At 40.2% G+C, this 45,300-nt stretch carries 49 protein-coding genes and 1 pseudogene; 41 read left to right on the top strand and 9 right to left on the bottom strand.

Features of this window, described 5'->3' with window-relative positions; genetic code table 11:
• The first annotated feature begins 210 nt into the window (after nucleotides 1–210).
• The 4 genes from ABE613_RS13495 to ABE613_RS13480 all read left to right on the top strand — a co-directional run bounded on the left by ABE613_RS13495 (nucleotide 211) and on the right by ABE613_RS13480 (nucleotide 4,050).
• Nucleotides 211–1,479, top strand: a complete 1,269-nt coding sequence (locus tag ABE613_RS13495) for a Y-family DNA polymerase (protein ID WP_347376657.1) — start codon at nucleotides 211–213, stop codon at nucleotides 1,477–1,479.
• Entirely contained in the window at nucleotides 1,469–1,705 is a 237-nt protein-coding gene (locus tag ABE613_RS13490; protein WP_347376658.1) for a hypothetical protein, read from the top strand. Before ABE613_RS13495 ends, ABE613_RS13490 begins: the two co-directional genes overlap by 11 nt.
• Nucleotides 1,599–2,591, top strand: coding sequence for a LacI family DNA-binding transcriptional regulator (locus ABE613_RS13485; RefSeq protein ID WP_347376656.1), 993 nt, complete (start codon nucleotides 1,599–1,601; stop codon nucleotides 2,589–2,591). Before ABE613_RS13490 ends, ABE613_RS13485 begins: the two co-directional genes overlap by 107 nt.
• 115 nt (nucleotides 2,592–2,706) lie before the next feature.
• On the top strand, nucleotides 2,707–4,050 hold the full coding sequence (locus ABE613_RS13480) for an MATE family efflux transporter (RefSeq protein ID WP_347376651.1): 1,344 nt from the start codon (nucleotides 2,707–2,709) through the stop codon (nucleotides 4,048–4,050).
• Here the strand turns inward: ABE613_RS13480 and folK are convergent.
• From folK to ABE613_RS13455, 5 genes are all read right to left on the bottom strand, one after another.
• Complete coding sequence (gene folK / locus ABE613_RS13475) at nucleotides 4,045–4,860, bottom strand: 2-amino-4-hydroxy-6-hydroxymethyldihydropteridine diphosphokinase (protein WP_347376650.1); 816 nt, start codon at nucleotides 4,858–4,860, stop codon at nucleotides 4,045–4,047. The two genes, ABE613_RS13480 and folK, sit on opposite strands and share 6 nt — an antisense overlap.
• The gene (gene folP / locus ABE613_RS13470; protein ID WP_347376649.1) at nucleotides 4,853–5,674 is read right to left on the bottom strand and encodes a dihydropteroate synthase; all 822 of its coding nucleotides are present in this window, start codon (nucleotides 5,672–5,674) and stop codon (nucleotides 4,853–4,855) included. Before folP ends, folK begins: the two co-directional genes overlap by 8 nt.
• Nucleotides 5,671–6,162 (bottom strand): HD domain-containing protein, encoded by a 492-nt coding sequence (locus ABE613_RS13465; RefSeq protein ID WP_347376655.1) that lies wholly within the window; start codon nucleotides 6,160–6,162, stop codon nucleotides 5,671–5,673. The genes folP and ABE613_RS13465 overlap by 4 nt, the downstream gene beginning before the upstream one ends.
• A gap of 65 nt (nucleotides 6,163–6,227) precedes the next feature.
• Entirely contained in the window at nucleotides 6,228–6,785 is a 558-nt protein-coding gene (gene folE, locus ABE613_RS13460) for a GTP cyclohydrolase I FolE (RefSeq protein ID WP_235232872.1), read from the bottom strand.
• Entirely contained in the window at nucleotides 6,782–8,137 is a 1,356-nt protein-coding gene (locus ABE613_RS13455) for a bifunctional folylpolyglutamate synthase/dihydrofolate synthase (RefSeq protein WP_235232873.1), read from the bottom strand. The genes folE and ABE613_RS13455 overlap by 4 nt, the downstream gene beginning before the upstream one ends.
• Before the next feature lie 206 nt (nucleotides 8,138–8,343).
• On the opposite strand from ABE613_RS13455, the gene ABE613_RS13450 reads away from it, so the two are divergent.
• From ABE613_RS13450 to ABE613_RS13415, 8 genes are all read left to right on the top strand, one after another.
• A complete protein-coding gene (locus ABE613_RS13450; protein WP_347376648.1) occupies nucleotides 8,344–8,823 on the top strand; it encodes an RNA polymerase sigma factor in 480 nt (159 codons plus the stop codon).
• Nucleotides 8,823–9,602, top strand: a complete 780-nt coding sequence (locus ABE613_RS13445) for a zf-HC2 domain-containing protein (protein WP_235232874.1) — start codon at nucleotides 8,823–8,825, stop codon at nucleotides 9,600–9,602. The genes ABE613_RS13450 and ABE613_RS13445 overlap by 1 nt, the downstream gene beginning before the upstream one ends.
• Nucleotides 9,603–9,646: 44 nt before the next feature.
• Nucleotides 9,647–11,146, top strand: coding sequence for an ABC transporter permease (locus ABE613_RS13440; protein WP_347376647.1), 1,500 nt, complete (start codon nucleotides 9,647–9,649; stop codon nucleotides 11,144–11,146).
• 13 nt (nucleotides 11,147–11,159) lie between these two features.
• Complete coding sequence (locus tag ABE613_RS13435; protein ID WP_347376646.1) at nucleotides 11,160–11,819, top strand: ABC transporter ATP-binding protein; 660 nt, start codon at nucleotides 11,160–11,162, stop codon at nucleotides 11,817–11,819.
• Nucleotides 11,816–13,048 (top strand): [Fe-Fe] hydrogenase large subunit C-terminal domain-containing protein, encoded by a 1,233-nt coding sequence (locus ABE613_RS13430; RefSeq protein ID WP_235232882.1) that lies wholly within the window; start codon nucleotides 11,816–11,818, stop codon nucleotides 13,046–13,048. Before ABE613_RS13435 ends, ABE613_RS13430 begins: the two co-directional genes overlap by 4 nt.
• Nucleotides 13,049–13,119: 71 nt before the next feature.
• Complete coding sequence (locus ABE613_RS13425; RefSeq protein WP_347376654.1) at nucleotides 13,120–14,037, top strand: tRNA dihydrouridine synthase; 918 nt, start codon at nucleotides 13,120–13,122, stop codon at nucleotides 14,035–14,037.
• Nucleotides 14,038–14,115: 78 nt separating this feature from the next.
• Entirely contained in the window at nucleotides 14,116–14,670 is a 555-nt protein-coding gene (locus ABE613_RS13420) for a helix-turn-helix domain-containing protein (RefSeq protein ID WP_235232884.1), read from the top strand.
• Between the two features lie 16 nt (nucleotides 14,671–14,686).
• Nucleotides 14,687–15,178 carry a prolyl-tRNA synthetase associated domain-containing protein gene (locus ABE613_RS13415; RefSeq protein ID WP_235232890.1) on the top strand — a complete coding sequence of 164 codons (492 nt, stop codon included), beginning with the start codon at nucleotides 14,687–14,689 and terminating at the stop codon, nucleotides 15,176–15,178.
• Here the strand turns inward: ABE613_RS13415 and ABE613_RS15220 are convergent.
• A pseudogene (locus tag ABE613_RS15220) lies at nucleotides 15,076–15,300 on the bottom strand (hypothetical protein); the annotation flags it as partial. The gene ABE613_RS13415 and the pseudogene ABE613_RS15220 sit on opposite strands and share 103 nt — an antisense overlap.
• Before the next feature lie 47 nt (nucleotides 15,301–15,347).
• On the opposite strand from ABE613_RS15220, the gene ABE613_RS13410 reads away from it, so the two are divergent.
• The 24 genes from ABE613_RS13410 to ABE613_RS13295 all read left to right on the top strand — a co-directional run bounded on the left by ABE613_RS13410 (nucleotide 15,348) and on the right by ABE613_RS13295 (nucleotide 40,150).
• The gene (locus ABE613_RS13410) at nucleotides 15,348–16,289 is read left to right on the top strand and encodes a CPBP family intramembrane glutamic endopeptidase (protein WP_347376645.1); all 942 of its coding nucleotides are present in this window, start codon (nucleotides 15,348–15,350) and stop codon (nucleotides 16,287–16,289) included.
• Between the two features lie 128 nt (nucleotides 16,290–16,417).
• On the top strand, nucleotides 16,418–20,953 hold the full coding sequence (gene gltB, locus ABE613_RS13405; protein ID WP_347376644.1) for a glutamate synthase large subunit: 4,536 nt from the start codon (nucleotides 16,418–16,420) through the stop codon (nucleotides 20,951–20,953).
• A 12-nt stretch (nucleotides 20,954–20,965) separates the two neighbouring features.
• Nucleotides 20,966–22,465 carry a glutamate synthase subunit beta gene (locus ABE613_RS13400; RefSeq protein ID WP_347376643.1) on the top strand — a complete coding sequence of 500 codons (1,500 nt, stop codon included), beginning with the start codon at nucleotides 20,966–20,968 and terminating at the stop codon, nucleotides 22,463–22,465.
• Between the two features lie 161 nt (nucleotides 22,466–22,626).
• Nucleotides 22,627–23,700 carry a coiled-coil domain-containing protein gene (locus ABE613_RS13395; RefSeq protein ID WP_235232897.1) on the top strand — a complete coding sequence of 358 codons (1,074 nt, stop codon included), beginning with the start codon at nucleotides 22,627–22,629 and terminating at the stop codon, nucleotides 23,698–23,700.
• Nucleotides 23,701–23,896: 196 nt separating this feature from the next.
• On the top strand, nucleotides 23,897–25,114 hold the full coding sequence (locus ABE613_RS13390) for a C40 family peptidase (protein WP_235232898.1): 1,218 nt from the start codon (nucleotides 23,897–23,899) through the stop codon (nucleotides 25,112–25,114).
• Between the two features lie 200 nt (nucleotides 25,115–25,314).
• On the top strand, nucleotides 25,315–26,061 hold the full coding sequence (rpsB, locus tag ABE613_RS13385; protein ID WP_347376642.1) for a 30S ribosomal protein S2: 747 nt from the start codon (nucleotides 25,315–25,317) through the stop codon (nucleotides 26,059–26,061).
• Between the two features lie 58 nt (nucleotides 26,062–26,119).
• Nucleotides 26,120–27,052, top strand: coding sequence for a translation elongation factor Ts (gene tsf / locus ABE613_RS13380; protein ID WP_347376641.1), 933 nt, complete (start codon nucleotides 26,120–26,122; stop codon nucleotides 27,050–27,052).
• 481 nt (nucleotides 27,053–27,533) lie between these two features.
• Entirely contained in the window at nucleotides 27,534–27,869 is a 336-nt protein-coding gene (locus ABE613_RS13375; protein ID WP_235233053.1) for a hypothetical protein, read from the top strand.
• 85 nt (nucleotides 27,870–27,954) lie between these two features.
• Complete coding sequence (locus ABE613_RS13370; RefSeq protein WP_347376640.1) at nucleotides 27,955–28,587, top strand: TetR/AcrR family transcriptional regulator; 633 nt, start codon at nucleotides 27,955–27,957, stop codon at nucleotides 28,585–28,587.
• Between the two features lies 1 nt (nucleotide 28,588).
• Entirely contained in the window at nucleotides 28,589–29,437 is an 849-nt protein-coding gene (rsgA, locus tag ABE613_RS13365; RefSeq protein ID WP_347376639.1) for a GTPase RsgA, read from the top strand.
• A gap of 7 nt (nucleotides 29,438–29,444) precedes the next feature.
• Nucleotides 29,445–30,077, top strand: coding sequence for a GNAT family N-acetyltransferase (locus tag ABE613_RS13360; RefSeq protein WP_347376638.1), 633 nt, complete (start codon nucleotides 29,445–29,447; stop codon nucleotides 30,075–30,077).
• 117 nt (nucleotides 30,078–30,194) lie between these two features.
• Complete coding sequence (locus ABE613_RS13355) at nucleotides 30,195–31,115, top strand: helix-turn-helix transcriptional regulator (protein ID WP_347376637.1); 921 nt, start codon at nucleotides 30,195–30,197, stop codon at nucleotides 31,113–31,115.
• The gene (locus tag ABE613_RS13350) at nucleotides 31,112–31,738 is read left to right on the top strand and encodes a type 1 glutamine amidotransferase family protein (RefSeq protein WP_347376636.1); all 627 of its coding nucleotides are present in this window, start codon (nucleotides 31,112–31,114) and stop codon (nucleotides 31,736–31,738) included. The genes ABE613_RS13355 and ABE613_RS13350 overlap by 4 nt, the downstream gene beginning before the upstream one ends.
• Nucleotides 31,739–31,752: 14 nt before the next feature.
• On the top strand, nucleotides 31,753–32,103 hold the full coding sequence (locus tag ABE613_RS13345; RefSeq protein WP_235233058.1) for a TIGR04076 family protein: 351 nt from the start codon (nucleotides 31,753–31,755) through the stop codon (nucleotides 32,101–32,103).
• A 7-nt stretch (nucleotides 32,104–32,110) separates the two neighbouring features.
• Nucleotides 32,111–32,758: a GyrI-like domain-containing protein gene (locus ABE613_RS13340; protein ID WP_347376635.1), complete on the top strand. Its 648-nt coding sequence runs from the start codon at nucleotides 32,111–32,113 to the stop codon at nucleotides 32,756–32,758.
• Between the two features lie 38 nt (nucleotides 32,759–32,796).
• Nucleotides 32,797–33,543 (top strand): N-acetyltransferase, encoded by a 747-nt coding sequence (locus ABE613_RS13335; RefSeq protein WP_347376634.1) that lies wholly within the window; start codon nucleotides 32,797–32,799, stop codon nucleotides 33,541–33,543.
• A gap of 103 nt (nucleotides 33,544–33,646) precedes the next feature.
• On the top strand, nucleotides 33,647–34,360 hold the full coding sequence (locus tag ABE613_RS13330) for a lantibiotic protection ABC transporter ATP-binding protein (RefSeq protein ID WP_235233061.1): 714 nt from the start codon (nucleotides 33,647–33,649) through the stop codon (nucleotides 34,358–34,360).
• Entirely contained in the window at nucleotides 34,353–35,084 is a 732-nt protein-coding gene (locus ABE613_RS13325) for a lantibiotic immunity ABC transporter MutE/EpiE family permease subunit (protein WP_347376633.1), read from the top strand. Before ABE613_RS13330 ends, ABE613_RS13325 begins: the two co-directional genes overlap by 8 nt.
• 2 nt (nucleotides 35,085–35,086) lie before the next feature.
• Nucleotides 35,087–35,830 (top strand): lantibiotic immunity ABC transporter MutG family permease subunit, encoded by a 744-nt coding sequence (locus tag ABE613_RS13320; protein ID WP_347376632.1) that lies wholly within the window; start codon nucleotides 35,087–35,089, stop codon nucleotides 35,828–35,830.
• 9 nt (nucleotides 35,831–35,839) lie between these two features.
• Nucleotides 35,840–36,502, top strand: a complete 663-nt coding sequence (locus ABE613_RS13315; RefSeq protein WP_347376631.1) for a response regulator transcription factor — start codon at nucleotides 35,840–35,842, stop codon at nucleotides 36,500–36,502.
• Nucleotides 36,490–37,869, top strand: coding sequence for a sensor histidine kinase (locus ABE613_RS13310; RefSeq protein ID WP_235233065.1), 1,380 nt, complete (start codon nucleotides 36,490–36,492; stop codon nucleotides 37,867–37,869). The genes ABE613_RS13315 and ABE613_RS13310 overlap by 13 nt, the downstream gene beginning before the upstream one ends.
• 10 nt (nucleotides 37,870–37,879) lie before the next feature.
• Nucleotides 37,880–38,404, top strand: a complete 525-nt coding sequence (locus tag ABE613_RS13305; protein ID WP_235233066.1) for an aspartate/glutamate racemase family protein — start codon at nucleotides 37,880–37,882, stop codon at nucleotides 38,402–38,404.
• Entirely contained in the window at nucleotides 38,295–39,404 is a 1,110-nt protein-coding gene (locus ABE613_RS13300) for an ABC transporter permease family protein (RefSeq protein ID WP_347376653.1), read from the top strand. The genes ABE613_RS13305 and ABE613_RS13300 overlap by 110 nt, the downstream gene beginning before the upstream one ends.
• A gap of 221 nt (nucleotides 39,405–39,625) precedes the next feature.
• The gene (locus ABE613_RS13295) at nucleotides 39,626–40,150 is read left to right on the top strand and encodes a YgjV family protein (RefSeq protein ID WP_347376630.1); all 525 of its coding nucleotides are present in this window, start codon (nucleotides 39,626–39,628) and stop codon (nucleotides 40,148–40,150) included.
• Nucleotides 40,151–40,237: 87 nt separating this feature from the next.
• Here the strand turns inward: ABE613_RS13295 and ABE613_RS15215 are convergent, their stop codons facing one another.
• From ABE613_RS15215 to ABE613_RS13285, 3 genes are all read right to left on the bottom strand, one after another.
• Nucleotides 40,238–40,540, bottom strand: coding sequence for a hypothetical protein (locus ABE613_RS15215; RefSeq protein WP_510182363.1), 303 nt, complete (start codon nucleotides 40,538–40,540; stop codon nucleotides 40,238–40,240).
• Nucleotides 40,541–40,606: 66 nt separating this feature from the next.
• Complete coding sequence (gene arsB, locus ABE613_RS13290) at nucleotides 40,607–41,659, bottom strand: ACR3 family arsenite efflux transporter (protein WP_510182362.1); 1,053 nt, start codon at nucleotides 41,657–41,659, stop codon at nucleotides 40,607–40,609.
• Between the two features lie 94 nt (nucleotides 41,660–41,753).
• Entirely contained in the window at nucleotides 41,754–42,077 is a 324-nt protein-coding gene (locus ABE613_RS13285) for an ArsR/SmtB family transcription factor (protein WP_235233069.1), read from the bottom strand.
• A 176-nt stretch (nucleotides 42,078–42,253) separates the two neighbouring features.
• Here ABE613_RS13285 and ABE613_RS13280 point away from each other — a divergent pair, with 176 nt between their 5' ends.
• From ABE613_RS13280 to ABE613_RS13260, 5 genes are all read left to right on the top strand, one after another.
• Nucleotides 42,254–42,571, top strand: coding sequence for an ArsR/SmtB family transcription factor (locus tag ABE613_RS13280; RefSeq protein ID WP_235233070.1), 318 nt, complete (start codon nucleotides 42,254–42,256; stop codon nucleotides 42,569–42,571).
• A gap of 80 nt (nucleotides 42,572–42,651) precedes the next feature.
• The gene (locus tag ABE613_RS13275; protein ID WP_235233071.1) at nucleotides 42,652–43,590 is read left to right on the top strand and encodes a CobW family GTP-binding protein; all 939 of its coding nucleotides are present in this window, start codon (nucleotides 42,652–42,654) and stop codon (nucleotides 43,588–43,590) included.
• Between the two features lie 9 nt (nucleotides 43,591–43,599).
• Nucleotides 43,600–43,830: a thioredoxin family protein gene (locus ABE613_RS13270; RefSeq protein ID WP_235233072.1), complete on the top strand. Its 231-nt coding sequence runs from the start codon at nucleotides 43,600–43,602 to the stop codon at nucleotides 43,828–43,830.
• A 74-nt stretch (nucleotides 43,831–43,904) separates the two neighbouring features.
• Nucleotides 43,905–44,117: a (2Fe-2S)-binding protein gene (locus ABE613_RS13265; RefSeq protein WP_235233073.1), complete on the top strand. Its 213-nt coding sequence runs from the start codon at nucleotides 43,905–43,907 to the stop codon at nucleotides 44,115–44,117.
• A 51-nt stretch (nucleotides 44,118–44,168) separates the two neighbouring features.
• Nucleotides 44,169–45,182: a permease gene (locus ABE613_RS13260; RefSeq protein ID WP_235233120.1), complete on the top strand. Its 1,014-nt coding sequence runs from the start codon at nucleotides 44,169–44,171 to the stop codon at nucleotides 45,180–45,182.
• The last annotated feature ends 118 nt before the right edge of the window (nucleotides 45,183–45,300 follow it).

Genomic DNA, 45,300 nt, shown 5'->3' with positions numbered 1-45,300 from the left:
CTGCAAGTACATTATACAGAGAAATAACAGTAGCAATCAATATGGCAAATATGTGTGCAGGAGTAACTTCGACCTATATGGAATTTACTCTTACATTCTGGAATTTAAAAATGCATTTTAGTTCTTTATTTTATGTTTGTCTTGAAAAAGAACATATGTTCTGATAAAATGGTCGTAGAAAGATCAATGAAAAGAAGTGAAGTGTTAGTTATGAGTCAGGAACGAGTTTATATCTGCATTGATTTAAAATCATTCTATGCATCTGTGGAATGCGTAGAACGTAAGTTAGATCCTATGACTGCGAACCTTGTAGTTGCAGATCCTGAGCGTACAGAAAAGACAATCTGCCTTGCTGTTTCACCTTCAATGAAAGCAAAAGGAATTCCCGGCAGATGCAGAGTATTCGAGATTCCAAAAGGGATAAAATATATCATGGCTCCTCCGCGTATGCAGCTTTATATTGATTATTCTGCAAAGATATATTCGATTTATCTTAAATACATTGCGAAAGAAGATATCCATGTTTATTCTATAGATGAAGCGTTTATGGATATTACGGATTACCTTTCTCTTTATAAGATGACAGCAAAAGAGCTTAGCATGAAGATGATGGAGGATGTGTTAAAGACAACGGGTATAACAGCAACGTGCGGGATTGGGACGAATCTTTATCTTGCGAAGATTGCACTGGATATTACTGCAAAGCATGTAGAAGATCATATCGGAATGTTGAATGAAGAGACATATCGGAAGACATTGTGGAATCATAAGCCCCTTACTGATTTTTGGAGAATTGGTTCGGGAATTGCAAGAAGCTTAAGTCGTGTGGGTATCTATACGATGGAAGAGATCGCAAAGGCAGATGAAGAGATGCTGTATCGTATGTTTGGTGTTGATGCGGAACTTCTGATCGACCATGCATGGGGAAGAGAGACGACAACTATGGCGGATATCAAAGCATACAGACCAAGATCAAATTCGATATCCAGTGGTCAGGTACTGCCAAGAGATTATAGCTTTGAGGAAGGAAAATTAATCGCACAGGAGATGGCAGATCTGTTATGTCTGGAACTGGTGGAAAAGGAATTGGTGACGGATTCTATCACATTGCATGTTGGGTATAGTAACCGGTTAGAGTCAAAGCCGGCGCATGGAACGATTCATATGACAATTACCACAAGTTCGGCACGGCAGATTATCGCTTATACAATACGGCTCTATGAGCAGATTGTAGATAAGTATAAGCAGATTCGGAGAATGACACTGACTTATAACCATGTGGTGGATGAATGTTATCAGCAGTATGATCTGTTTACAGATGTTACAGGAATGGAACAAGAACATCGTCTGCAAAAAGCAGTCCTTGAGATTAAGAAGCGGTATGGGAAGAATGCTATTCTGAGAGGAATGAATCTTCAGGCAGGGGCTACGACAATAGAACGGAACCAGCAGATAGGAGGGCATAAAAGTGGCGTTTAGAACAAAAATGAGCCGTGAAGACCGGGCAAAACAGTTTATGCCATTTGCTGCACTGAAAGGGTATCCAGAAGCTTTACGGAAAAAGGAAGAGACAGATTGGAGTGACGAAAAAGAAAATCATGGAGAACGGAAGAGTGAGAATTGTGGATATAGCGGAAGAACTGGGTGTCAGTACGGCGACAGTTTCGAATGTGATCCATGGCAAGACAAAGAAGATATCAGATGAGACAGTGAAAAGAGTGCAGCAATTATTAGAAGAGAAACAATACATTCCGAGTATGGCCGGAATTTTACTGGCGCAGAATAATTCGAGAATTATTGGGGTGGTGATAAATGATCATGAAAAATATGAAGGTCATGTATTGGAAGATGCGTTTATTAGCACTTCTTTGAATCACCTGTCGAGAGAGATAGAAGATTCAGGCTTGTTTATGATGATAAAAGTAACCCAAGATTGGAATGAGATCATCAGATTTGCCTCGATGTGGAATATGGAAGGAATGATAATCATCGGATTTTGTGAGCAGGATTATCAGAAATTACGAGAAAAGATGCGAATTCCATTTGTTGTATATGATGGCTTTTTTGAGAAAGCGAAGCGAATTTGTAATCTGGCAATAGATGATTATAATGGCGGGAAACAGATGGGGATATATTTTCGGCAGCAGGGTTATGAAAAGGCATTATGTATATCTGATAATGATATTTGTATGGATCACGAACGTCTGGAAGGTTTTCGGGAAGGTATGAAAAGAGAGATAGAATTGATGATTGTACCTATGGTGAAGCGGGAAAGACAGCAGTTTTATCAAGAACATTTGCAGCAGATCAAGAGTTATCCGGCAATTTTTGCAGTGTCAGACTACTATGCAGTTGAGCTGATGCAGTTTTTGCAGAGCCAGGGAGTAAGAATCCCGGAAGAAATCAGTATCGCAGGATTTGATGATAATCCAATCTGTGAGAATGTCTGCCCGTCACTGACGACTATAAAACAGGATGGAAAGACACGGGCAAAAATGGCAATCTCTATGCTTCAAAAACTAAAGAATGGAGAAGAAGCGGCAACAATCAGATTATCGACAACTTTGGTGGTGCGTGATAGTACACGATAATCAGAGAAATAAGACAATTTGCACAAAAGATGCGCGCTGTTTTTGGAACTGATTATGCGTTTAACCTATTGTGGTTATAAGGTGTTCACTTTACAATTACGGTGAGGTGAATATTATGTTTACAGAAAATCGATTCTATAAAACAGTGATAAAGATAGCAATTCCGGTGACACTTCAGTCTTTGCTTCAATCTTCCTTTGGGGTAGCAGATCAGATGATGACAGGGCAGCTCGGAAGTGTCAGTATCGCAGGAATTGGATTGAGTTCTAAGTTCACATCTGTTTTCTCAGTATTGGTATCAGCGATTGCAGCAGTGGCAGGAATCATGATTGCACAATATGTGGGTCAGAAGGACGATGAAGAAGTAAGTCGTTGTTTTTGCGTCAACTTGTTCCTGGCAGTCATTCTGGCGGTGTTTTTTACGATGCTGAGTGCGATGTGTCCGCAGATAATCATGAGGATATATACGAGAGATCAGACTGTGAGAAAGGTGGCGGCAGGTTATCTTCGGATTGTGTCTGTGACTTATCTCCCAATAGCCATATCTTCTCTGACATCAGTACTTCTTCGCTGTATGGAAAAGGCGGAACTTCCGATGTATGCGAGTATCTGTTCGGCAGTTATGAACACAGGATTGAATTACGTGTTGATATTTGGAAAGTGTGGTATTCCTAAAATGGGAGTACAGGGTGCGGCAATAGCGACTGTAATCTCCCAATCGGTGAATTGTGTATTATTGCTTGTTTTGTTCTTGGGATATTATGGAAATAAAGGACAGAAATTAGTATTAAAATTTACTCTAAAAATGACTTCTGAAAAGTATAAACAATATTTGGGAATCTTGCTCCCAATCTTGATCTGCGAGTTTTTGTGGACACTTGGTGAAAACATATATGCGGTTATCTATGGGCATATAGGGACAGAAGCTTGTGCAGCCATGACATTAACGACACCAATTCAAGTACTGATGATTGGAGCATTGAGCGGGGTCTCACAGGCAGCGGGAGTGATAATCGGTAAGACTTTGGGAAGTGGAGATAATGAACGGGCGTATGAGGAGTCGAAAAAGTTGATGAAATATGGACTTATCGGTTCTATATTGCTGTCGGTTCTTTTGATCTTTCTAAGTAATTGGTATATTTCCATTTATCAGGTGGAAAGTCATGTGAGGATGCTGGCGTGTCAGATTTTGTTCGCATTTGCGTTGATAGCACCAGTCAAAGTACAGAATATGATTCTTGGCGGTGGAATTATCCGAAGTGGCGGTAAGACAAAATATATTATGTGGATTGATTTTGTCGGAACATGGTTATTCGGTGTGCCGCTGGGATTTCTCACTGCTTTTGTGCTAAAGCTGGAAATCCCATACGTATACTTTATCCTTTCGCTGGAGGAATGTGTCAGATTAGGAATCTCATTTGTGGTGTTTCGGAAAAGAAACTGGATGATGCAATTATAATGTTAGAGATTCCAGCATCTCATGAACAGTCTTGCCGGTACAAGGATGATGTTTGTAAGGAGCAATCTCATAAAGCGGCTTTAGAACAAAGTCTCGTTTGTGCATTTCGACATGAGGGATGCATAAGTCCATAGTCTCATAGATGAGATCATCATAGAAAATAATATCCAGATCCAGTGTACGAGGACCCCAGTGAATGATGCGTTCTCGCCCGGCAGCCTGCTCAATACGGTGAAGCTCGCTTAACAGTTCCGCTGGAGGCAGAAGTGTACGAAGTTCAAGACAGGCATTCAGAAAGTCGTCTTGTTCGGTCATTCCGTAAGGTTCTGTTACCAGAAAAGAAGAGACTTTAGTTACTTCACAGCAAGGAGCCGTGTTTAAGGCAGTAATTGCATCGTTTAGATATTGCTCTTTATTCCCAAGATTAGAGCCGAGTGCAATATAGGCAGTATGCCATTGGCGTTCGATTTCAACAGATACGGTTTCCAGTGGAAGACCGATTGGAGCCCAGGGCTTTTTGATCTCTAGTTGAATCTTTTCAAGACCGGCAGTGTGGAGTAATAATTCTTCTGCCAGGGCTTCGGCTGCACACTCGAGTAGTTTATACGTATGTGTTTTTAGAAAATGATCGATGAAATGGCTTACTTCGCCATAATGGATAGAGTAGGTTAATTCGTCGGTTTTCCCGGCCTTTCGAGTGCTGGTGTACAGAATGGCTGAGACGATAAACTTCTGACCCAGTACATTTTCTTCTGGGAATACCCCGTGATTGGCGAAGATTTCCAGGTTTGATATCTTGATTTTATCCATGGTTCTTACTCCTTTGCAAGATGGCTTCTATCATGGTAATTGCCCTGTGATTCGCCTTGACATCGTGAACTCTTACGAAAGAACAGCCGTGCAACATTCCATATACTGTAGTAGCAAGGGTTCCTTCTTCGCGTTCATCAGAAGGAAGATCCAGGGTAAGTCCAATGACTGATTTGCGGGAAGTTCCAAGAAGAATCGGATATCCGAGTTCCTGCATGCAGTCAATTTCCCGGATAATATCCAGGTTCAATTCATAAGTTTTGCCAAATCCTACTCCGGGATCAAGGATGATCTTATCGTCTTCGATTCCTGCTTTTTTTGCAAGAGAGATGCATTCTTTCATATCCTCCAAAAACTCAGAAATAAAGTTCTGATATAAGGCTTCTTTTCGATTGTGCATCAGGCAGCAGGGCACCTGATAACGGGCAATTAGTTCGGCCATATGTTCGTCGTATTTTAATCCCCAGATATCATTGACCAGATCAGCTCCGGCATCAAGAGCTGCCTTTGCAACCGTACTTTTATAAGTGTCAATAGAGACTGGAATATCGAAATGGTGTTTTAGCTGTTCAATGACGGGAGCAACACGTTCGATTTCTTCGGCATCCGTAATCTGTGTATGTCCGGGACGTGTGGACTCTCCGCCAACATCCAGAATATCAGCCCCATCATGGATCATTTCTTCCGCATGTCTGAGTGCGGCATCCAGATGCTGATATTTTCCTCCATCGGAAAAAGAATCAGGGGTTACATTTAGAATTCCCATAATATAGGTATGGTTTGTAGCATCAAAGTTTTTCTCTCCAATAATCATAATAGAATCTCCATATTTTTCTTATTATTACTCCAATTACAATCTGCTTCTGCCTGACATGCGTAGCAGGCCCGGGATGCCTTATCACTCTCATATAGAAGCGCTTCCAGCGGTTCGGCATCTTGTCGAAGCCTTCGGTGGCCGCGGATTGCAGTCAGGATCTGTTGCTTTTCCTCTGGTGTAAAGCAGATCGGTTCAGGCATGTCGGATAATATTGTAGCTGCAATCGCTTCACTTGCGAGTTCGTGTGGAGTACCGTCTTCATATTGACGGTATTTTCCGATATCATGCAGAAGGGCTGCAGCATAGATGAGTTCCTTTCGGATGCCAAGCCCTCGTTCAAGATTATGAATGTATGCAATTCTTGCCACATCCAGAAGATGCGTCATCTGATGGCGGCAGAAGATACGGTCATATTCTAATTCTTCAAGCCGCTGGTAAGAGGAACGGTATAAAGGATGTTTTCGCAGAAATGCGACCTGCTGCATGGAATCATAACAGTCAGATGGTATTACTTGTGTCTCAGACATAGTTTCCTCCAATAGAAATAACTTTAGCGGTTCAGTATATGGAAAAATCGTTCTTCCAACACAGGATTGTTCTCAAATTCCCCTCGTTTTGCAATCGTCACAGTCTGGCTTCCGGGTTTTTTGATGCCGCGCATAGTCATACACATATGCTCCGCCTCAATCATAACCATCACACCTTTCGGCTGCATGTGCTCCATCAGAGCGTCTGCAATCTGGCCGGTTAATTGCTCCTGAAGCTGCAGTCGTCTTGCAAATACCTCTACCGTGCGGGCTAGCTTGCTTAGTCCGACTACTTTCCCGTCCGGGATATAGGCAATATGCACTTTCCCGTAAAATGGCAGCATGTGATGTTCGCAGGTGGAATAGAAAGTAATGTCTTTTTCTAACACCATCTCACTGTTCTCCACGTGAAATACCTTGCAAAGGTGTGTGCCGGCATCCTCGTTCATCCCACCATAGAGCTCTTCACACATACGCGCAATGCGGTCTGGTGTCTCACGCAGACCCTCGCGGTGGATATCTTCTCCGATGCCTTCCAGCATGAGTTGAACGGCTTGTTTGATTTTTTCTTGATCTATCATAGTTTCTTTCCTTCTATCATTTTTTTTTCTATTATTTGTTGCGTGAGTTGGTGGTATTCTTCGCGTACCTGTCCCAGATAGGAAAGGGAGCCAAAAGCAAGGATGATATTATCTCCATCGGATGGATCCATAGCTTTGGCATCTGCCAGAGCATTTTTCACAGCATCTTTGATGCTTCGCTCACAGGATACGGGAATGTCAGGTGAACAGTATGTCCTCATCACTTCTGCAAGATCACCAGCAGAAAGTGTACGTTCTGCATTGGGCAGATCAACCGTGTGCACAGACTTTGCCGATGGAGCCATGATTGCAGCAAGCTTTTGATATTCTTTATCATGGAATACTCCCATAATATAGATAAGACGCTTTCCTGGGAAATAAGTATCAATGGATTCTTTTAATCGCTTTGCAGCATCTTCGTTGTGTGCCCCGTCGATGAAGAACAGAGGGTGTTCTCCAAGACAGGTAAAGCGGCCCGGCCAGGAAGTCTGGGAAAATCCTGTATCAATGTCATTTTCTGTGATATTATATCCCAGTTCTATAAGTGCATCTATAACTTCCAGTGCAGTGATGGCATTATCGGCCTGGTATTTTCCAGCGAGAGGGCAGAAGATGTGTTCTCGCTTTTTATAGGAAAAAGTCTGACCGGAATAGCTTTCATTCAGAATCGTTCTTTTATTGCGTTCTGCAGTGTGAAATGGACAGTGTAAAGAGTTGGCTCGTTGTTCTAATATCTGCAATACTTCTGGTTTCTGAGGAGCAGAAACAACTCTGCATCCAGATTTTATGATACCGGATTTTGTCTGTGCAATCTCTTCTATAGTATTGCCGAGAATTCCAAGATGATCAAGACTGATAGAAGTAAATACAGCGCACAGCGTATTTTCAATAATGTTCGTTGCGTCTTGATCACCGCCAAGTCCACATTCCAGAACAACCAGGTCACAGTGCTCTTCTTTGAAATATAAAAAAGCTATTGCTGTCTCAGCTTCGAACACAGTCGGGCTTCTCTTGCCGGCTGTCTCCATGCGCGCAATAGCTTCCTGGATCTTATGTGTACATCTGGCGAATGCTTCTTCAGATATCCATGTTCCATCAATCTGAATCCGCTCCAAATAGGAAACCACTGTTGGCGATACATATCGTCCGGTCTTGTATCCTGCCTGACTTAAAATTGAAGAAGTGTATGCAAGCACAGATCCTTTTCCATTAGTCCCTGCGATATGTATAAACTTTAGATCTTTCTGAGGATCACCCAGTTCATGCAACAGTTCACGAATCGTATCCAAACCAAGTACACTTCCGTATTTTGACATATTGTCTAAATATACCCTTGCTTCTTTATAGGTCACGTTCTTCGTTTCCTTTCATATTACTGTTATCCATCATAGCACTAAAGGACATTTTCGACAAGCCAGTTTCTGGAATCTTTTTACGTTGTTATGTATCTGAAGAAAGATGCGGATATCAGGTTTTTCAGTTCATAATGATAAAATACATTCATACGTGTAACGAATCTCATTTTTTGGTAGTCTAATAATCAAAGGAGGTGGAAATCGTGAGTTTTGAAGAAATATATCGTTTGTATTTCAGAGATGTATATTTTTTTTTGCTTGCAATGAGTGAAAACCCTGATATTGCAGAAGAGATTACACAGGAAACATTCTATAAAGCGTTAAAGAATATCCATAAATTTAAAGGAGAATGTTCGCTAAAAACCTGGCTTTGTCAGATCGCAAAGAATACATATCTGACACATTGTAAAAAACAAAAACGATTGACTCACGAAGATATCTCCGAAGTGTATGCGGATGCAACGATGGAAGATCTGGTGCTCCAGAAAGAAGAGGAGTTGTCTGTTTACAGGATAATGAATTGTCTGAACGAGCCGTTTAAAGAAGTGTTTATGTTAAGAACGTTTGGTGATTTGTCATATAAGGAAATCGGGGAGATATTTGGGAGAAAAGAAGGATGGGCACGCGTGACATATCATCGGGCTAAATTAAAGATCCAGGAACATATCAAGGAGGAATCGTAATGAGTGATAAGATAAGCTGTAATGTGATTCAAGATCTGCTGGTTCTGTATGAAGATGAGGCATGCAGTGAGGAAAGCTGTAAACTGATTGAAGATCATCTCTCGAAGTGTGAGGTGTGCAGAGATATCTATGAGAAAGCAATGAAAACAGTTCCAGTCACAATGGAAGATCGTCAGGAGGAAGAGCGTTTTGTAAGATTTGCCAAAAAGATGAAGCGAAAATTAAATTCATTCTATATTATCCCGATTGCACTTTTTCTGCTGCTCGTATTGATGATTGATTATGCGTGGTCAGAATATTTTTCGGTCTGGATTAATTCTGTTGCAGCAAAAGATGTCAAAATTACAGAATTATATCAGCTTGATACGGGTGATATCTATTGTACGATTCAGACAGACAGACCATTTGCACATATTACAGATTATGGGATACAGATAGATGGTAATCCAGATGGTGATAATGATGAGGCATGGTATGAGCTTCACTTTCAATATCTGATGCCATGGCAAGATGAAGAAGACAGCTTTTATTCAGACTGTAATGGAAAGATCAGTTTTATATTTCCAATGACACAGACGGTGCATTATGATTACCTCTATACCTGTTCATCTATTTTTTACACAGGAAAAAATAAAAGTGATAAAGCAATCATCTGGAAAGAAGGGCAGTCAGTAGAGAAAGCCCCGCCAGAGATTCAAAAGAAAGCAGATCAATATTATTTGTTGGAAGAGGAACATTATGGATACCCGATTTATATACGAAGTGGAGAACGAAAATGAAAAATTCGTCTGTAAAGATAATATGGATTTTGGCATGGAAATATATGAAAAGAAATAAGCACCGAACAATTTTGACAATTCTTGGGATTGCATTGTCTGTTGCAGCGTTAACCTTTGTTGTCCTTTTCTCTTCAGCATTTCGCAATGCTGAAGAAGGTAAGATTATAGAAAAAGAAGGAGGATGGCATGCCAGATTTCATCAGGTGACGGAAAAACAGATTCAGGAAATTGCAACGTGGAATAAAACAAAGCAGATAGCGGTGACGTCCAATTGTGAAGAGCATGCCGGCAATTGTGTGGATGTGGAATTAAAGCATCCAGGAGTATCTGCAATCGGCAGGACACAACGTTTTGCAGAAAAGATTAATATGAGCATACTTCCCGAAGAAGAGCAGTATGAAGATATCGGGCATGAAAAAATAAAATACAATATTACTTATCATTATAGTCTGTTAGAACTATACGGTATATTTTACGAAGGAGCGCAAGGATCAGGGGCATTGACACTTACAATGATTGTAATTATCATCATTTTTTCCAGTGTGTTTATCTATAATGTGTTTGCAATCTCTGTCAGTGAAAAAATCAGATACTTAGGTATGCTTGGAAGTGTGGGTGCTACCAGATGGCAGAAAGCAAATTGTATATTTTTTGAAGGAATAATAGAAGGAATGTCAGGAATCTTTCTTGGACTTATTCAGGGAATCTTCATAGAAAAGCAAGTGCTCTCAAGGAAAAGTGATATGGAATTTATAATAAACAGAATCGATATAGGAATGATTCTTTTATGTGGATTGCTGATAGTATCTCTGGCAAGTATGATACCAGCATCAAGAGCCGGAAATGCATCCATTATGGATATGGTAATTCGCAGATATCCTTCAAAACTGGAAGGGCAAAAGCTTACAACATTAAAAAAACAACATCGTATATTGGGAACGGAAGGTGCGATTGCTTTGAAAAATGTATTCTTTCATGAAAAACAGTATACTATCTGCATTGCTATGTTAAGTCTTATCTGCTGTATTATGGTATGGGCATGTTTTGGCATGCAATGGAGAAGGGAATATACAAAGATAACAGGAGTTCAGCTAGATGGGGAACCTCTTCGGCTTGTTTTCCAATGTGGTATGCTGATTGCTCTGACAGCGTTTTGTATGACCAGTATGATTCAAAAGATTGCAGCTGATATCCGTATGAGACGAAGAGAATTTGCGGTCTATCAGTCGTTAGGCATGGAAAAAAGGCAATTGGCTAAGATGATGGTCATTGAAAATTCTATTTATGGGATCGCAACAGGAGTCATTGGGATTCCGTTCAGTATTTTTCTGCTGCATGAGCAGTATAAAGAGATTGCAATTGGAGGTGTGTATGTAAAAACGGCACAGGATGCTTGGGTTGTAAAGTTCCAATTGAGTATGCCGTATCAAATTGTTGTCGCGGAAATATTGCTGGTATTGGTGGTGGTTTTGCTGCCTACGCTGTATGGTCTGACAAAAATGAAGAGATTGGATATGCAATATATCTGTAATGAAAATGATTGATTAAGGGGGTATTATGACAATATTACGGGTAGAAAACTTAACAAAGATTTATGGTACAGGAGAAACGAAGGTGAAGGCTCTGGACCATGTCTCTTTTAACGTAGAAAAAGGAGAATTTATTGCAATTACTGGGGCGTCTGGTTCGGGAAAATCTACGCTGTTACATTTAATGGGAGGCGTGGAAAAAGCAACAGAAGGAAGGGTGTTGATAGGAAATACAGATATTTCAGCATTGAATGAAAATGAACAGGCTGTTTTCAGGAGAAGACATATTGGGCTTATCTATCAGTTTTATAATTTGATTCCGATACTGACTGTAGAAGAAAATATTCTACTTCCTTTACTGCTGGATGGGAAAAAAATAAATACAAAACGACTTTCTGGAATTGTGAAAATGTTAGGGCTCGAGGCGCGCAGAGAGCATTTGCCAAGTCAATTGTCTGGAGGTCAGCAACAGAGAGTCGCAATTGGAAGAGCTCTGATTACGCGCCCTGCGATTATCCTTGCAGATGAACCTACTGGTAATCTCGATCAGAAAAATACATTAGAGATCATGCATTTATTCCGAATACTTAACCAACGATTGGAGCAGACTATTCTTATGATTACACATGATCTGGATCTTGCAAAGCAATGTGACAGAATCATAAGAATTGAGGATGGAAGAGTATGAAGACATTTGAAGAACTTTATCGTGATCTCTTGGAAAGGAAGGTATCGTTAGAGGAACCGTTGCCGGACGGATATGATCCATATCATCTGGATTGTCTGTTGCATCCAGAAAAGTATGCACCCGTCCTTCCGGTCAGTACATGTGAGCAGTGTGCCTATGACAGAGCGTGTCAGAACAGTTGTATCTTTGATGCGATTGAGAGGGATGCATCCGGGAAATTATGGATCAATCCCTCTCTTTGTGTTGGCTGTGAGGCATGTATCGAAGCCTGTAAGGATCATCACATTGTTGCTGGGAAGGATGTGCTGCCGGCTATGAAAGCAGTAAGAGAGGCAAAAGGACCAGTATATATGATGATTGCACCGGCTTTTCTCGGACAGTTTGGAGAAGATGTGACACCGGGAAAGCTTCGGACTGCGTTTAAGGCTCTGGGATTTACCGGAATGGTGGAGGTCGCGTTATTCGCAGACATTCTAACACTGAAAGAAGCACTGGAATTTGATAGTCATGTGAAGCAAAAAGGAGATTATCAGTTGACCAGCTGCTGCTGCCCAGTGTGGATTGCCATGATACGTAAGAGTTATCATGAGTTGATGCCTCATGTACCGGGCGCTGTATCACCGATGATTGCGTGTGGACGTATGATTAAAAGGATTCATCCAGATGCTCTGACGGTATTTGCCGGTCCATGCCTTGCAAAAAAGAAAGAAGCAAAGGAGCCGGATATTGACGATGCTGTCGATTATGTACTGACATTTCAGGAAGTCCGTGATATCTTTGAGGTGGCAGACATCCATCCGGCAGAACTGACAGACGAGTGGAAGGAACATGCATCAAAGGCGGGAAGGCTCTATGCAAGAACTGGAGGGGTAAGTCAGGCTGTCTCAGAGATGGCAGAACAACTGCAGCCTGACCGTAAGATTCAAGTCTGTTCAGAGCAGGCAAATGGAACCAGAGAATGTATGGAAATGATCCAACGGATCAAAGAAAATCAGACAGAAGCAAACTTTTTTGAGGGAATGGGATGTATCGGCGGGTGTGTAGGTGGACCGAAAGCAATTGTTGAGAAAGAAGAAAGCCGAAAACGGGTAGATATATACAGTGATGAAGCGTCATTTCAGACGCCCTTGGAGAATCCCTATGTATTGAAGATTCTGGAAGAACTGGGATTTGAGACAGTGGAAGAACTTTTGGAGGAAGATTCTCTGCTGACCAGAGATTTTCATTAAGAGTTGGTTGTAATTGGGGTGAAAGATAGGGTACAATAGAGCTCGACAGTATTTTGCCAGGAGGACAAATGATGAAGTATTATCTGGCCCCTTTGGAGGGGATTACGACTTATATCTACCGCAGAGCATACCATACTTATTTTCATCCGATGGATAAGTATTTTATCCCTTTTCTATCTCCACATATGAAGAAGGGATTTACAACGAAAGAATTGAGAGAAATTGCACCTGAGAATCATATGGGAATGAGGACGATTCCCCAGATCTTAACGAATCATGCGCAGGATTTTATCCGAACAGTGCAGAAACTGGAAGAACTTGGATATGATGAGGTCAACCTGAATCTGGGTTGCCCATCGAAGACGGTAGTTTCAAAAGGCCGGGGCTCGGGATTCCTTGCTAAGCCAGAAGAGTTGGACCGATTCCTGGATGAGATCTATGCGAATGTGAAGGTTAAGATCTCAATTAAGACCAGACTTGGCAAGTATCAGCCTGATGAATTTGAATGGCTGTTGTCAATATATAATCAGTATCCTGTAGAAGAGTTGATTATCCATCCCAGAGTACAGCAGGATTATTACAAAAATACACCGAATTATGAGGTGTTTGGTGAGGCACTTAAGAACAGCCGGAATCCAGTTTGTTATAATGGGGATCTGTTCAGGACCGAAGATGTCAGACGGCTTGAACAGAGATTCCCGGAAGTATCAACGATTATGCTGGGAAGAGGAATTATATACAATCCGGGGCTTGTCAGTGAGATGGAGGATGGAGACAAATTGGACAAGAATCGTCTTCGCCAGTTCCATGATCAGATATATGATGAATATCAGAGCCTCAATATGGGAGAGAGGAATGTACTTTTCAAGATGAAGGAAATATGGTGTTATATGGGACATCTCTTTCCAGATTGTGAAAAGCCTCTAAAGAAGATAAAAAAGGCAGAACGTATGAGTAAATATGAAGAGGCCGTGCGTGAGATTCTATAGTTTTTCTTTACTTTTGCATAAATTTGCAATATAATAGAAAAAAATTCCATATACAGGAATTTTTGAGGAGGCGTTTGTTTGGAACATTTGAATCAGTTAATTGCAGAGAATTTGAAAGAGATCCGCAAGAAAAAGGGATTAAGTTTAGAACAGGTATCCTCACTTACCACAATCAGTAAGAGTATGCTGAGTCAGATTGAACGTGGAGAAGTGAATCCGACGATTTCAACAGTATACAAGCTTTCTCTTGGCTTAAAAGTTCCGGTTACTGCATTTACAGCAGATAAGCCGATGCCATTTTCAAAAACAGGGAAAGCAGAAGTGATTCCTCTGGTTGGAAACGAGGGAAAATATCGCCTGTATCCAATCTTTAGTTTTCGGGACGGGCAGGATTTTGAAATATTTGACCTGGAATTTGACGAAGGTGGTATGATGGCTGGAAATCAGCAGATGAATGGAACCAGAGAGTTCATCACAGTGTATGCCGGACAGTTGACGATGATCTTTAAAGACAGGGAATATGTATTGGAAGCAGGAGACTCTGCGTCTTATAATGCTTTTGATGAATACATATACAAAAACACAGGAAAGGGTATGGTGACTGCCTGTATTGTAGTCCATTATCCGAATTAGAAAGGAGTTTTGCAGCATGGAAGACCAGAAGAAACGTGTATATGACGCATTGGACAAGTTGAAGATCAAGTATGAGGTCGTGGAACATGAACCCGTACATACGATGGAAGATATGGATAGATTAGGATTACCGGAGAAAGGAACTCTGTGTAAGAATCTATTTTTAAGAGACTCAAAAGGAAAGAGACATTTTCTTGTGACCTGTGATGAAAAAAAGAAGGTTGACCTGAAAGCATTAGGCAGACAGCTGGGAGCTGGAAATATCAGCTTTGCTTCCGAAGATCGTCTGGAAAAATATCTGGGACTGAAGCAAGGAAGTGTATCTCCATTTGGACTTATGAATGATACAGATCATGCGGTAGAATTCTTTATAGACAAAGACCTGAGCAGATGCAAGAGCCTGGGAATACATCCACTGGAAAATACCGCGACCGTATTCTTGTCATTCAAAGATCTGGATAAATTCCTTTGGGATCTCGATGTAGATGTTGTGAAGATTAAGTTATAGATTCTATCTTTTGTTCGACAGCTCTCGAACATCCTGCCATTCCTAAGTTCCACCCATCGCCTACCCAGGGGTCTCGACCAATGAACAAATTTAATACTTTTTTTATTGCATGTTCTGGTCATGAGAAGTAGAATAGGTAACGTAGTGATAGATGAAAGAGAGGATCAATATGGAAGAGCAGAATAGACAGGTCCCTCCTATGCCGCCGAGAAGCAATGGAAAGCGAATGTGGCATTTGTGCGGACCGCTTGTTATAAAATGGGCAATCGGATTCGGTGTCAGTATGGCTGCGATGATGGCATTGAGTTTTACGTATATATATGCACATTATGATGCTGCGATGAGTGCAATGCAGGATGAAACACAGATGATGAATCTCTATGCGAATCTGTTGGAGGAATATATCAATGCGACGACACTTGTAGAAGGAATTGCTGCATTGGTTACAATTCCTGTGATGCTGGTACTGTTTCATAAAGACAGGGTTGCAGAAAAGTTACGAGGTGTGATTCCGAACAAGAAAGCTCCAATCTGGAAGTATCTGGCGGAGATTGTCTTGGCATTATCGTTGAGTATGGGATTGAATAATTTGATTCTTATTGCGAATCTGCCCTCCGTCAGTGATGGATATCAGGAGACGATGGATGCACTTTATTCAGCTCCATTATTCGTGCAGATCATTTCCCTGGCGGTCTTAGTACCAATAAGTGAAGAGTTGGTATTCCGGGGATTGCTTTTTAAGCGATTACGGGAGCAGGGAGCATTTATGCAGGCTGCGTTGTATTCTTCAATTGTATTCGGATTGTTGCATATGAACATGGTACAGATGATCTACGGATTTATTCTTGGAATGATGCTGGCATATGTTTATGAAAAGTATGGTTCTGTGAAGGCGCCGATTGTGGCACATATGGCTATGAATTTGTTGTCTGTACTTGGAACGGAGTTCAAACTGTACGAGTGGTTAGTGGAAGATTCCTTGAGAATTGGTATTATAACAGTAGCGTGTGCGGCTGTTTCAGCAACGATGTTTGTACTGATTCAGAGAATCGATGAGAGACCGGATATAGAAGAACAAATGAATAAAAATGAAAATCTGGCAGATGCATAAACTGCCAGATTTTTTTTGTAAAAATATTAAATAATCTAATTATCTGACAATTTAATAAAAATAATTGTTTACATTTTAACAGAAAAGTAGTATAGTAGGAAAAAATAAAAACAGAAAGGACTAGATATATGAACGAGCAGACAGTAAGCAATCAAGCTGGATTGTATCGTTCTCAGTTTGAACATGACAACTGCGGAATTGGTGCGATCGTTAATATCAAAGGCCAAAAAAGTCATGATACAGTGGCAAATGCCTTGAAGATAGTAGAAAATTTAGAGCATAGAGCTGGCAAGGATGCCGAAGGTAAGACAGGCGATGGAGTTGGAATTTTATTACAGATTTCACACAAGTTTTTCTCCAAAGTCTGCGAACCTCTCGGCATCTTTTTAGGTTCAGAGAGAGATTACGGGGTGGGAATGTTTTTCTTCCCCCAGGATGAGCTGAAAAAGAATCAGGCAAAAAATATATTTGAAGTGATTGTCAAAAAGGAAGGCATGAATTTCCTGGGATGGAGAGAAGTGCCGGTAAGACCTGATGTGCTGGGAAGTCGTGCGGTAGAATGTATGCCATGTATTATGCAGGGATTCATTGAACGTCCGAAAAAGATTGCAAAAGGAATTGATTTTGACAGACGACTATATGTCGTACGCCGAATCTTTGAGCAGAGCAGTGATGATACTTATGTTGCATCCCTTTCCAGCAGAACGATTGCCTACAAAGGAATGTTTTTGGTAGGACAGCTTCGTTCATTTTTTGAAGATCTGCAGAATGAGGATTATGACTCTGCGATTGCATTAGTGCATTCCCGATTTAGTACCAACACGAATCCAAGCTGGGAACGTGCACATCCGAACCGTTTTATCGTACATAACGGTGAGATTAATACGATTCGCGGAAATGCAGATAAGATGCGCGCCAGAGAAGAGAATATGGAATCAGAATATCTAAAGGGCGAACTTCATAAGGTTCTTCCGGCAATCAATACGGCGGGTTCTGATTCTGCAATGCTGGACAATGCAATTGAATTTATGGTGATGAGTGGTATGGATCTACCATTAGCGGTTATGATTGCTATTCCAGAACCATGGGCGAATACCAAGAACATGTCTCAGAAAAAGAAAGATTTTTATCAGTATTATGCAACGATGATGGAGCCATGGGATGGCCCGGCTTCCATTCTGTTCAGTGATGGTGATTGTATGGGAGCAGTACTTGACAGAAATGGTTTGCGTCCTTCTCGTTACTATATTACGGATGATGATACCTTAATTCTCTCATCTGAGGTTGGAGTACTGGATATTGATCCGAGAAAGATTGTTGTAAAAGAACGTCTTCATCCAGGGAAAATGTTATTGGTCGATACCGTAAAAGGAAAAGTGATTGATGACGAAGAGTTAAAAGAGATGTATGCGAGCAGACAGCCATACGGTGAATGGCTTGACAGTCATATGGTACAGCTGAAAGACCTGAAGATTCCGAATCAGAAGGTTCCTTCTTATACAGCAGAGGAATGCAAAAGACTTCAGAAAGCATTTGGATATTCCTACGAAGAAGTAAAGACATCTATCTTGACAATGGCAATGAATGGTTCTGAAGGTACGGCGGCGATGGGTATTGACGCACCGCTGGCAGTATTATCTGATCAGCATCAGAATCTGTTCGGTTATTTTAAACAGCTGTTTGCCCAGGTTACCAATCCACCAATCGATGCCATCCGTGAAGAAGTCGTTACATCTACAACCGTATATATTGGATCAGATGGCAATCTTCTGGAAGAAAAAGAAGAGAATTGTAAGATGCTGAAGGTAAATAATCCAATTCTTACCAATACAGATCTTCTGAAGATAAAGAATATGAAGCAGGATGGATTCAAAGTGGCAGAGATTCCAACAGTATATTATAAGAATTCCAGTCTGGAAAAAGCTATTGATTATCTGTTCATTGAAGTAGACCGTGCGATCCGAGAAGGCGCGAACATCCTGATCCTTTCTGACCGGGGAGTCGATGAGTATCATGTCGCAATGCCATCCTTGTTGGCTTTGTCCGGACTGCAGCAGCATCTGGTCCGTACAAAGAAGAGAACATCGGTGGCGATTATTCTGGAAACTGGTGAACCTCGGGAGGTACATCATTTTGCGACACTTCTTGGTTATGGTGCCTGTGCGATCAATCCGTATCTGGCGCATGAATCTATTAAGCTATTGATTGATACAAATATGGTCCAGAAGGATTATTATGCGGCAGTGGATGATTATAATCGCGCAATTATCAATGGTATTGTCAAGATCGCATCCAAGATGGGAATCTCCACGATTCAGTCTTATCAGGGTGCAAAGATCTTTGAGGCGATTGGTTTAAAAGAAGAATTTATCCGCAAGTATTTTACGGATACGGTAAGCCGTGTAGGCGGCATTGGAATAGAAGAAATAGCAAAGGATTATATTGCACGCCATTCCCAGGCGTTTGATCCATTAGGATTGGAAGTGGATCTGACATTGAATAGTGTGGGTCAGCATAAGTCTAAGAGTGGCGGAGAAAAACATCTTTATAATCCACAGACGATTCATATGTTACAACAGTCTACCAGACGTGGCGATTATGAGATGTTTAAAAAATACACGGAAATGGTCAATAAAGAAGGTGAACACATCAATCTTCGCGGACAATTAGAGTTCAATTATCCGAAGAAAGGAATTCCAATAGATGAAGTAGAAAGCGTAGATTCTATTGTTACAAGATTTAAGACAGGAGCGATGTCATATGGTTCTATTTCCAAAGAGGCACATGAGACATTGGCAATCGCTATGAATCGTCTTCATGGTAAATCTAACAGTGGTGAAGGTGGAGAAGAGATCGACCGTCTTGACAGTGACAGATGCTCTGCGATTAAGCAGGTGGCTTCTGGACGTTTTGGTGTGACTTCCAGATATCTGGTGAGCGCAAAAGAGATTCAGATTAAGATGGCACAGGGAGCAAAACCAGGAGAGGGCGGACATCTTCCAGGAGGAAAGGTATATCCATGGATTGCCAATACTCGTCATTCTACTCCTGGTGTAAGTCTGATCTCCCCGCCGCCACACCATGATATCTATTCCATCGAGGATTTGGCGCAGTTGATTTATGACTGTAAGAATGCGAATAAAGATGCGCGAATCTCTGTAAAGTTAGTATCAGAGGCAGGTGTAGGAACCGTTGCAGCAGGTGTTGCAAAAGCGGGTGCAGGACTGATTCTGATATCTGGATATGACGGTGGAACTGGAGCGGCACCGAGGAGTTCGATTCACAATGCAGGTCTTCCGTGGGAACTGGGTCTGGCAGAGACGCATCAGACCTTGATTCAAAATGGATTAAGAGAGCGTGTCCGCATAGAAACAGATGGTAAATTGATGAGTGGACGGGATGTGGCGATTGCAGCTATTTTGGGAGCCGAGGAATTTGGATTTGCAACGGCACCATTGGTAACAATGGGATGTGTTATGATGCGAGTGTGCAATCTGGATACTTGTCCGGTCGGAGTGGCGACCCAGAATCCAGAATTGAGAAAAAGATTTACCGGAAAACCGGAATATGTAATTAATTTTATGCGTTTTATTGCACAGGACTTGAGAGAACATATGGCCAGATTGGGCGTACGTACCATTGACGAACTGGTAGGCCGCACAGATCTGTTGCGAGCGAAAGAACAACCGACTTCTAACAGAGCAGCTACATTGGATCTGCAGCAGATTCTTTATAATCCATATGAGGGTACGAAGACTCCTGTTACATTTAACCCAAAGAAAGTATTCGATTTTGAATTAGAGAAGACGTTGGATGAAAAAGTCCTGGTGAAAGAATTACTCCCGTCTCTTGAGAAGAAGCAGAAGAGAATCATAGAAGTGGATGTTACCAATACCAATCGTACTTTTGGAACAATCTTTGGTTCTGAGATTACAAAACGATATCCAGAAGGATTGCCGGAAGATAGTTTTGTTGTGAAATGTACAGGTGCCGGAGGTCAGTCATATGGAGCATTTATTCCAAAAGGCCTGACTCTGGAACTGGTTGGTGACAGTAATGATTATTTTGGTAAAGGCCTGTCTGGCGGTAAGTTAATAGTCTATCCGCCAAAGGGTGTTCAATATAAACATAATGAAAACATTATAATAGGAAACGTTGCGCTCTACGGTGCTACCAGCGGAAAAGCATTTATCAATGGTGTTGCGGGGGAACGTTTCGCTGTGCGTAACTCTGGTGTGACTGCAGTAGTAGAAGGTGTGGGTGATCACGGATGTGAATATATGACCGGAGGACGTGTAGCAGTCTTAGGGAAAACTGGTAAAAACTTTGCAGCAGGTATGAGCGGCGGCGTAGCGTATGTTCTGGATATGGACAGTGATTTGTATATGAATGTAAACAAGCAGATGGTCAATATTGAACGAGTATCGTCCAAGTATGATGTAAATGAACTGAAAAGTATGATCAAGGAACATGTATCTTATACGAACTCTGAGATTGGAAAAGAAATATTGGATAACTTCACGGAATATCTGCCGAAGTTCAAGAAGATTATTCCGATTGATTATGAACGTATGTTAAAGACCATTTTACAGATGGAAGAGCAGGGTATGAGTAGCGAACAGGCAAAAATTGAAGCATTCTATGCAATCAAAAATGGAAGATAGGGGGCGAGAAAAGTGGGAAAAGCAACAGGATTTATGGATTATGAAAGACAGGATAAGATAGCTGAAGAACCAAAAGAGAGAATCAAGCATTTTAACGAATTCCACACCCCTCTGTCCAGAGAAGAACAGGAACGTCAGGGAGCAAGGTGTATGGCTTGTGGTGTGCCATTTTGTCAGGCGGGACAGATGATCGCAGGAATGGCAAGTGGGTGCCCGCTGCATAATCTGGTGCCGGAGTGGAATGATCTGATTTATCATGGAAATTGGGAGGAAGCATACCATCGTTTGAAAAAAACAAATAATTTTCCAGAGTTTACTTCACGCGTGTGTCCGGCCTTATGTGAGGCGGCATGTACCTGCAGCCTGAATGGAGATTCTGTATCAACGAAAGCCAATGAATATGGAATTATTGAAAATGCATATGAACAAGGATATGCGGCGGCAAAACCAGTGAAAGTGCGTACTGGAAAGAAAGTGGCAATCGTAGGTTCCGGGCCATCCGGACTTGCGGCTGCAGATATGCTGAATCGCAGAGGCCACAGTGTTACTGTCTATGAACGTGAAGACAAAGTTGGGGGCCTGCTTCGTTACGGTATCCCGAATATGAAGCTGGAGAAACAGATTATTGACCGTAAGATTGCGATTATGGAAGAAGAAGGTATTACTTTTGTAACAGGATGCAATATCGGAAAAGATAAGAAGGCGTCAACATTATTGAAAGAATTTGACAGGGTCATCCTCTGTTGTGGAGCATCAAATCCAAGAGACATCAAGGTTCCGGGGCGAGATGCAAAAGGCATCTACTTTGCAGTAGATTTCCTGAAGTCAACAACAAAGGCTCTCTGGGCGAATAAGATGCAGCTAAAAGATGGAACTTATATCTCTGCAAAGGGAAAGAGAGTTATGGTCATAGGTGGAGGTGATACCGGAAATGACTGCGTTGGTACTTCTATGCGTCATGGTGCCAAATCAGTCCTTCAATTAGAGATGATGCCAAAGGCACCAGATGAACGTACAGAGATGAATCCATGGCCGGAATGGCCGAGAATCTGCAAGACAGACTATGGTCAGCAAGAAGCAATCGCTGTATTTGGAAAAGATCCCAGAGAATACCAGACCACTGTAAAAGAATTCAAGAAAGACAAAGATGGCAATGTATGTAAAGCAGTTCTTGTAAAACTGGAGTCTAAAAAAGATGAAAAGACGGGCCGAACGATGATGGCAGAGGTAGCAGGAAGTGAATATACTGTCGATGTAGATTTGGTGCTGATCGCAGCCGGGTTCCTGGGAAGTGAAAGTTACGTTACCAAGGCATTTGGTGTAAATGTAAACGAAAGAACGAATGTTGCAACACCAACAGGAGAATATCACACGAACATGAAGGATGTATTTACAGCAGGAGATATGCACAGAGGTCAGTCGCTGGTCGTGTGGGCAATCCGGGAAGGCCGGGAGGCAGCACAAGAAGTTGATATTAGTCTGATGGGATATACAAATATGAATATACAGTAAATACCTTGTTAGTTCTCAAAGATATTTCTTAAGATGTTACAAAAATGTTAAAAAATATTGCAAAAAATATCGTATTAAGGTATAATTGGTTCCAGATATAGGATTATCTATGTTAATAAGGGTAAAAGAGTATAAAAATAAGTTAAAGGATGATAAGATTTATGAAGAAATTTGGAACAAGACTGTTAGCTGTTGTGGTTGCAAGTTCTATGATTGCAATGCCGGTTATGGCTGCTCCTTCGGTAGATGATCTGAAGGAAGATAAAGCTGCGAAGGAGAGCGAAGTGAAGTCTCTGCAGGATGAATTGAACAGTATTATGACAAAGCTTAGCGATCTGGAAGAAGATCTGATCTCGAAAGGTGAAGAGATCAGTCAGGCAGAGAAAGATCTGGAGGCGGCAGAGGAAAAAGAGCAGGAACAGTACGAGGCGATGAAAAAGCGTATTAAGTTCATGTATGAAGAGGGAAATTCTACAGCACTTGAGACACTTGTAACATCCGAAGATTTTTCTGATCTGGTAAATAAAGCTGAATATGTACAGAATGTGCATACATATGATAGAAATCAGTTACAGGAATACGTAGAGACAAAGCAAGAGATTGCAGATCTGAAGACAACTCTGGAAGAAGACCAGCAAAAAATGGAATCTATGCAGGTAGAGTATGAAGAACAAGAAGAAGAGCTGAATACAGTGATTGCTTCTAAGCAGGCAGAAGTTTCTGATCTTGATGCACGGATTCAGGAAGCGGCTGAAGCGGCGGCAGCCAGAGAAGCTGAGGCACAGCGTCAGGCACAATTGCAGGCTCAGCAGGCAGCGAATAATACGAATACAGGAAATACGAACACAGGCAATACGAACACAGGCAATACAAATACTGGTTCAAGTAATTCTGGTTCATCGAATGTGCCACCAAGCGTAAATGGAGGCACTGTTGTAAGTAGAGCATACAGCCAGCTTGGTAAACCATATTCTTGGGGAGCTTGTGGACCGAATAGTTTTGATTGCTCTGGTTTCGTAAGCTATTGCCTGACTGGAAGTTATACTCGTATCGGAACGACAATGACTTTCATGGGATGGACAAGAGTAAGTAATCCGCAGCCGGGAGATGTAGTAACATCAGCTACCCATTGTGGTATCTATATTGGCGGTGGTCAGATGATTCATGCACCACATACAGGAGATGTTGTTAAGATTGGACCGGTTCAGGCTGGTATGGTATATGTTCGTAGATAATATTCGAATTAGTAAAGATTAATTTACAGCTCAGTTTTTAACTGAGCTGTAAATTTTTGGAATTTTTGATAAAATAATTGAAAATTGACACATAATGTAGTATTCTGACCTTAAGATATCTCAGGGAGAATAGTATGTATAGACAAAGAGGGAGCCTTTGTTTGTGCGGATAATAATTAATAGGACGGGTGAGAGTATGAAGAAAAGATATGTGCAGACACTCATCACGGTTCTTGTGATGAGTTCTTTAGTTGTAATGCCTGTTATGGCAGAACCTAACGATGAAGTGCAGGCGCTGGAAATACAAAAAAGTGAATTGGAAGATCAGGCAGGAGATATTCAGAGTCAACTGGTCAGTCTTTTGGTTAATTTTAATGCGTTACAGCAGGATATAGAGAATCAAAGCCAGAGAATTGTACAGGCAGAGACAGATCTTCAGGAAGCCGAAGCAAAAGAGAAAGCACAATATGAAGATATGAAGCTTCGGATTCAGTATATATACGAAGAAAGTGATGATTCACTTCTAGAAGCCCTGATAACGTCCAGGTCTTTCTCTGAGTTGGTGAATAAGGCAGAATATATTCAGAATGTACATAGTTATGACAGAAAGCAGTTACAAGAGTATATAGATACAAAGCAGGAAGTTGAGAACCTGAAAGTAGAATTGGAAGCTGGACAGGCAGATATGGAGGCAATGGCAGCTGATTTGAGCACGCAGCAGGCAGGACTTGAAACAACGCTGGCGGATATGAGAAGCCGGATTGCAGATTTTGACAGTCAACTGGAGAGTGCAAAAGCGCAGGCGGCGGCGGAAGTACAGCAGTTGACGCAGGCAACAGAGAATGTGGTTGCTGCGGCAGAGCAGGGAGGCGGTAATGCATCAGTATCAAAACCTGCTTCTCAGCCATCCAACCCGACTGGCGGTACAAGTACTTCTACAGGAAATTCTAATTCTTCTGTAAGTAGTTCGAATAATACGAATACCAGTAAACCTTCTGGGGGAACGTCTGGAAGTACCGGAAGCGGCTCGACGACGACTTCGAAACCAAGCAATGTAGCTTTGGGACAGCAGATTGCCAACAAGGCATGTCAGTATATTGGTAATAAATATGTCTATGGTGGCAACAGTCTGACAAATGGTATTGATTGTTCGGGCTTTGTAAAAGAGATACATGCATTGTTTGGAATATATACTCCAAGAACTACGGATTCCATTCAGGTTGCTGGAAAAGCGGTAAGTTATTCTGAGATGCTTCCTGGAGATGTAATCTGTTATAGCCAGCATGTGGCAATTTATATAGGAAATAATACTGTAGTTCACGCGTCAAATAGTAATCCATATCCGGTCGGTGGTATTAAAACGACATCGCCAGCTAATTACAGGACGGTTCTGGCAGTAAGAAGATTCTGGTAATACATTGTGAAATATAAGTTAATGAGATCACATGGTAATGAGAAAAAAGCCTTGCATTTGCAGGGCTTTTATGCTATCATAAAAAAGTCGCAAAAAATCACGCATTTGTTTGTCCAAGATGGTGCCAAAGCTTGATAATAAGCCGGTTTCAAGGACTTACACATATGCGGAAGTAACAAAACCAAATGGAGGAAAGAAATATGAGCGTTATTTCAATGAAGCAACTTTTAGAAGCAGGTGTCCACTTTGGACATCAGACAAGAAGATGGAATCCTAAGATGGCTCCATACATCTACACAGAGAGAAATGGTATCTATATCATCGACTTACAGAAGTCTGTAGGAAAAGTAGATGAAGCATATCAGGCAGTATCTGATATCGCAGCAGATGGTGGCACAATCCTGTTCGTAGGAACAAAGAAACAGGCTCAGGATGCTATCAAGACAGAAGCTGAACGTTGCGGAATGTATTTTGTAAATGAGAGATGGCTTGGAGGTATGCTTACAAACTTCAAGACAATCAAGAGCAGAGTTGCACGTCTGAAAGAAATCGAGAGAATGTCCGAAGACGGAACATTTGATGTACTGCCTAAGAAAGAAGTTATCCAGTTAAAGAAAGAATGGGAGAAACTTGAGAAAAACCTTGGCGGAATCAAAGATATGAAGAAACTTCCAGATGCAATCTTCGTAGTAGATCCTAAGAAGGAAAAGATCTGTGTACAGGAAGCACATACACTTGGTATTCCGCTTATCGGAATCGCGGACACAAACTGTGACCCAGAAGAACTGGATTATGTAATCCCTGGAAACGATGATGCAATCCGTGCAGTAAAATTAATCGTATCTAAGATGGCAGATGCTGTTATCGAAGCAAACCAGGGAATGACTGGAGAAGACGAAGTATACGAAGAAGTAGAAGAAGCAGTTGAGGAAGCAGTAGAAGAGTAATCTGATTTATTGTATCGGATGATACATTTTATAAGATGATAAAATGGAGGATATAATCATGGCAGTTACAGCTAAGATGGTAAAAGAATTAAGAGAGATGACAGGCGCAGGAATGATGGACTGTAAAAAAGCTCTTAACGAAACAGATGGCAATATGGATGCAGCTGTAGAATACTTAAGAAAGAACGGACAGGCTAAAGCTGAGAAGAAGGCTGGACGTATCGCAGCAGAAGGTATCGTTATGGCTGACGTAAAAGATGACAAGGTTGCAGCAATCGTAGAAGTTAACTCTGAGACAGACTTCGTTGCTAAGAATGCAGAGTTCCAGGGATTCGTTAAAGCTGTTGTTAATCAGGCAATCGCTACAGAATCTGCTGATATGGACGCATTCATGGCAGAAGCTTGGAATGAAGATACATCTATGACTGTAAAAGATGCTTTGACAGCTAAGATTTCCGTAATTGGAGAGAATCTGAATATCAGAAGATTTGAAAAAGTTGCTACAGATGGATGTGTAGTTTCTTACATCCACGGTGGTGGACGTATCGGTGTTCTGGTAGAGGCTGATACAGATGTTGTTAATGACGAAATCAAACTTTGCTTAAAGAATGTAGCTATGCAGGTAGCAGCTATGTCTCCAAAGTATGTGTCTCGTGAAGAAGTTCCGGCAGATTATCTTGAGCATGAGAAAGAGATCCTGCTTGCACAGGCTAAGAAAGAGAACGAGGAGAGCAAGAAACCGAAGCCGGATAACATTATTGAGAAGATGATTATCGGACGTCTCAACAAAGAGATGAAAGAGATCTGCCTGCTTGATCAGGTATATGTACAGGATGGCGACCTTACAGTTGGCAAGTACGTAGAAAAAGTTGCAAAAGAGAATGGTGCAAATGTAACACTTAAGAAATTCGTTCGTTTCGAGACAGGGGAAGGTCTTGAGAAGAAGAATGAAGACTTTGCAGCAGAAGTTGCAGCTCAGATGAACGCATAATGCAAACTTTGCATTAGAATTATGATGAAGATAGACCCCTATAAATAGTGATTATGCTATTTATAGGGGTTTTCTGTTCTTATGGAAAATATCTTTGAATGAATACATATAATAAAGGATAATATACTTATAAAAAGAGATATTAATTATGGTCGGGTCAGAGACCTAAAACCTGTCTCAGCGGTCGGGATGGAGACTGAAAACCCATTCCATCGCAGAATAAACTGTGAAAAAATAGTAAGAGGATGGCTACCCAGTCATCCTTTTACTTTTCGGAGGGGTTAGTGGAAGAACAAAAGAGTTTTAATAAATGATATGAAGGAACATTAGATGAATCCGATATATTTAAAGATAATACACAATACATGAGAACTGCTTTGGTTGCGGCAAGCGCTTTGTTCTCAGATTTGGGGGATAAACGAAAGTCGGAGTATTTAGAGAAGATAGTTTTTGACAATACCTTATTACAAAATGAGGTAAAATGAATTATATAAAAAATCAAATTTTACAGAATAATGCGATCGAAGCAAGGGCAAGGGCGATTAGATATTGTGACTATATTTTAGAGGGAAAGGCAACTCTGGAATATCGTAAACACTTTGTGTCTGTGCTTCACAATTCCGTAGAATTATTTGTAAAACAGTTAATGTTAAAAGCTATCGTTTTACTTATGAGATTATGGAATTTGCAAGAAAAATCAGTAATCAGCCATCGCTTGAAATGGTGGAACGCCATGGCAAGCAGCCGAAATCCATATATTGTGAAAATATTGATAGTCAGATTCAAATTCTTTAGGGATAATATACTTGACAAATGAACGACCGTTCACTAAAATGAATGTAAACGACCGTTCACTACAGCGAAGAAGGGAATTCAGTTACTATATTGTGGAGGGATATAATATGGTGGATACGAGGGAAAAGATATTGATGACAGCATTACAGTTATTTGCAAAAGATGGGTATGAAGCTGTTTCTGTTAGAACCATTGCAGTGGAACTCGATATGACGAAAGGTGCTTTATACAGGCATTATAAAAACAAGCGTGATATCTTTGATTGCATTGTAGAAAGAATGATACAGATTGATGCTCAAAGAGCAAGGGAATACCATATGCCGGATGAGGCATATGATACTAAGCCGGATGTTTATGAAAATACTACTTTGCAGAGTATTCAAAAGTATACCGTTGAACAATTTAGGTTCTGGACAGAAGATGAGTTTGCATCCTACTTTCGTAAAATGTTAACTTTGGAACAATACCGGAATAAAGAAATGGCAGAACTTTACAGCCAGTGTATTGTCGAAGGACCGGTTGCCTATATGGAAGATCTGTTCCGTGAACTGATTCAGAAAGAGGTATTGAAAGAGGAAAATCCCAGACAGCTTGCAGTAGAATATTTCGCCCCACTTTTTCTTCTTATCAGTATGTACGATAAAAGCGGAGAAGGTGAGGATTATGCTACAATTCTCAGCAATCATGTAAAACACTTTACTGAGAATTACGTTAAGGATTCAGGAGAGGAACAAGAGTAATATGGGAAATGAGATTATTATGAGACAGTATGGTCTGTCTGAGACAGTCGAAAAGTTGGCCGAACGTTTTGCGGATTTGACTGTTTCGAGAATTCTTTCACAGGAAAAAGGAGTATATCGGCTGATTTCTTCCCAGGGAGAAAAATGGGGAGAAATATCGGGCAGATACCATTATGACGTACAGGCAAAATCAGATTATCCGACAGTAGGTGATTTTGTTATGGTTGACTGGAACAAAAGTGGCGGAAATGCAGTGATTCATTATGTTCTTCCGCGAAAAAGCTCCTTTATCCGAAAAGCTGCTGGTGAAAAAAACGAGGAGCAGGTCGTTGCCACCAATATTGATACTGTATTTTTGTGTATGTCCCTGAATAACGATTTTAATCTAAGGCGTTTAGAGCGCTATGTCGCGATTGCCTGGAACAGTGGTGCAGTGCCCGTTGTCGTCCTGACAAAAGGCGATTTGTGCGAGAATCCAGATAGTAAACTGATTGAAGTATCCTCTCGTGAACTGACTCTTTTGCCATCCGACGGTATGGTGATTGATACACCGGGGATGCGTGAACTGGGGATGTGGGATGCCGGAGACGGAATCGATCAGACTTTTTCGGATATTGAGAAGCTGGCACAAAAGTGTCGCTTTCGTGATTGCACTCATTCCGGCAGTGAGCCAGGGTGTGCAGTACAAGAGGCGGTAGAGCGTGGTGAATTACCGATCGATCGACTTCGCTCTTATCAGAAACTGATGAATGAGAATCGGTATGTGAAAGATACACAAGGTTATTTGGCTGAGAAAAGGCAAAAATTTAAGAACATTGCAAAGATCAATAAAAGGAATAGGAAAGGATAAAGAAAAAATGAATACAGGCAACATTATTATTCGTTTAGAGAAAAAAGAAGAATATCGGGAAGTAGAAAATCTGGTAAGAGAAAGCTTCTGGAATGTATATCGTCCGGGATGCTTTGAGCATTATGTGTTAAATCAGCTGCGAGATGATCCGGCTTTTGTTCCGGAACTTGATTTTATCGTGGAACAGGATGGCAAGCTGATTGGTCAGAACATGTTTATGAGAGCAAATATCAAAGCTGATGATGGCAAGACTATCCCCATCATGACGATGGGACCGATCTGCATTACCCCTGAACTGAAAAGAAAAGGGTATGGAAAGATTTTATTGGATTACTCTCTGGAAAAAGCGAAGGAGCTTGGCTGTGGCGCTGTTTGCTTTGAAGGAAACATTGATTTTTATGGAAAGAGTGGTTTTACTTATGCCAGTGAATTTGGCATTCGTTATCATGGTTTGCCGGAAAGCGAAGATGCCTCCTTCTTTTTGTGTAAGGAATTGATTCCGGGATATTTAGATGGGATTACAGGTGAGTATGCGACACCACAGGGATATTTTGTGGATAAAGCTGAGGTGGAAACATTTGATAAGGAGTTTCCGGTAAAAGAAAAATTGAAACTCCCGGGTCAATTATTTCAGGAGTAGTTTTCAAAAGATAGGATTTTGAATGTAACACCTTATTTTTTGTGTATAATATAAATTGAACATGACATATAGATGTCGTGTTATAGGTGGTATGATGAATCAGGAAGTGAAAGTGATATGAAAATAGATAGGCTTATCGGTATTCTTTCTATTCTTTTACAGGAAGAGAAAATAACTGCTCCGGAATTGGCAGAAAGATTTGAGGTTTCAAGAAGAACAATAAACAGAGATATTGAAGATTTATGCAAAGCTGGTATTCCGATTTTTACATCACAGGGTGCAGGCGGTGGTATCAGCATAATGGAAGGTTATAAGATGGATCGAACGATTCTGTCATCGAAGGATATGCAGATGATCATGGCAGGTCTTCGAAGTCTTGATAGCGTAAGTGGCAGCCATTATTATGTTAGGCTTATGGAAAAGCTCAAGGCTGGATCATCTGATTTTGTCAGTGGAAATGAGTCTGTTCTTATCGACCTGTCATCATGGAATAAGGATTCTCTGTCACCAAAGATTGAGCTGATTCAGGATGCTATCGAGCTTGGGAAGACCTTAAGGTTTAAGTATTATGCTCCGGGCGGTAATACGGAGAGGGAAATGGAACCGTATTTTCTGATCTTCAAATGGTCAAGCTGGTACATCTATGGATATTGTCTGCTAAGGAACGACTATCGTATGTTCAAACTGAATCGAATGGCAGAGCTTAAGCATGGCAGAAATTTTGAAAAAAGAAGTGCAGTGCCAATGCCAGATTTATCAAATGAGAAGGTGTTTCCGCCACAGGCAAAAGTAAAAGCAGTTTTTCATCCGTCAATGAAATGGCATCTTATTGAAGAATATGGTATAGAGTCATTTGCAGAGATGCCGGATGGAAATCTTCTATTTGAACATGATTATGCGGATGATGAGGGGCTGTTGTCCTGGATACTTTCATGCAGGGACATGGTCACTGTTCTTGAACCAGAATCTATAAGGGAGAAACTGTTTCGTATCGCTTCTGAACTTGCAGAAAAATACAGGAAAGAAGGTCAAAAATGACAACGGTATATGTTTATGTAATGAATACAATGGCTGATTGGGAAATTGGCTACTGTCTTGCGGAACTTCATTCAAAAAGGTTTTTCAGGAAGGACGCCAGAGAGATTTCGGTGAAAACAGTATCTCTTTCAAAGGAGCCGGTGAAATCCATGGGAGGTCTTACGATTGTTCCGGACCTGACGATAAAGGATGTCCAGGCAAATAAAGATAATGTGCTGATTCTTCCCGGATCAGACAGATGGAGTGAATCTGAAAACTCCCCGATTCTTGGGATTGCTAAGCAATTCCTGGAAGCCGGAGGACTGGTTGCTGCAATATGTGGAGCTACCGTAGCACTGGCAAATATCGGGATTTTGGATAATAAGAAGCACACGAGCAACGGAGCAGATTTCTTAAATATGTTTTGCCCGGAGTATAAGGGAACAGACCATTATATTGATAAGCCGGCTGTCAGAGACGGAAATTTGATAACAGCTGCAGCTACAGGCGCACTTGATATGACAAGATTGATTTTGGAATACCTGGATTTATTTGCGGCAGATACATTGGAACACTGGTATGCGTATTTCAGTACAGGCAACGCAGATGAATTTTTTGCTATGATGCAGAGTCTGCAGAAATAAGGGGGACTAAGGTAATGAAGAAATGGTATGATGAAGAATATAGATTTTCAATAGAGGTAACAGGTTTTCTGCGAGGCGACCATACAGAACACCTATGCAGGAACGGTGAAGAAATAGGTGATAAATACACCTGTACCTACGGCTGTCCTGTGAATGAGCAGGGCTATGGAATATGTTCTAAAATGATGCAGATCCTTTACGGTGATATGCAGGCTGTTAGAAGTGGCGGAGATTTAACACTTATTGGAGGAATTGAAGCAAATGTGAAGGAATATGTTTGTCCGGACGGATGTGTATGCTTTCGAATGACAGTCGAAAAGACAGGCGCAGAGAATTTTTACAAAGGTAAATATTATCAGGAGTAGAGAGAAAATGGCATTTGATTTCAAGAAAGAATTTAAAGAATATTACATGCCAAAGAACAAGCCGGAAATAGTGACTGTTCCGAAGGCAAATTACATTGCTGTAAGAGGAAAAGGTAATCCGAACGAAGAAGGTGGCGAGTACAAGCAGGCGGTAGGCATATTATATGCGATAGCATATACTTTGAAGATGAGCTATAAGTCAGATTATAAGATAGAAGGATTTTTCGAGTATGTAGTACCGCCGCTGGAAGGTTTTTGGTGGCAAGACGGAGTGGATGGCTGTGATTACAGTATAAAAGCTGAGTTTTATTGGATATCAGTCATCAGACTTCCGGATTTTGTGACAAAGAAGGATTTTGATTGGGCGGTGGGAACTGTATCTGCGAAGAAAAAAATGGATTGTTCCAGAGCCGAATTCCTTACAGTTGATGAGGGGTTGTGTGTTCAGATTATGCATCACGGACCTTTTGATGATGAGCCCGCAACTGTTGCAATTATGGATAAATATCTGGAAGATCATGGATACCGCAATGACTTTAGCGATGACAGGTTTCACCATGAGATATATATGTCTGATGCAAGAAAGGTTGCTCCTGAGAAGTGGAAGACAGTAATCAGGCATCAATATGTAAAAAATCATTCTAATATAGAATAATATAGACACTTGAAGAGTGTTGAGGGAGGGAATTTCAAATGGAATTTATCCGCGTTACAAAAGATAATTTGGAAAAAGAGCACATCTGCTGTGCAATCTCAAATAATAAGGATGTAGAGGTTACATCGAAAAAATCATGGCTTTCGGAACGATTTGATGAAGGCTTGGTTTTCTTGAAAAGTGAAGAGAGAGGAAAATGTTTTATCGAATATATTCCTGCAGAGTATGCGTGGAACCCAATTGATGCCAAAGGATATATGTATATTGATTGTTTGTGGGTTGCAGGTTCTTTCAAGGGACATGGGTACGCAAACGAACTGCTCAATTATTGTATGGAAGATAGTAAACAGAAAGGAAAGAAAGGACTTTGCATTTTATCGTATGCGAAAAAGAAACCTTTTCTTTCAGATCCTAAGTTCTTGAAATATAAAGGATTTGCCCCCTGTGATGAAGCAGACAATGGAGTACAGCTCTGGTATCTGCCATTTGAAAAAGAAGCAGAGCCACCAAAGTTTATGGAAAATGCCAGGCATCCGCATATCGATGAAAAAGGCTATGTTCTTTTCTACACATATCAGTGTCCTTATAATGCAAAGTATGTTCCTGTTTTAGAGAATCTTGCAAAAGAAAAAGATATCAGATTTAAGGCGATTCATATAAAGAGCAGAGAAAAAGCTCAGAATGCACCAACACCGATTACAACCTATGCGTTGTTCTGTGATGGTGAGTATATTACAAATGAGCAGATGAATGATAAGAGATTTTTAAAATTATTATCAAAATAATAGTTAGGAACTCTATACCGAGAATGGTATGGAGTTCTTTATTAAATCTTTATTTTTTTCTGTTATCCTCTTTCTATAGAAACGAGAGAAAGAAGGTATGAGTATGGAAATGATGCTTCAAACGAAAGATCTTTGTAAGTCATTTAAGAAACAGAAGGCTGTAAATAAAGTCTCGCTAAATATTGAAAAGGGAAAAGTCTATGGGCTTCTTGGACCGAATGGGGCCGGGAAATCAACTACTCTGAAAATGATTACCGGTGTTTTAAAACCGACAGCAGGTGAGATTTATTTCGATGGAAAACCATGGCGCAGGGAGTCGTTGTCTGAAATTGGGGCATTGATCGAGAATCCACCAGTCTATGAGAATTTGTCTGCACGGGAAAATCTGAAAGTCCGGTCTTTACTGCTTGGTGTGGATGAAAAAAGGATTGATAAGGTACTTAAGATTGTCTCTCTTGCAAATACAGGAAAAAAGAAGGTCGGGCAGTTTTCTCTGGGAATGAAGCAGAGGCTTGGCATTGCAATGGCGTTACTGGGCGAGCCAAAGCTTCTAATATTAGATGAACCCACGAATGGGTTAGATCCCATCGGAATCGAAGAACTCCGAGTGCTGATACAATCCTTCCCGGCACAGGGAATTACGGTCATACTTTCCAGCCATATTCTCTCGGAAGTACAATTATTAGCCGATCATGTGGGAATTATTTCAGATGGTATTTTAGGATATGAAGGACCAGTGGAACAGGGGGAGAATCTGGAAGAACTCTTTATGAATGTTGTAAGAGAAAACAGAAAGGCTGGTGAAGGTCGTGCTTAGTATTGTGAGAGCAGAATATCTGAAAACAAGAAAGTCAATGGGACGGGTACTGATCTGGGGATTTCCAATTATTACATTTGCTTTGGCATTTGTACTTACATTAGGAATGACAAATGCATATGCAGAGAGTGTCTGGAATTGGTGGTATACACTGCTGCTGCCCGGAATGCTTGCCATTATCTGCTATCTTTCCATAACACGGGAGAAAAAAACAAGATACTATCATCTCATGACGCTTTCTATCAGCAAAAGAAAATTAGTGATGGGTAAAATCATCTATATGGGCTGTGTGATTCTGGTGTCTGATATGATTATATTTGTGGGTGCCACTTTCGGAGGATTTCTATTGACCACCTGTGTTCCGTTCGGAGGAGCTTTGGCTGCAGTATTGGTTCTTACGATTACGCAGCTATGGGAGATACCGTTGCTTTTATTTTTAAGTGAACGCTTTGGAATGATTGTGGAATTACTGGTATGTTTGGTTCTCACGGTTGGAGGCGTTATCATAGCGCCGACAGGAAAATGGTATTTTTTTGTTTCATCCATCCCGATGAGGATTCTTTGCCCACTCCTTCATATATTACCAAATGGAATCAGAGCAGAAGAAGGCAATCCGCTTTTGGATGCGGGAGTCGTTTTCCCGGGGATTTGCATATCCATTATCTGGTTCATTGCTGCAACTTTTTTGTTCTTAAACTGGTTTGATAAGAGAGAGGGGAAATAGAAATGCTTAGAAGAAACCTCCATGCGGACTTGCTGAAAATGAAAGGGCTGTCCATTACGCTTGCGCATATTTTAATTCCTGTTATAACGAGTGGGGTGTTTCTGGCGTATTATGCTGTCTCTGCCTGGAATGAGAATACAAAAATCATTGCTTTCTACCAGGCAGTTGGAGCAGGATTCCCTGTTCTGATCGGAATATTTACTGCATGTATCATGGAACAGGAGCAAAATGCCGGAGCATACCAGAATCTGCTCACCTTACGAAAAAAGACAACAGCATTTTTGTCTAAGGTGATACTTTTGCTTATATTCAGCTTGTTTTCTGTATTTTTAGCAGCAGGAATCTTTTGCTTCGGGTTTCATAAAATCCTTGGGTGTAGTACAGTAAGTACAGGGACATATATGATGACAGTATTTGTTATGTGGTGTGGCAGTATTCCATTATATATCTGGCAAATGCTTTTGGCCTTCCGATTCGGAAAAGGCGTGTCCATTGGAGTAGGAATTATTTCCGGACTTGTCAGTACATTAATGCTCACGAATCTTGGAATGTATGTCTGGAAGTACATACCTGTTTCATGGACCGGAAGATTACCATACACATATTTACAGACTGCTTTCGGAGAACCGGGAGCAATCGATGAAATGAAGTCTGTAATACCAGTATTTTGCGTATTTACAGTGATTACTATGGTATATTATTTATTATGGGCATCCCACTGGGAAGGAAGTAAAATATCAGAATAGAGGGTTAATATGGCGAAAATATTAGTAGTTGATGATGATACAGCAATCCTTGATATGATAGGAACAATTCTAAATAAGGATGGACATCTGGTCACAAAAGTAAGCAACCCGCTTGAGATAAATATGGAAAAAGTGAATCTTTATGATCTGATTTTGCTGGATATTATGATGCCCGGAATGGACGGGTTCGTACTGTGTTCAAAAATCAGGAATCTTGTTGACTGTCCCATTTTGTTTCTTACAGCAAAAACAGAGGAAAGCAGTCTGGTAAATGGTTTGTCATTGGGAGCAGATGACTATATCTGTAAGCCCTTTAGGGTTATGGAACTTCGGGCGAGAGTTGCTGCGCATCTTAGGAGAGAACACCGGGAACATTCTGTCAGAATGGTCGTTGGGCATGTCTGCTTTCATTTATCTTTCAAACAGATGATGGTTGATGATAAGGAAATTCCGCTTACAAAGGCGGAGTATGAAATCTGTGAGTTTCTTGCAAGAAACCGTGGACAGGTTTTTTCAAAAGAACAGATTCTGGAGCAGGTATTTGGATTTGACAGCGAGAGCAATGAAAGTACAATTACGACTCATATTAAAAATATAAGAACAAAGCTCTCAGAATTTCCTTGCATGCCGATCAAAACAGTCTGGGGGATTGGATATAAATGGGAAGAGTAGAAAAGAGAAGAAGCAGTACACTTAGTGGAATCTTTCTGAGGTATGTACTGGCTATGCTTGGACTTTTGTTAACTTTGGGGATATGTACAGCTCTTATATTTAATATTCTTGTGAACCTGGGAGGTATTTATCCGGCTAATTACGCAGAAAGAAAGATCAATGAAGCTTATGATACGATTCAGAATGCAGATGAAGTGACGGAGGAGATGATACCGGTTCTTTGCCGTTATGTCATTTTTTCTGAGGACGGCGAGGTACTTGGAGGAAATATGGCGGAAGATTCGGTGAAAATTGCGTGGAACGTTGCAAATCATGGAACCGCATCAGGAGACTATTTTTATAAGGTGATTCCGCGTCCGGACGAATCTGTTGTTCTGCAGTACAGCCTGACACCACAGTATCAGTCTGCGTTTCTCAGAGAACATTTTATCGAACCACAGAATCTGATGACGATCATAGTTATTCTGAGCGGAATTACAATGATATTGTTACCATCTCTAAGCTTCGGAAAAAAGATGAAACGAAAAATGCAACCGGTCATGAATGCGGTAGAGAGAATCAAGAATCAGAATCTTGAATATGAGGTGTCTTATTCCGGGGTGAAAGAGATTGATGATTGCCTGTCATCTATAGATGAGATGAGAAATGCATTGAAGGATTCCCTGGAACGACAATGGAAGACGGAGCAGGAAAAAAACAGACAAATGTCTGCATTGGCGCATGACATAAAAACCCCGCTTACGGTCATAAGAGGCAATGCAGAACTTCTTTCTGAAATGGAAATGACAGAAGAACAGAAAAAATATATGGATTATATCACGAGCAGTGTATTGCAGATACAAAACTATGTACAGACAATAATAGAAGTAACAAAGTCCGTAGATGGTTATCAATATAGATTCGAAAAAATAAGGACAGAAGATGTACTTGGTGACATCAAAAAACAAACATTAGGCCTCTCTGAAGTTTTTAATCTGAAAATTAACTGGGAAGAACAATATATCAGTGAAACAGCAAATATTGTTTACGACCAGGTTGTAAGGGCTGTTATGAATATTATTAAAAATGCAGCAGAACATACACCGAAAGGCGGAATAATAAATATTTATATCGAAGAGCAGAGTGGAGAGTTAATATTTACAGTGGAAGATACCGGCAGTGGTTTTACAAAAGAAGCACTGCTGCACGGAACAGAACAGTTTTTTATGGATGATGCAAGCAGAAGCGGCGGTGTGCATTATGGCATTGGACTATTTTCTGCAAAATCAATAGCCCAAACTCATGGTGGAAGAATATTACTCACAAATTCGAAAAAAAACGGTGGAGCAAAAGTAGAGATTTGTTTTCCTCTTTACTGTCCAAAATAAGAAGTAAAAAATGATATCTGAAGAATTGACACATATGGATGGAATAATTACCTATACACAATTAAAATATTTTTGTAAAATATGGTATAGCAGAGAAGGAGGTATTCTGGAGACAGTAGCAGAATATGCTTATTCAAGAGGTTATCATCGTGTTGGGCTTCTGGGGACAATCTTTACAATGGAGAAAGATTTTTTAAGAAATGCCTTCGTTCAAAAAGGAATTGAGGTTGTTGTGCCTGACTATGACACACGTGTGTTGGTAAATGAACGAATTTCCAAAGAACTGGAGTACGGAATTGTAAAGGATTCTACTATAGAAGAATTAAATCGTGTAATTTTTAGTCTGAAACACGTACATGGAATAGAAGCAGTTGGGAAAGATAAAAGCAATCGGTGCAACGACAGGACAGTTGAGAAGAATCGTTTTGCTGGAAGGATTTCTTGTTGCCGCAATCGCAGTTCCACTCGGACTTTTGACGGGTTCTCTGTTAGCCCGATACGTATTTGGATGTATTTTCAAGCTGTACCAGAATGAGAATATGATGATGTCTACGATTCAGGAACTGATTCAAAGAGGAGAAAGTAAGCTGATTGTTCCGTGGATCTATCTGCTCGCAATCGGAGTTGCGATGCTTACGGTTTTCCTGTCACTACTTCGCCCTATGGGAATCGCTGCGAAGGTCTCTGAAGTGGAAGCTATGCGATACCGGAGTGAACAGACAAAGAAAAAAATCAGAAAAGGATACTCTGATATTACCGTCACTCGTCTTGCCATGGTCCATCTTGCGGGAAATAAGAAAAAGAGCTTGATTACGATCTGTTCTATGGCCATTACAGGATTATTATGTATGGTGGTTGCAACGGTATTGTCATGCGCCAATCCGAAGGAAGCGGCAGATCATTCCGTCATGGGAGAATATCAGATAGCTCCGATCATAGATAACAACGATAAGGAGCATCCGGAACTGGAGTGGAGCCAGGTGCAGCAAAACAATCCGCTTACGGAAGAATTAAGAGAACAGATTTTACAGATTGACGGAATCGATTCTGTGGAATGTTATCTGAGAAATGATGCGGAATCGGATGCATTTGATGGCAACAGAGAAGGAATGCTCGGAGTTCCTGAAAGCGGGAAAGAGTTACTGGAAGATGGTATCATAGAAGGAAATGCCACTTACGAGGAGCTAAAGAGTGGAAATAAAGTAATCATAGATAAGAATCTGCTCCACTGGTATCCGGACCTGAGCATAGGAGATGTTATCGATGTCGTAACCTGGGACGGTGGCGAGAAGTGTCGGAAACAATTGGAGATTGTAGCGATCGGAGACTATGATCTGGGATTTACAAGGTATAACTATCTCATCATGGCAGAGGAGGGGCTTCACTCCTTCAGCGGGTATAATCTGAATATGTATTACCGTATCTTTGCAAACAAAAAATATGATGCAGATGTAGAAGCAAAGCTGAAGACGATTATTGAAGAAAATGGAAGAATTCAGATGGAGGCCTGTTTTTTTCGTTCGGTGATAATATAAGAAAATGATTGGAAGAAAGGTGGAGAAAAGAGTGATATGAGAAACGAGATTAAAATGAAACAGTATGGTCTGTCCGAGATTTTTGAAAAGTTGGCGGATCAATTGCTCTGAGTTGTTTAATATGTTGATGAAAATATAGGATTGAATTATAATATTTCATAAGAGCAGATGAGATTATTTTGTGAAAAACTGGAACAACTAATCGGAAGGAGAAACGGCAGATGGAAAGTAATGTGGGGATACAGGCGATTGGACTGGCTGGTACGGTGCTGTTTTTTATGTCTTTCCAATGTAAAAGCAACAAGAATTTGTTTAGAGTGCAGTTTTTATCATATTTGTGCTATACCACTCACCTTCTTTTATTAGGAGCGATTACAGGCGGAATAAGCTATATTTTAAATACTTTCCGTTCATTTTGTCTTGGAAGTAAGATAGAATTCGCACGTAGCAAAAAAATGTGCATGATTATTTGTACATTGCAGATTGCAGCACTTATTATTACTTGGTCAGGGTGGATATCTCTCTTGCCAGTTGCAGCAAATATTGCATCAACCATCGGAGGATATACATATAACGCACGCAAAATACGAATTGCAGGTATGTTTGTAAATTCTCCTCTGTGGATCATATACGATATCATAGTTGGTTCATGGGCAGGAATTCTAGATGAGATTTTCAGTGAAGGCTCAATGATCATCTCAATTGTTCGTTATGGATGGAAAAATCTTGACAAAGTTAATGAATAACCTCTGATTATTATTTATGATAATATTCCTTCATATGGAGGATGAGGAGTCCTGCGATTGCTGCTCCTATATATGCGACTGCAAGCCCTATTCCAAACTCGGAGGTAAAAAAATTTGTATATTTCCGGTTACTGTTATAGAATCAAAAATTGACTGCACAGACTGCACAAATACATTATGACTGGCATGAATCAATACTGCGGGCCAAAAACTCGGTGCTTTTATACATAGATAATTTGCTGTAATCGTAAATCCCATTACCATGAGAAAGAAGCATAGCAAAGAATAGGGGATGTTTCCCTTGTTATAGTTCGAAAAAAGAATCACAGGGGCATGATATAAAAACCAGACACTGCCGATGATTACAGATGCCGTCTTAAAAGGTACAATCTGCCTGATGGAATACTTGCGAAGCGTTCCAATACCGGTGATTCATGCGAAACCATAAACATAAGATTACTTTTGGGGAAACCAGTGCGTAGTATTGTTTGCAATTTTTACCAGAGTTAACATTACAGGAACTTCTGTCAATACGCCGACTGTTGTGGCGAGTGCGGCAGGGCTGGTTGTACCAAACAATGCAACAGCGACTGCAACCGCCAATTCAAAGAAATTGGATGCTCCAATCATTCCGGCTGGAGATGCTATGTTATGTGGTAGTTTCAGTAACTTGCAGGCTCCATAGGCAATAAAGAAAATGAAAAATGTCTGTAAAATCAGTGGTATTGCAATCAGCACGATATGAAATGGATTTTCAAGTATCACTTCGCTCTGACCCATAAAAATCAATATGAGTGTGAGTAATAATCCAATGGTTGTTGCTGAATCAAATTTGTGGATAAATATATTTTCAAAATAGTCTTTACCTTTGTTTTTTGTTATCAATATCCGGGTGAGGATACCTCCAGCTAGTGGAATAACTACAAATAACACAACACTGAGGATTAACGTATCAAAAGGAACTGTTACGTTCGATACACCTAACAAGAACTTTACAATAGGAACAAAAGCAATCAAAATAATCAGATCATTTGTTGCCACTTGAACGACTGTGTAAGCCGGATTTCCATGTGTCAGTGTACTCCATACAAAGACCATAGCAGTACAAGGTGCCGCTCCGAGCAAAACTGCTCCTGCCAGATACTCGGTTGCCAGTTCTGGTGTGATAAATCCTTTAAAAATTATAAAAAAGAACAAGGATGCAAATCCATACATGGTAAATGGCTTAACAAGCCAGTTGACAATCCATGTGACAAATAGACCTTTTGGATTTTTGCCGACATTTTGTATGCTCTGAAAATCTACTTTCAGCATCATTGGATAGATCATAATCCAGATAAGTATAGCCATTGGGATAGAAATCCGGGCATATTCAAATTTGTTCAAAAGTGCCGGAAGTGCAGGAGCAAAATGTCCTAGCAAGACACCAACAATCATGCATAGGAATACCCACACTGTCAGGAATCGCTGGAAAAAATTAATATCTGTATTTTTTTCTTCTTTTATCATATTCATTCCTCATCAAATTGAATTATAGAAATTATTCTATTCGATGATCATATGAAAACCGATGCTGATTGTTTCTTACAAAAAAGCATCGGCTTCAATCGCAATCACAATGACTGATTTTATGGCATATACAGTCAGCCTTGTCTGAAAAAATGTGTCCGAGAGTCTGGTAAAATGAATCCAATTGTTCTTTGTTCAGGGAGTAGTAAGTATTTTTTCCATCTCTTCGATCCGTTATAATATTTGCCTCAATCAATACTCTCATATCATGAGACAACGTAGGCTGAGTGATATGGAATTCTTCCAGAATTTTGCATGCACACAATTCTCCACATGATAACATGTCAACAATTTTTAGACGTTTAGGATCTGAAATGGCTTTTAAAATCTTACCTAATTCTTTATATCTTTGTTCCAAATTGCTTACCCCTTACTTAATCATAGAAATATTTCTATTTGTTATTATATGCCCTTATTTAGAACAGGTCAATATCAAATTGAAAAAATTCTATATTTGTATTGACAAATATCCTTGTAAGTAATATTATGATCATACATAGAAGATGTTCGATGTATTAAAAAAGGGAAAAGATTATGGATATAGATTATATACAGTATTCGAAAATTTTTAAAGTTTTTTCTGATCCAAAGAGACTTAAGATCATTGATATGTTGTCTAATGGAGAATTATGTGCGTGTAAAATACAAGAAGAATTTCAGATTACACAGCCGACTTTATCTCATGATATGAAACTGCTTTGTGATGTAGGAGTTGTTATCTCACGAAAAGAAGGAAAGTGGATGCATTACTCTTTGAATTTGGAAAAAATGAATGAAATTTATAAAGTGATAGGCAAGTTAATGGTGCCAGATGAATTTCAGAAAATTGTAGATTGTGATTGTAATAAATAGATAATAACCGGCTTTATGCCGGTAAAAAAATATAAAATAAATAGAAAGATTTGAATGTATGAATGTAAGGAGGAAAAAGAATGGAATCTGCAAACACACAATTATATGTAGTGACAGGTTTTCTGGGTGCAGGAAAAACAACGGTTCTTTTGAAAATTCTAGAACAATTAAAAGGACACAGGGTAGGAATTATTCAGAATGAATTTGGAAAATTGGGAATAGATGGAACTATTCTGCGTAATGATGATATTCAGATGGTGGAGATTAACAGAGGTTCGATTTTCTGTTCTTGCCTGAAACTTAACTTCGTAAATGCACTGAGTGAAATGGCACAACAGGATTTTGAATATTTATTTGTGGAAAGTTCCGGTCTCGGAGATCCATCTAATGTGGAGGAGATACTTCAGGCAGCACAGGCAGTTTCGGGGAAAGAATATGATTTTAAAGGAGTTATCTGTTTGATTGATGCTGTGAATTTTATGGAGCAATTGGATGATCTGGAGACAGTGTATCGTCAGTTAAAGCATTGTCATCTGTCTGTTATTACAAAATCAGATCTTGTTGATAATGACAGAATTCAGGAACTCAGGAAGAAAATCAGAGAAATTAATCCGGTTTGCAAAATTGAAATCAGCAATATGGGGGAACTGGATTATGGATTTTTAAGGGAAGACTTACTTCTTTATCAATGGGCAGAAGGAGAAGAAACCACGAATTCAGAAGAGACAAAGCCGAAAACACTGTTTATGGACTTTGAAGGTGAAATCAAAAAGGATGTGCTTGTTTCGTTTTTGAATGAAATGATTCCAGATGTTTATCGCATCAAAGGATTTTTCAAAATCGAAGGACAAGGCTGGAGTCAGGTAGATGTTGTGGGCAGTAAGATTGATTTCAAAGAATGTGACAGTTGTGAAAAATCACAGTTGGTATTCATATCTAAAATTGGTCCGGCGATTATTAAGAAAATATTTGCGGCGTGGGAAGATAAGGTTGGTTTAGAAATGAAGTTGCGAAATTAGGAGGAAACAATGAATATCAAAGTAATTGGTACAGGATGTGAAAAATGTGATAGGCTCTATGCAAATGTACAAGAGGCTTTAAAGATAACCGGATGTGTTGCTGAGGTTGAAAAAATAGAAGACTTAATGGAAATTGTAAAACTGGGGGTTATGACATCACCGTCAGTGATGATTGATGGGAAATTAGTAGTATCAGGCAGAGTTGCTAAGCCTGATGAATTGGCAAAGATAATGAAATAAGGATTTTTACAATCTGAATTTACTAATACTTATGGTTCAAGTGATACTATATAGGATAAGAAATGGAGTAGATTATGGAAAATAACGAACTTATATGCTATTGCGATAATGTGACTAAGGGAGAGATAATTGCAGCTATGGATCAAGGAGCAAAAACACTTGCTGATATCAAAAGAATGACAGGTGCGTGTTGCAGTTGTAAATGTTCTGAGTTGAATCCTAGCGGTAAATGTTGTGCACAAGACATTGCACTTGTAATGAGAGAATATTTATTGAGTAAAAAATAGGCTGATTATAAAATTGAGGAATGTGAGATGAAATAAATGGCAGAGGAAATAATGGAAGCTATAAAAACGATAGGGCTATTTATTCAAGATCAGGTATTGGGAATGAAATGGCTAAATGTGGTGATTCGTAACAGTTTATTTGCGATAGGAGTAGATGTTTCAACAAAGGCAGGTGGCAGTGTACAGTTTTTCATCTATGATGTAATTAAGATTACTGTGTTATTGTGCTTTTTGATTTTTGTAATTTCTTACATTCAAAGTTATTTTCCGCCGGAACGAAGTAAGAGAATTCTGGGGCGCTTTCATGGAATAGGGGCGAATATGATTGCTGCGCTTCTCGGAACAGTAACACCATTTTGTTCTTGTTCTTCGATTCCGTTATTTATTGGTTTTACAAGTGCAGGACTTCCTTTAGGAGTTACTTTTTCCTTTTTGATCTCTTCACCAATGGTCGATCTGGGAAGTTTAGTACTTCTTATGAGCATTTTTGGGGCAAAGGTTGCTGTTGTTTATGTGATTGTAGGACTGATTATTGCTGTTATTGGTGGTACATTAATTGAAAAAATGCGCATGGAAAAATATGTGGAAGAATTTATCCGTACTGCAAGTGCAGTAGACATTGAAGCACCGGATTTAACAGTTAAGGACCGATTGACTTATGCAAAAGAGCAGATGACCGACACATTTCGGAAAGTATTTCCATATATTCTTGTAGGTGTGGGAGTCGGTGCCGTGATCCATAACTGGATACCGGAACATATCATTCAGACTGTTCTTGGAAGTAATAATCCATTTGGAGTCATTCTGGCTGTGTTAGTTGGTGTTCCAATGTATGCAGATATATTTGGAACAATCCCGGTTGCAGAAGCATTACTGGCAAAAGGAGCTCAGCTTGGAACAATTCTTAGTTTTATGATGGCGGTTACGACACTTAGCCTTCCTTCCATCATTATGCTTAAAAAGGCGGTAAAACCAAGATTATTAGGCTTGTTTGTTGGAATTTGTACAGGTGGCATTATTGTGGTTGGATATTTGTTCAATATATTTCAATATCTATTGATATAAGGTAGTGTAAAGTAGCCTATGAAAAATTGGAGCTGAAAAAATGGCTCCATTGGAACCTTGAAAATTGCAGATATGTTAGTTTTCGGCAGTGTACGCCACCCTTGACGGCACACTAAAA

Source organism: Dorea chungnamensis, assembly GCF_039832125.1.
Classification (GTDB): domain Bacteria; phylum Bacillota; class Clostridia; order Lachnospirales; family Lachnospiraceae; genus JAFBIX01.
Note: the sequence above shows the minus strand (reverse complement) of the source record. Positions and strands in the feature narration are given on the sequence as shown.

Bases quoted from the DNA above. Each gene is read 5' to 3' on its own strand.
- ABE613_RS13495 (WP_347376657.1), top strand. From the start codon at position 211: ATGAGTCAGGAACGAGTTTATATCTGCATTGATTTAAAATCATTCTAT.
- ABE613_RS13485 (WP_347376656.1), top strand. From the start codon at position 1,599: ATGGAGAACGGAAGAGTGAGAATTGTGGATATAGCGGAAGAACTGGGT.
- ABE613_RS13480 (WP_347376651.1), top strand. From the start codon at position 2,707: ATGTTTACAGAAAATCGATTCTATAAAACAGTGATAAAGATAGCAATT.
- folK (WP_347376650.1), bottom strand. From the start codon at position 4,860: ATGGATAAAATCAAGATATCAAACCTGGAAATCTTCGCCAATCACGGG.
- folP (WP_347376649.1), bottom strand. From the start codon at position 5,674: ATGATTATTGGAGAGAAAAACTTTGATGCTACAAACCATACCTATATT.
- ABE613_RS13465 (WP_347376655.1), bottom strand. From the start codon at position 6,162: ATGCAGCAGGTCGCATTTCTGCGAAAACATCCTTTATACCGTTCCTCT.
- folE (WP_235232872.1), bottom strand. From the start codon at position 6,785: ATGATAGATCAAGAAAAAATCAAACAAGCCGTTCAACTCATGCTGGAA.
- ABE613_RS13445 (WP_235232874.1), top strand. From the start codon at position 8,823: ATGAGTGATAAGATAAGCTGTAATGTGATTCAAGATCTGCTGGTTCTG.
- ABE613_RS13440 (WP_347376647.1), top strand. From the start codon at position 9,647: ATGAAAAGAAATAAGCACCGAACAATTTTGACAATTCTTGGGATTGCA.
- ABE613_RS13435 (WP_347376646.1), top strand. From the start codon at position 11,160: ATGACAATATTACGGGTAGAAAACTTAACAAAGATTTATGGTACAGGA.
- ABE613_RS13430 (WP_235232882.1), top strand. From the start codon at position 11,816: ATGAAGACATTTGAAGAACTTTATCGTGATCTCTTGGAAAGGAAGGTA.
- ABE613_RS13425 (WP_347376654.1), top strand. From the start codon at position 13,120: ATGAAGTATTATCTGGCCCCTTTGGAGGGGATTACGACTTATATCTAC.
- ABE613_RS13415 (WP_235232890.1), top strand. From the start codon at position 14,687: ATGGAAGACCAGAAGAAACGTGTATATGACGCATTGGACAAGTTGAAG.
- ABE613_RS13410 (WP_347376645.1), top strand. From the start codon at position 15,348: ATGGAAGAGCAGAATAGACAGGTCCCTCCTATGCCGCCGAGAAGCAAT.
- gltB (WP_347376644.1), top strand. From the start codon at position 16,418: ATGAACGAGCAGACAGTAAGCAATCAAGCTGGATTGTATCGTTCTCAG.
- ABE613_RS13395 (WP_235232897.1), top strand. From the start codon at position 22,627: ATGAAGAAATTTGGAACAAGACTGTTAGCTGTTGTGGTTGCAAGTTCT.
- ABE613_RS13390 (WP_235232898.1), top strand. From the start codon at position 23,897: ATGAAGAAAAGATATGTGCAGACACTCATCACGGTTCTTGTGATGAGT.
- rpsB (WP_347376642.1), top strand. From the start codon at position 25,315: ATGAGCGTTATTTCAATGAAGCAACTTTTAGAAGCAGGTGTCCACTTT.
- tsf (WP_347376641.1), top strand. From the start codon at position 26,120: ATGGCAGTTACAGCTAAGATGGTAAAAGAATTAAGAGAGATGACAGGC.
- ABE613_RS13375 (WP_235233053.1), top strand. From the start codon at position 27,534: ATGAATTATATAAAAAATCAAATTTTACAGAATAATGCGATCGAAGCA.
- ABE613_RS13370 (WP_347376640.1), top strand. From the start codon at position 27,955: ATGGTGGATACGAGGGAAAAGATATTGATGACAGCATTACAGTTATTT.
- rsgA (WP_347376639.1), top strand. From the start codon at position 28,589: ATGGGAAATGAGATTATTATGAGACAGTATGGTCTGTCTGAGACAGTC.
- ABE613_RS13360 (WP_347376638.1), top strand. From the start codon at position 29,445: ATGAATACAGGCAACATTATTATTCGTTTAGAGAAAAAAGAAGAATAT.
- ABE613_RS13355 (WP_347376637.1), top strand. From the start codon at position 30,195: ATGAAAATAGATAGGCTTATCGGTATTCTTTCTATTCTTTTACAGGAA.
- ABE613_RS13350 (WP_347376636.1), top strand. From the start codon at position 31,112: ATGACAACGGTATATGTTTATGTAATGAATACAATGGCTGATTGGGAA.
- ABE613_RS13345 (WP_235233058.1), top strand. From the start codon at position 31,753: ATGAAGAAATGGTATGATGAAGAATATAGATTTTCAATAGAGGTAACA.
- ABE613_RS13340 (WP_347376635.1), top strand. From the start codon at position 32,111: ATGGCATTTGATTTCAAGAAAGAATTTAAAGAATATTACATGCCAAAG.
- ABE613_RS13335 (WP_347376634.1), top strand. From the start codon at position 32,797: ATGGAATTTATCCGCGTTACAAAAGATAATTTGGAAAAAGAGCACATC.
- ABE613_RS13330 (WP_235233061.1), top strand. From the start codon at position 33,647: ATGGAAATGATGCTTCAAACGAAAGATCTTTGTAAGTCATTTAAGAAA.
- ABE613_RS13320 (WP_347376632.1), top strand. From the start codon at position 35,087: ATGCTTAGAAGAAACCTCCATGCGGACTTGCTGAAAATGAAAGGGCTG.
- ABE613_RS13315 (WP_347376631.1), top strand. From the start codon at position 35,840: ATGGCGAAAATATTAGTAGTTGATGATGATACAGCAATCCTTGATATG.
- ABE613_RS13310 (WP_235233065.1), top strand. From the start codon at position 36,490: ATGGGAAGAGTAGAAAAGAGAAGAAGCAGTACACTTAGTGGAATCTTT.
- ABE613_RS13305 (WP_235233066.1), top strand. From the start codon at position 37,880: ATGATATCTGAAGAATTGACACATATGGATGGAATAATTACCTATACA.
- ABE613_RS13295 (WP_347376630.1), top strand. From the start codon at position 39,626: ATGGAAAGTAATGTGGGGATACAGGCGATTGGACTGGCTGGTACGGTG.
- arsB (WP_510182362.1), bottom strand. From the start codon at position 41,659: ATGATAAAAGAAGAAAAAAATACAGATATTAATTTTTTCCAGCGATTC.
- ABE613_RS13280 (WP_235233070.1), top strand. From the start codon at position 42,254: ATGGATATAGATTATATACAGTATTCGAAAATTTTTAAAGTTTTTTCT.
- ABE613_RS13275 (WP_235233071.1), top strand. From the start codon at position 42,652: ATGGAATCTGCAAACACACAATTATATGTAGTGACAGGTTTTCTGGGT.
- ABE613_RS13270 (WP_235233072.1), top strand. From the start codon at position 43,600: ATGAATATCAAAGTAATTGGTACAGGATGTGAAAAATGTGATAGGCTC.
- ABE613_RS13265 (WP_235233073.1), top strand. From the start codon at position 43,905: ATGGAAAATAACGAACTTATATGCTATTGCGATAATGTGACTAAGGGA.
- ABE613_RS13260 (WP_235233120.1), top strand. From the start codon at position 44,169: ATGGAAGCTATAAAAACGATAGGGCTATTTATTCAAGATCAGGTATTG.